Annotated in this window: 52 protein-coding genes and 2 tRNA genes (2 of these 54 cut by a window edge); 43 read left to right on the plus strand and 11 right to left on the minus strand. The window is 73.8% G+C overall.

Features of this window, described 5'->3' with window-relative positions:
• The 3 genes in view from AB0N29_RS02625 to AB0N29_RS02635 are tightly spaced (at most 57 nt apart) and all read left to right on the plus strand, a layout consistent with a single transcriptional unit that may run on beyond the window.
• Positions 1-287, plus strand: the 3' portion of a protein-coding gene (locus AB0N29_RS02625) for a CHAP domain-containing protein (protein ID WP_364863886.1). Its footprint begins 1,360 nt before the window's first position; the window shows 287 of its 1,647 coding nt (coding positions 1,361-1,647); its start codon lies off the left edge, out of view; its stop codon occupies positions 285-287.
• Positions 288-318: 31 nt separating this feature from the next.
• Complete coding sequence (chrA, locus tag AB0N29_RS02630; protein ID WP_364863888.1) at positions 319-1,686, plus strand: chromate efflux transporter; 1,368 nt, start codon at positions 319-321, stop codon at positions 1,684-1,686.
• A gap of 57 nt (positions 1,687-1,743) precedes the next feature.
• Positions 1,744-2,346, plus strand: a complete 603-nt coding sequence (locus tag AB0N29_RS02635; protein WP_364863890.1) for a DsbA family protein — start codon at positions 1,744-1,746, stop codon at positions 2,344-2,346.
• 24 nt (positions 2,347-2,370) lie between these two features.
• Here the strand turns inward: AB0N29_RS02635 and AB0N29_RS02640 are convergent, their stop codons facing one another.
• Positions 2,371-3,048 (minus strand): GPP34 family phosphoprotein, encoded by a 678-nt coding sequence (locus AB0N29_RS02640; RefSeq protein WP_302270363.1) that lies wholly within the window; start codon positions 3,046-3,048, stop codon positions 2,371-2,373.
• A gap of 74 nt (positions 3,049-3,122) precedes the next feature.
• Between AB0N29_RS02640 and metG the strand changes: the two genes are divergently transcribed.
• The 10 genes from metG (at position 3,123) to tig (ending at position 11,087) form a co-directional block, all read left to right on the plus strand.
• Positions 3,123-4,919, plus strand: a complete 1,797-nt coding sequence (metG, locus tag AB0N29_RS02645; RefSeq protein WP_302270364.1) for a methionine--tRNA ligase — start codon at positions 3,123-3,125, stop codon at positions 4,917-4,919.
• Between the two features lie 59 nt (positions 4,920-4,978).
• Entirely contained in the window at positions 4,979-5,281 is a 303-nt protein-coding gene (locus tag AB0N29_RS02650) for a hypothetical protein (protein ID WP_364863893.1), read from the plus strand.
• 27 nt (positions 5,282-5,308) lie between these two features.
• The gene (locus AB0N29_RS02655; protein WP_364863895.1) at positions 5,309-5,878 is read left to right on the plus strand and encodes a hypothetical protein; all 570 of its coding nucleotides are present in this window, start codon (positions 5,309-5,311) and stop codon (positions 5,876-5,878) included.
• 13 nt (positions 5,879-5,891) lie between these two features.
• Positions 5,892-6,761 (plus strand): alpha/beta hydrolase, encoded by an 870-nt coding sequence (locus tag AB0N29_RS02660; protein WP_364863897.1) that lies wholly within the window; start codon positions 5,892-5,894, stop codon positions 6,759-6,761.
• A gap of 13 nt (positions 6,762-6,774) precedes the next feature.
• Entirely contained in the window at positions 6,775-7,281 is a 507-nt protein-coding gene (locus tag AB0N29_RS02665; RefSeq protein ID WP_302270368.1) for a ribose-5-phosphate isomerase, read from the plus strand.
• Positions 7,282-7,291: 10 nt separating this feature from the next.
• Positions 7,292-8,134, plus strand: a complete 843-nt coding sequence (locus tag AB0N29_RS02670; protein WP_364863900.1) for a DNA-formamidopyrimidine glycosylase family protein — start codon at positions 7,292-7,294, stop codon at positions 8,132-8,134.
• 85 nt (positions 8,135-8,219) lie between these two features.
• Positions 8,220-9,314, plus strand: coding sequence for a PP2C family protein-serine/threonine phosphatase (locus tag AB0N29_RS02675; RefSeq protein ID WP_302270371.1), 1,095 nt, complete (start codon positions 8,220-8,222; stop codon positions 9,312-9,314).
• 118 nt (positions 9,315-9,432) lie between these two features.
• Positions 9,433-9,503: transfer RNA gene (locus AB0N29_RS02680), tRNA-Gly, on the plus strand.
• Between the two features lie 36 nt (positions 9,504-9,539).
• Positions 9,540-9,612 (plus strand) — tRNA-Pro (locus AB0N29_RS02685).
• Positions 9,613-9,671: 59 nt separating this feature from the next.
• On the plus strand, positions 9,672-11,087 hold the full coding sequence (tig, locus tag AB0N29_RS02690) for a trigger factor (RefSeq protein WP_364863903.1): 1,416 nt from the start codon (positions 9,672-9,674) through the stop codon (positions 11,085-11,087).
• A 69-nt stretch (positions 11,088-11,156) separates the two neighbouring features.
• On the opposite strand, the gene AB0N29_RS02695 is transcribed toward tig, so the two are convergent.
• Positions 11,157-12,293 (minus strand): hypothetical protein, encoded by a 1,137-nt coding sequence (locus AB0N29_RS02695; RefSeq protein ID WP_364863905.1) that lies wholly within the window; start codon positions 12,291-12,293, stop codon positions 11,157-11,159.
• A gap of 95 nt (positions 12,294-12,388) precedes the next feature.
• Between AB0N29_RS02695 and AB0N29_RS02700 the strand changes: the two genes are divergently transcribed.
• The 6 genes from AB0N29_RS02700 (at position 12,389) to AB0N29_RS02725 (ending at position 17,628) form a co-directional block, all read left to right on the plus strand.
• A complete protein-coding gene (locus AB0N29_RS02700; RefSeq protein WP_364863907.1) occupies positions 12,389-13,558 on the plus strand; it encodes a hypothetical protein in 1,170 nt (389 codons plus the stop codon).
• Positions 13,555-14,061: an SRPBCC family protein gene (locus tag AB0N29_RS02705; protein ID WP_302270375.1), complete on the plus strand. Its 507-nt coding sequence runs from the start codon at positions 13,555-13,557 to the stop codon at positions 14,059-14,061. Before AB0N29_RS02700 ends, AB0N29_RS02705 begins: the two co-directional genes overlap by 4 nt.
• A 153-nt stretch (positions 14,062-14,214) precedes the next feature.
• Positions 14,215-14,820: an ATP-dependent Clp protease proteolytic subunit gene (locus AB0N29_RS02710; protein ID WP_302271601.1), complete on the plus strand. Its 606-nt coding sequence runs from the start codon at positions 14,215-14,217 to the stop codon at positions 14,818-14,820.
• A gap of 5 nt (positions 14,821-14,825) precedes the next feature.
• Positions 14,826-15,440, plus strand: coding sequence for an ATP-dependent Clp protease proteolytic subunit (locus AB0N29_RS02715; RefSeq protein WP_302270376.1), 615 nt, complete (start codon positions 14,826-14,828; stop codon positions 15,438-15,440).
• An 85-nt stretch (positions 15,441-15,525) separates the two neighbouring features.
• A complete protein-coding gene (clpX, locus tag AB0N29_RS02720; protein ID WP_302270377.1) occupies positions 15,526-16,809 on the plus strand; it encodes an ATP-dependent Clp protease ATP-binding subunit ClpX in 1,284 nt (427 codons plus the stop codon).
• A gap of 213 nt (positions 16,810-17,022) precedes the next feature.
• The gene (locus AB0N29_RS02725; RefSeq protein WP_364863911.1) at positions 17,023-17,628 is read left to right on the plus strand and encodes a hypothetical protein; all 606 of its coding nucleotides are present in this window, start codon (positions 17,023-17,025) and stop codon (positions 17,626-17,628) included.
• 40 nt (positions 17,629-17,668) lie between these two features.
• Here the strand turns inward: AB0N29_RS02725 and valS are convergent, their stop codons facing one another.
• On the minus strand, positions 17,669-20,302 hold the full coding sequence (gene valS, locus AB0N29_RS02730; protein WP_302270379.1) for a valine--tRNA ligase: 2,634 nt from the start codon (positions 20,300-20,302) through the stop codon (positions 17,669-17,671).
• A 79-nt stretch (positions 20,303-20,381) separates the two neighbouring features.
• Between valS and AB0N29_RS02735 the strand changes: the two genes are divergently transcribed.
• Entirely contained in the window at positions 20,382-21,296 is a 915-nt protein-coding gene (locus AB0N29_RS02735) for a GNAT family N-acetyltransferase (RefSeq protein ID WP_364863914.1), read from the plus strand.
• 1 nt (position 21,297) lies between these two features.
• Here AB0N29_RS02735 and AB0N29_RS02740 read toward each other — a convergent pair whose 3' ends face one another.
• Complete coding sequence (locus AB0N29_RS02740; RefSeq protein WP_364863916.1) at positions 21,298-22,395, minus strand: NAD(P)-dependent alcohol dehydrogenase; 1,098 nt, start codon at positions 22,393-22,395, stop codon at positions 21,298-21,300.
• Positions 22,396-22,459: 64 nt separating this feature from the next.
• Here AB0N29_RS02740 and AB0N29_RS02745 point away from each other — a divergent pair, with 64 nt between their 5' ends.
• Together AB0N29_RS02745 and AB0N29_RS02750 are read left to right on the plus strand one after the other, a co-directional pair.
• Positions 22,460-23,839 carry a folylpolyglutamate synthase/dihydrofolate synthase family protein gene (locus AB0N29_RS02745; RefSeq protein ID WP_364863918.1) on the plus strand — a complete coding sequence of 460 codons (1,380 nt, stop codon included), beginning with the start codon at positions 22,460-22,462 and terminating at the stop codon, positions 23,837-23,839.
• Positions 23,836-24,240, plus strand: a complete 405-nt coding sequence (locus AB0N29_RS02750; protein ID WP_364863919.1) for a DUF4233 domain-containing protein — start codon at positions 23,836-23,838, stop codon at positions 24,238-24,240. Before AB0N29_RS02745 ends, AB0N29_RS02750 begins: the two co-directional genes overlap by 4 nt.
• Before the next feature lie 10 nt (positions 24,241-24,250).
• Here the strand turns inward: AB0N29_RS02750 and AB0N29_RS02755 are convergent, their stop codons facing one another.
• Entirely contained in the window at positions 24,251-25,588 is a 1,338-nt protein-coding gene (locus AB0N29_RS02755) for a PLP-dependent aminotransferase family protein (RefSeq protein ID WP_364863920.1), read from the minus strand.
• A 65-nt stretch (positions 25,589-25,653) separates the two neighbouring features.
• On the opposite strand from AB0N29_RS02755, the gene AB0N29_RS02760 reads away from it, so the two are divergent.
• From AB0N29_RS02760 to rodA, 7 genes are all read left to right on the plus strand, one after another.
• Positions 25,654-26,340 (plus strand): pyridoxamine 5'-phosphate oxidase family protein, encoded by a 687-nt coding sequence (locus tag AB0N29_RS02760; RefSeq protein WP_364863922.1) that lies wholly within the window; start codon positions 25,654-25,656, stop codon positions 26,338-26,340.
• A 10-nt stretch (positions 26,341-26,350) separates the two neighbouring features.
• Positions 26,351-26,764 (plus strand): nucleoside-diphosphate kinase, encoded by a 414-nt coding sequence (gene ndk, locus AB0N29_RS02765; RefSeq protein ID WP_364863924.1) that lies wholly within the window; start codon positions 26,351-26,353, stop codon positions 26,762-26,764.
• A gap of 309 nt (positions 26,765-27,073) precedes the next feature.
• Entirely contained in the window at positions 27,074-28,102 is a 1,029-nt protein-coding gene (locus AB0N29_RS02770; RefSeq protein WP_302270388.1) for a rod shape-determining protein, read from the plus strand.
• Positions 28,102-29,103, plus strand: a complete 1,002-nt coding sequence (mreC, locus tag AB0N29_RS02775) for a rod shape-determining protein MreC (RefSeq protein WP_364863926.1) — start codon at positions 28,102-28,104, stop codon at positions 29,101-29,103. The genes AB0N29_RS02770 and mreC overlap by 1 nt, the downstream gene beginning before the upstream one ends.
• On the plus strand, positions 29,100-29,612 hold the full coding sequence (gene mreD / locus AB0N29_RS02780) for a rod shape-determining protein MreD (protein ID WP_302270391.1): 513 nt from the start codon (positions 29,100-29,102) through the stop codon (positions 29,610-29,612). The genes mreC and mreD overlap by 4 nt, the downstream gene beginning before the upstream one ends.
• Positions 29,609-31,750, plus strand: coding sequence for a penicillin-binding protein 2 (gene mrdA / locus AB0N29_RS02785; protein ID WP_364863929.1), 2,142 nt, complete (start codon positions 29,609-29,611; stop codon positions 31,748-31,750). Before mreD ends, mrdA begins: the two co-directional genes overlap by 4 nt.
• Positions 31,747-32,988, plus strand: a complete 1,242-nt coding sequence (gene rodA, locus AB0N29_RS02790; protein ID WP_302270394.1) for a rod shape-determining protein RodA — start codon at positions 31,747-31,749, stop codon at positions 32,986-32,988. Before mrdA ends, rodA begins: the two co-directional genes overlap by 4 nt.
• A gap of 45 nt (positions 32,989-33,033) precedes the next feature.
• Here rodA and AB0N29_RS02795 read toward each other — a convergent pair whose 3' ends face one another.
• A complete protein-coding gene (locus AB0N29_RS02795) occupies positions 33,034-34,155 on the minus strand; it encodes an ionic transporter y4hA (RefSeq protein ID WP_364863932.1) in 1,122 nt (373 codons plus the stop codon).
• Between the two features lie 68 nt (positions 34,156-34,223).
• Here AB0N29_RS02795 and AB0N29_RS02800 point away from each other — a divergent pair, with 68 nt between their 5' ends.
• Positions 34,224-36,236: a TIGR03960 family B12-binding radical SAM protein gene (locus AB0N29_RS02800; protein ID WP_364863933.1), complete on the plus strand. Its 2,013-nt coding sequence runs from the start codon at positions 34,224-34,226 to the stop codon at positions 36,234-36,236.
• A 36-nt stretch (positions 36,237-36,272) separates the two neighbouring features.
• On the opposite strand, the gene AB0N29_RS02805 is transcribed toward AB0N29_RS02800, so the two are convergent.
• From AB0N29_RS02805 to AB0N29_RS02815, 3 genes are all read right to left on the minus strand, one after another.
• On the minus strand, positions 36,273-37,625 hold the full coding sequence (locus AB0N29_RS02805) for a glycoside hydrolase domain-containing protein (protein ID WP_364863935.1): 1,353 nt from the start codon (positions 37,623-37,625) through the stop codon (positions 36,273-36,275).
• A gap of 118 nt (positions 37,626-37,743) precedes the next feature.
• Positions 37,744-38,988 carry an MFS transporter gene (locus tag AB0N29_RS02810; protein WP_364863937.1) on the minus strand — a complete coding sequence of 415 codons (1,245 nt, stop codon included), beginning with the start codon at positions 38,986-38,988 and terminating at the stop codon, positions 37,744-37,746.
• Complete coding sequence (locus tag AB0N29_RS02815; RefSeq protein ID WP_302270400.1) at positions 38,985-40,001, minus strand: endonuclease/exonuclease/phosphatase family protein; 1,017 nt, start codon at positions 39,999-40,001, stop codon at positions 38,985-38,987. The genes AB0N29_RS02810 and AB0N29_RS02815 overlap by 4 nt, the downstream gene beginning before the upstream one ends.
• Positions 40,002-40,019: 18 nt before the next feature.
• Between AB0N29_RS02815 and AB0N29_RS02820 the strand changes: the two genes are divergently transcribed.
• The 12 genes from AB0N29_RS02820 to AB0N29_RS02875 all read left to right on the plus strand — a co-directional run bounded on the left by AB0N29_RS02820 (position 40,020) and on the right by AB0N29_RS02875 (position 54,041).
• On the plus strand, positions 40,020-41,171 hold the full coding sequence (locus AB0N29_RS02820) for a winged helix DNA-binding domain-containing protein (RefSeq protein WP_364863939.1): 1,152 nt from the start codon (positions 40,020-40,022) through the stop codon (positions 41,169-41,171).
• Positions 41,168-41,590, plus strand: coding sequence for a DUF4190 domain-containing protein (locus AB0N29_RS02825; protein ID WP_364863941.1), 423 nt, complete (start codon positions 41,168-41,170; stop codon positions 41,588-41,590). The genes AB0N29_RS02820 and AB0N29_RS02825 overlap by 4 nt, the downstream gene beginning before the upstream one ends.
• A gap of 9 nt (positions 41,591-41,599) precedes the next feature.
• Positions 41,600-42,328, plus strand: a complete 729-nt coding sequence (locus AB0N29_RS02830; RefSeq protein ID WP_364863943.1) for a TIGR03936 family radical SAM-associated protein — start codon at positions 41,600-41,602, stop codon at positions 42,326-42,328.
• A 295-nt stretch (positions 42,329-42,623) separates the two neighbouring features.
• Positions 42,624-46,100 (plus strand): Rne/Rng family ribonuclease, encoded by a 3,477-nt coding sequence (locus AB0N29_RS02835; protein ID WP_364863945.1) that lies wholly within the window; start codon positions 42,624-42,626, stop codon positions 46,098-46,100.
• Positions 46,101-46,288: 188 nt separating this feature from the next.
• Positions 46,289-46,597 (plus strand): 50S ribosomal protein L21, encoded by a 309-nt coding sequence (gene rplU, locus AB0N29_RS02840; RefSeq protein WP_302270409.1) that lies wholly within the window; start codon positions 46,289-46,291, stop codon positions 46,595-46,597.
• Between the two features lie 43 nt (positions 46,598-46,640).
• The gene (gene rpmA, locus AB0N29_RS02845) at positions 46,641-46,895 is read left to right on the plus strand and encodes a 50S ribosomal protein L27 (RefSeq protein WP_166189404.1); all 255 of its coding nucleotides are present in this window, start codon (positions 46,641-46,643) and stop codon (positions 46,893-46,895) included.
• 113 nt (positions 46,896-47,008) lie between these two features.
• Positions 47,009-48,538 (plus strand): GTPase ObgE, encoded by a 1,530-nt coding sequence (gene obgE / locus AB0N29_RS02850; protein ID WP_364863948.1) that lies wholly within the window; start codon positions 47,009-47,011, stop codon positions 48,536-48,538.
• Positions 48,531-49,658, plus strand: coding sequence for a glutamate 5-kinase (gene proB / locus AB0N29_RS02855; RefSeq protein ID WP_364863950.1), 1,128 nt, complete (start codon positions 48,531-48,533; stop codon positions 49,656-49,658). The genes obgE and proB overlap by 8 nt, the downstream gene beginning before the upstream one ends.
• A 64-nt stretch (positions 49,659-49,722) precedes the next feature.
• The gene (locus tag AB0N29_RS02860; protein WP_364863952.1) at positions 49,723-50,664 is read left to right on the plus strand and encodes an endonuclease/exonuclease/phosphatase family protein; all 942 of its coding nucleotides are present in this window, start codon (positions 49,723-49,725) and stop codon (positions 50,662-50,664) included.
• A gap of 58 nt (positions 50,665-50,722) precedes the next feature.
• The gene (locus AB0N29_RS02865; RefSeq protein ID WP_364863954.1) at positions 50,723-51,907 is read left to right on the plus strand and encodes a cysteine desulfurase family protein; all 1,185 of its coding nucleotides are present in this window, start codon (positions 50,723-50,725) and stop codon (positions 51,905-51,907) included.
• On the plus strand, positions 51,904-53,010 hold the full coding sequence (gene mnmA, locus AB0N29_RS02870; RefSeq protein ID WP_364863956.1) for a tRNA 2-thiouridine(34) synthase MnmA: 1,107 nt from the start codon (positions 51,904-51,906) through the stop codon (positions 53,008-53,010). Before AB0N29_RS02865 ends, mnmA begins: the two co-directional genes overlap by 4 nt.
• A complete protein-coding gene (locus AB0N29_RS02875) occupies positions 53,007-54,041 on the plus strand; it encodes a methionine synthase (RefSeq protein WP_364863958.1) in 1,035 nt (344 codons plus the stop codon). The genes mnmA and AB0N29_RS02875 overlap by 4 nt, the downstream gene beginning before the upstream one ends.
• Positions 54,042-54,043: 2 nt before the next feature.
• On the opposite strand, the gene AB0N29_RS02880 is transcribed toward AB0N29_RS02875, so the two are convergent.
• Both AB0N29_RS02880 and AB0N29_RS02885 read right to left on the minus strand, forming a co-directional pair.
• A complete protein-coding gene (locus tag AB0N29_RS02880) occupies positions 54,044-55,648 on the minus strand; it encodes an MFS transporter (protein WP_364863960.1) in 1,605 nt (534 codons plus the stop codon).
• Positions 55,649-55,670: 22 nt separating this feature from the next.
• A complete protein-coding gene (locus AB0N29_RS02885) occupies positions 55,671-56,282 on the minus strand; it encodes a TetR/AcrR family transcriptional regulator (protein WP_364863962.1) in 612 nt (203 codons plus the stop codon).
• A gap of 167 nt (positions 56,283-56,449) precedes the next feature.
• Between AB0N29_RS02885 and ligA the strand changes: the two genes are divergently transcribed.
• A protein-coding gene (gene ligA / locus AB0N29_RS02890) for an NAD-dependent DNA ligase LigA (RefSeq protein WP_364863964.1) crosses the window boundary here: on the plus strand, positions 56,450-57,045 show its 5' portion. The gene runs 1,570 nt beyond the window's last position; only the first 596 of its 2,166 coding nucleotides appear in the window; it begins with the start codon at positions 56,450-56,452; its stop codon lies beyond the right edge, outside the window.

Raw genomic sequence — 57,045 nt, forward strand, 5'->3', positions numbered from 1 at the left:
GCACCGACGGCAGCGTGGCGACCACCTCCTCGCTGGCGGTCCGCGCGACGGGCAGGGCCGGCAGGGCGGTGGTCGTGGTCGACGTCAGCGCCCCGGGCCTCAGCGGACCCGGTGGTCCGGTCAAGGTCAAGGTCGGCGGCCGGACGGTGACCGCGACGGTCGTGGGTGGCCGGGCACGGGTCGTGGTCGCAAAGGTCAGGGCGGGTCGCCACCAGGTCACCGTCGTGTACGCCGGCACCTCGCTGGTCCGCAGCAGCCGGGCGACCACCACGGTGGTCGTGCGCTGACGCCGGCCCCGGCGTCTGCCACGATCCGTCCGTGAGTCGAGCACCGGGCCGGCGCGAGTCGCAGGTCGTCCCCCTCCGGGAGGCGACGGCCGCGTGGTTCCGCATCTCCCTGCAGACCTTCGGGGGGCCGGCCGGCCAGATCGCGGTGATGCAGCGCGAGCTGGTCGACGAGCGTCGCTGGCTCGGCGAGCGGCGATTCCTCCACGCGCTGAGCTACTGCATGCTGCTGCCGGGGCCGGAGGCCCAGCAGCTCGCGATCTACACCGGGTGGCTGCTCAACGGCTGGCTCGGCGGACTGGTGGCCGGGGTGCTGTTCGTCCTCCCCGGCGTCGTCGCGCTCCTGGCGCTGTCGTGGCTCTACGTCGCGCAGGGCGACAGCGTGGTCGTCACGGGGTTGTTCCTCGGTCTCGCGCCCGCGGTCGTCGCCGTCGTGCTCCAGGCGGTGCTGCGGATCGGTGGCCGCTCGCTGCGGCACCCGGCGCTGGTCGCGCTGGCGGTGGCGGCGTTCCTGTGCCTGGCGGTGCTCGACGTGCCGTTCCCCGTGGTGGTGCTCGGTGCGGGCCTGGTCGGCTGGCTGGTCGGGCGGCGGCTGCCGGCGTTCGCCCGGCCGCGGGAGGACGAGGCGGCCGACGGCCCGCCGCCGCTCGTGCCCGACGACGCGCTCCACACCGCCCCGCCCTCCTGGCGCCGCAACCTGGTCGTGCTCGTCGTCGGCGTCGTGCTGTGGGTGCTCCCGGTCGTGGCGGCATGGGCGCTCGCCGGTGGCCGGTCGAGCGTCTACACCGACCAGGGCCTGTTCTTCGGGGGCATGGCGCTGGTGACCTTCGGCGGCGCCTACGCGGTGCTGTCCTACGTCGCGCAGGCGGCCGTGGAGACCTACGGCTGGCTGGGCGCGGGGGAGATGGCGCGCGGACTGGCGCTCGCGGAGTCGACCCCGGGCCCGCTGATCATGGTCGTGCAGTTCGTCGCGTTCCTCGGCGCCTACCGCGATCCCGGCGGTCTCGACCCGTGGCTGGCGGCCGTCCTGGCCTCGCTGCTCACGGTGTGGGTCACCTTCGTGCCGTGCTTCCTCTTCATCTACCTCGGCGCGCCGTACGTCGAGCGGCTGCGGGGCAGCGCGTCCCTGTCGGCGGCGCTGGCCGGGGTGACCGCGGCGGTCGTCGGGGTGATCGCGAACCTGGCGCTGTTCTTCGCGGTGCACACCCTCTTCGCCGACACCCGGCACGTCGGGCTGGACCACCTCGGGCTGGAGCTGCCCGTGTGGTCGTCGTGGTCCTGGCAGGCGGTGCTCGTGACCGCGGTGGCGCTGGTCCTCGTCCTGCGCCTGCGCTGGTCGGTGCTGCGCACGCTCGGGGCCTGCGCCCTGCTCGGCCTGGTGCTGCACCTGCTCACCCGCTGACCCAGCGGCCGGGTGAGCCGCGGAACACCCGTCGGCCGGCCGGTGTTGACTCCAGCCATGACCACCAACGCCGACTTCTGGTTCGACCCCGCCTGCCCGTTCGCCTGGATCACCTCGCGCTGGATCCTCGAGGTCGAGAAGGTCCGCGACATCTCCGTCACCTGGCACCTGATGTCCCTGGCCTACCTCAACCAGGACAAGGACATCCCCGAGGAGTACCGCGAGTTCCTCAAGACCGCCTGGCAGCCCGTGCGGGTCGTCATGGCCGCCGAGCAGGCCCACGGCAAGGAGGTGCTCCTGCCGCTGTACACCGCGCTGGGCACCCGCCGGCACAACGAGGGCCAGGACTTCACCCGCGAGGTCATCGAGTCCGCCCTCGAGGAGGCCGGCCTGCCGACCTCGCTGGCCGACGCGATGGACGACTCCTCCTACGACGAGGCGATCAAGAAGTCCCACCACCTCGGCATGGACCAGGTCGGCGACGAGGTCGGCACCCCGACCATCGCCATCGAGGGCACCGCGTTCTTCGGGCCGGTGCTGTCCTCGATCCCCAAGGGCGAGGAGGCCGGCAAGGTCTGGGACGGTGCCGTCCTGCTCGCGGGCTACCCCTACTTCTTCGAGCTCAAGCGCTCGCGCAACGCCGAGCTCGACTTCAGCTAGCCGGACCCGGCTGGCTCGACCCGGCTAGCTCGACCCGGCGGTCGCGGCCCCTCCGGCCGCGACCGCCGCGGTCATCGCCGCGGTGGAGGCGGCGATCGCGTCCTTGACCGCCTTGGCCGCCCAGTCGCCGTCGGCCAGCGCCTTCGCGCGCTTGCGCACCTCGCCGCCCGACATGCCCTGGTGGTCGACGGTCTTGTGGGCGCGGCCCAGGGCGTCGAGCAGCGCCACCAGCGCGCGGGTGCGCTCGTCAGGCTCGGCGCCGGAGACCAGCGCGGCGGTGAGCGCGCGCCGCACGGCGTCCTCGTGGGTGGAGTCGACCGCGGGCCAGGTCCGGCGGGGGAACAGCCCCAGCACCTTGTCGGTGCGCTGCTCGACCATCCCGCGGCGCTCCAGGCTCGCGAAGAGGTCGTCCTTGACGCCCTTGCCGAGCCGGTTGACCAGGTCCTGCGCGCCGCGCTCCTTCTCGGCGACCGTCGCCAGGGCTGCGGCGAGCAACGGGTCCTGCGGGGCGGCGGCCGGCGCCGGGCGCACCTTCGCGGAGTGCCAGAAGCCGCGCTTGTCCTCGACCTCGACGGCCCCGGCGAGCGCCAGCTCCACGAGCAGCGCGCCGCCGAGCGCGGTCTGCAGGTAGGTGCTCGCGGCGACGGTGCCCTTCTCGTCGTCGAGCAGCAGGAGGAGGAGGTCCTCGGCGATGAGCGTCATGCGGATCACGCTAGCGCCGTCCGCGGCCCGCACCGGCGCAGGCGCGAGCGGGCCGCGACCCTAGGATCGGCCCCATGAGTCGAGTCCTGTCCGCCGTCGCCTGGCCGTACGCCAACGGCCCGCGCCACATCGGCCACGTCGCCGGTTTCGGTGTGCCCTCCGACGTCTTCAGCCGCTACATGCGGATGGCCGGGCACGACGTCCTCATGGTCTCCGGGACCGACGAGCACGGCACCCCGATCCTCATCGCAGCCGACGAGGCCGGCGTGTCGCCGCAGGAGCTCGCCGACCGCAACCACCGGATCATCGCCGAGGACCTCACCGCGCTCGGGGTCTCCTACGACCTCTACACGCGCACCACGACGCGCAACCACCACGCGGTGGTCCAGGAGCTGTTCCTCGGGGTCTACGAGAACGGCTACTTCGTCGAGCAGACGACGTACGGCGCCATCTCCCCGTCGACCGGCCGTACCCTGCCCGACCGCTACATCGAGGGCACCTGCCCGATCTGCGGGTACGACGGGGCGCGCGGCGACCAGTGCGACAACTGCGGCAACCAGCTCGACCCCGCCGACCTGAAGAACCCCGTCTCGCGGATCAACGGCGAGACCCCGGAGTTCGTGGAGACCCAGCACTTCTTCCTGGACCTCCCGGCGCTCGCCGACGCCCTCGGCGCCTGGCTCGACGAGCGCGCGGCGACCGGCCTGTGGCGGCCGAACGTCATCCGGTTCAGCCAGAACATCCTCAAGGAGATCCGGCCGCGCGCGATGACGCGCGACATCGACTGGGGCATCGCGGTGCCGCTGGACGGCTGGCGGGAGAACCCCACCAAGAAGCTCTACGTGTGGTTCGACGCCGTCATCGGCTACCTCTCGGCGTCGATCGAGTGGGCGCGGCGCACCGGCGACCCGGAGGCGTGGCGCCAGTGGTGGAACGACCCCGAGGCCCTGTCGTACTACTTCATGGGCAAGGACAACATCACCTTCCACTCCCAGATCTGGCCCGCGGAGCTGCTCGCGTACGCCGGCCGGGGGGACAAGGGCGGCGAGCCGCGCGAGTACGGCGTGCTGAACCTGCCCACCGAGGTCGTCTCCTCGGAGTTCCTGACCATGGAGGGGAAGAAGTTCTCCTCCTCCAAGAAGGTCGTCATCTACGTCCGCGACCTGCTGAGCCGCTACCAGCCCGACGCGTTCCGGTACTTCGTGGCGGCCGCCGGCCCGGAGAACCAGGACGCCGACTTCACCTGGGCGGAGTTCGTGCGCCGCACCAACGACGAGCTGGTCGCCGGCTGGGGCAACCTGGTCAACCGCACGGCGAACCTGGTGGCCAAGAACTTCGGGGAGATCCCCGCCGCCGGCGAGCTGGCGCCCGAGGACGAGGCCGTCCTGGCCGTCGTCGAGGCGGCGTTCGGCACGGTCGGCGACCTGATCGGCCGGCACCGCCAGAAGCAGGCGATCGGTGAGGCCATGCGCGCGGTCGCCGAGGTCAACAAGTACGTCTCGGACTCCGAGCCCTGGAAGCTCAAGGGCGAGGACCAGCGCGAGCGGCTCGCGACCATCCTGCACGTCATGGCGCAGTGCGTCGCCGACCTCAACCTCGTGCTCGCACCGTTCCTGCCGTTCTCGGCCAACCTGGTCGACGCCGCCCTCGGCGGTGCCGGCGACGTGGCGCCGATGCCGCGGCTCGAGGACGTCGAGGACCTCGACGGCGGCGCGCCGTACCCCGTCATCACCGGCGACTACTCCACTGCGCCCCGGTGGGAGCGACGCCCGGTGGTCGTCGGGACCCCCGTGGCCAAGCCGACCCCGGTCTTCACCAAGCTCGACACCTCGGTCGTCGAGGAGGAGCTCGCCCGCCTCACGGGGGAGTGAGAACCAGGCCGGCTCCCAGGGCGGCTCTCGGACCGGCCCCAGGTGGGTACGGGTCGGTCATGACGAGCGAACCCATCGACGAGGCCCAGCTCCGCGTGGCGACCCAGCGCGCCGTGGACGCCACCGCGACGGCGTACACCGAGGACGCCTCGATCGACGTCGAGGACACCCTGCGCCGCGAGATGGCGCAGGCGGGCATGGCGCTCGACGACGACCGCTGGGTCCGGGAGGTGGCCCACGCCGTGCGCTCGGGCCACCCGGTCAGCTTCGCCGAGGAGGGCGCCGACGGACCCACCGGCGCTCCCGCCGACGAGGAGCCGACCTCGCCCGGCTCGCTGGGCGGCGACAACGGCGGCGCGTGAGCGTCGCCTGCCCCTAGGCTGCGGCGCATGAGCGCCGAGATGTACCTGCCGACCTTCTTCGTCAAGCAGAAGTTCGCGATGACGACCAACCGCTACGAGCTGTACGCCGCGAACCCCGACGGGTCCTTCGGCCAGATGTACGGCTTCGCGGAGCAGAAGCGGATGGCGTTCAAGGAGCAGGTGACGTTCTTCAGCGACGCATCCAAGAGCCGTCCGGTCTTCGCGTTCAAGGCGCGCAGAAAGATCGACCTCAACGCGGGCTACGACATCACCGACGAGGCGGGCCAGCAGATCGGGTTCTTCCGCAAGGACTTCGGCGCCAGCCTGCTGCGCTCGACGTTCCACGTGGAGGGTCCCGGCTACCAGGGGACCGGGCAGGAGCGGAGCCAGGCGGTCGCGCTGATCCGCCGGTTCACCGACATCCCGTTCCTGCCGATCCACTTCGACTTCGTCTCCGCCGACGGCCAGCCGCTGCTCGGCGTCGAGCGGCAGGGTTCGGTGCGCGACAAGTACACCGTGCACGTCCCCGACCAGCGCGTCGACTTCCGCGTCGCCGCGGCGATCGCCGTCGGCCTCGACGCGCTGATGCAGCGCTGACCGGGACGCCGCCGTGCTGTTCCCCGAGTCCCGTCGCGCACTCGAGCAGCCGTCGGGGCCGCCGGTGTGGTCCGACGAGCACGACCTCGACGCCGAGCGGGCCCAGGCCCGGGCGACGGCGATGGCCGAGCCCCGCGAGGACGTCGCGGAGGTCCGTGACGTCGACGCCGACGGCGTCCCGTGCCGGCTCTACCGGCCGGCCGGCGCGCGCCCGGGCGTCGTCCTCCACGCACACGGCGGCGGCTTCGTCTTCCACGACGTCGAGGTCCACGACGCCTCGGCCCGGCGGCTGGCCAACCGCACCGGCCTGTCGGTGCTGAGCGTCGACTACCGCCGCCCGCCCGAGCACCGCTTCCCCGCCGCGCCGGACGACGTCTCGTCGGCGGTGCGGTGGCTGCAGGCGCACGAGGCGGGTCCGTTCGTCGCGCACGGCGACAGCGCCGGCGGCAACCTCGCGCTGGTCGCCGCGCTGCGCCACCCCGGGGTCTTCGCGGCAGCGGTGCTGGTCTACCCCTTCCTCGACCCCACCGCCGGGGCGGACTCCTACCGGACCGCCGCCGACGGCTTCGACCCCCGCGAGGCGTCCTGGTACTGGGAGCAGTACGCCGCCGCGCCGGCCGACCTCGAGCACCCGGACCTCGCGCCGCTGCGCTCGGACCGGCTCGGCTCGCTGCCGCCGACCCTGGTGGTGACCGCCGAGCACGACCCGCTCCGCGACGAGGGCGAGCAGCTCGCGCTCCGCCTGGCCGAGGAGGGGGTCGAGGTGGTCGCCACGCGCTACCAGGGGCAGCTGCACGGCTTCTGGCGCCACCCCACCGTGTTCCCGGCGGCCGAGGCCCTGATGGGCCAGGTGGCCGGGTTCCTGCGCCAGCAGGTCCCCTGAGAGGATCGGGCCCATGCGCGTGCACCTCGGCTCCGACCATGCCGGCCTCGAGCTCAAGGACCACCTGGTGGCCTGGCTGCGCGAGCACGGCCACGACCCGGTCGACCACGGCCCCTTCGTCCACGACGCCCTCGACGACTACCCCGTGTTCTGCCTCCGGGCGGCCGAGGGCGTCGCCGCGGACCAGGCGGCCGGTACGCCGGCCCTCGGCGTGGTCGTCGGCGGCTCGGGCAACGGCGAGCAGATGGCGGCCAACAAGGTCATCGGCGTCCGCTGCGCGCTGGTCTGGTCCGAGGAGACCGCGGTGCTGGCCCGGGAGCACAACGACGCCAACGTCGTCTCCGTCGGCGGCCGGATGCACTCCCTGGAGGACATGACCCGCTTCGTCGAGGTCTTCCTCGGCACCGACTTCACCGGCGACGAGCGCCACGTGCGCCGGATCGGCCAGCTGGCGTCGTACGAGACCACCCGCGAGCTCCCGCCGCTGCCGGAGTCGGCGCGCGGCCACGAGCAGGGCTGACCGGGCCGCGATGCCCGAGGGACACACCCTCCACCGGCTCGCGCTGGAGGTCACCGACGCGTTCGCCGGGAGCCCGGTGCGCGTCGGCAGCCCGCAGGGCCGGTTCGCGGAGTCCGCGGCGCTGGTCGACGGCCAGGTGCTCGAGGGCGCAGAGGCCTGGGGCAAGCACCTGTTCGTCGCCTTCCCCGGGGACCGCTTCGTCCACGTGCACCTGGGCCTCTACGGCAAGCTCGACGTGCACACCGGGGTCGAGGACGTGCCCGACCCGGTCGGGCAGGTCCGGATGCGCATCGTGCGCACCGACGGCACGGCGTACGCCGACCTGCGCGGCGCCACGACCTGCGAGCTGGTGACCCTCGCCCAGCGGGACCTGGTCGTCGACCGGTCCGGACCCGACCCGATCCGGCCCGACGCCGACCCCGACCGGGCCTGGCAGCGCATCCGCCGCAGCCGGGCGCCCATCGGCGGCCTGCTGATGGACCAGACCGTGCTCGCCGGCGTCGGCAACGTCTACCGCGCGGAGGTGCTCTACCGGCACCGCATGCACCCGCTGCGGCCGGGCAGCACCCTGCGGCCGGCGCAGTGGCGCGCGATGTGGGACGACCTGGTGGTGCTGATGGCCGAGGGCGTGCGCACCGGCCGGATCGACACCGTCCGGCCCGAGCACACGCCCGAGGCGATGGGCCGCCCGCCGCGCAAGGACGACCACGGCGGCGAGGTGTACGTCTACCGCCGCCACGGCCAGCCCTGCCACGTGTGCGGCGCGAAGGTCCGCACCGAGGTGCTCCAGGGACGCAACCTGTTCTGGTGCCCGCGTTGCCAGCCGACGTTCCGCTCCCGCGCCGTACAGTGAACCCGCTCCCACCTGCGGAGACGGTCCGGACCGGCTGGACGCGCAGGTGCCCGGCAGGCACCCGACGACACCCGGCGAGGCGACCATGACGGCTGCGTACGGCGCGCGGCGCCTCCGCGTGCGCCGGCACGGGTACGCCTCGGTGCTCCGCCGGCGGGTGCCGCTGGAGAACCGCTGGGCCCTCGGGCTGGTCCTGCTCGGGGTCGTCCTGACCGGCCTGGTGGCGGCGTTCCCGGCCGACATGCCGCTCAACACCCTGATGCTGCCGCTGCTGCTGGGCAGCCTGGTGCTGGGCCCGCGCACGCTGCCGTGGTTCGTCATCACGATGATGCTGCTGCTGACCCTCTCGCTCGCGGTCCAGCCGGACATCACGGTGCGCATCGTCGGCTCGGTCGGCGTGCAGTTCGCGCTCGGGTTCGTCGTGCTCCTCACCTCCTTCCGCCGCTCGCGCCTCGGTGTCGCGAACCTGCTGGGGGAGTCGATGCTCGTCGACCTGCGCGACCGGATCCTCAACCAGGGCGGGGTCCCGCGGCTGCCCGAGCAGTGGCAGGTCGAGACCGCGCTGCGGTCGGCGGGCGGGACGCCGTTCGCGGGGGACTTCGTCGTCGCCATCCGTCCGCACGGCACCGACCGCCTCGAGCTCGTCGTCGTCGACGTCTCGGGCAAGGGGGAGCAGGCCGGCACGCGCGCGCTGATGCTCTCCGGTGCCTTCGGCGGCCTGCTCGGCGCGCTGCCGCCCGAGCAGTTCCTGCCCGCCGCCAACGGCTACCTGCTCCAGCAGGACTGGGAGGAGGGCTTCGCCACCGCCGTGCACCTCTCCCTCGACCTGGTCACCGGCGCGTACGCCGTCCGCACCGCCGGCCACCCCCCGGCCGTCGTCCGCGCCGCCGGCAGCGGGCGCTGGTCGGTGCTGACCAGCGAGGGCCCGATCCTCGGCCTGATGGACGACGCCGACTTCCTCGCCGCCGAGGGCGTGCTCCGCGCCGGCGACGCCCTCCTGCTCTACACCGACGGCATGGTCGAGGAGCCGCGGCGCGACATCGAGCTCGGCATCGACCGGATGCTCGGCGAGGCCGAGGGGCTTCTGCGCGGGGACTTCCGCGGGGCGGCCGACCGGCTCGTGGCCGCGGTCGGGTCGCGCGACGACGACCGGGCGATGGTCGTGGTCAACCGGCGCTGACCTCCGCCGCCGGATCGTAGCCCTGCGAGGGCGGAGGGCGTTTGGGAGCGCCGCTCGGGGGTGTGGCACGATGACCCGAGCAGGACTCAGGCGTGCTCGCATGCCCTGACGACGGCGCGCGGATGTAGCTCAATGGTAGAGCCCCAGTCTTCCAAACTGGCTACGCGGGTTCGATTCCCGTCATCCGCTCTCAGGAGCCGGCCGGACCTCCGGCGGGCCTCTTGGCGGGGCGTAGCGTAGTGGCTAGCGCGCCTGCTTTGGGAGCAGGAGACCGCAGGTTCGAGTCCTGTCGCCCCGACGCACCACACCACCCTCACCGACCGGTGAGCCGAGACAACGATTGACAGGAGACAACCTGTGAAGAGCGCCGTCGAGACCTTGAGCCCGACCCGGGCCAAGCTGACCGTCGAGGTGCCCTTCGAGGAGCTCAAGCCGAGCCTCGACGCGGCGTACAAGAAGATCGCTCAGCAGATCAACGTCCCCGGCTTCCGCCGGGGCAAGGTGCCCCCGATGGTCATCGACCGCCAGGTCGGGCGCGGCGCCGTCCTCGACGAGGCGATCAACGACGTGCTGCCCAAGAAGTACGTCGCGGCGCTCGAGGAGAACTCGCTGAGCCCGCTCGCGCAGCCGGAGATCGAGGTCACGAAGTTCGAGGACAACGAGGCCCTCGAGTTCACCGCCGAGGTCGACATCCGTCCCGAGATCGAGCTGCCCTCCTACGAGGGCCTCGAGGCCTCCGTGGACGACGTCGAGATCAGCGACGAGGACGTCGAGGAGCAGGTCAAGGCCCTGCGTGAGCGCTTCGCGACCCTGGTCGACGTCGAGCGCCCCGCGGTCGAGGACGACTTCGTCGTGCTCGACCTGCGCGCCACCCAGGACGGCGAGGTCGTCGACGGCGCCGAGGTCAGCGGCATGAGCTACCAGGTCGGCCGTGGCGGCATGATCGACGGGCTCGACGAGGCCCTGACCGGCATGGCCGCCGGCGAGGAGAAGACCTTCACCACCGCCCTCGTCGGCGGCGACCTGGTCGGCCAGGAGGTCGAGGTCCAGGTCAAGGTCACCCAGGTCCAGCAGCAGGAGCTGCCGGAGTACGACGACGAGTTCGCCCAGCTCGCCTCGGAGTTCGACACCATCGACGAGCTCACCGCCGACGTGCGCGAGCGGCTCGGCCGTGGCAAGCGCCTGGAGCAGGCGGCCGAGGCCCGCGACGCGGTCCTCGAGTCGCTGCTGGAGAAGGTGGAGGTGCCGCTGCCGGAGAGCATCGTCGCCGACGAGCTCAACGCCCGTCGCCAGAACATCGAGCAGCAGCTCGCGTTCGCCGGCATCACGATGGACAAGTACCTCGAGGACGAGGGCCAGACCCAGGAGGAGTTCGAGGCCGACCTCGACCGCCGGGTCCGCGACGCGGTCGCCGCGCAGTTCCTCCTCGACGAGATCGCGAAGAAGGAGGAGCTCGGCGTCGACCAGAACGAGCTCTCCCAGCACCTCGTGCGGCGCGCCCAGCAGTCGGGCCAGAACCCGCAGGAGTTCGCGAACCACATGTTCGAGCACAACCACATCCCCGAGCTCGTGCAGGAGATCCTGCGCGGCAAGGCGCTCGCGACGATCGTGGAGACCGCGGTCGTCAAGGACGCCTCGGGCAACGTGGTCGAGCTGACGAACCTGCAGCCCGACGGCACCATCATGGAGATCACCGAGGAGACCGGCGACGACGCCGCGACCGAGGAGACCGCCGAGGCCCCGGCCGAGGAGGAGTCCTCCAAGGAGGACTGACCCCCACGCACACCCGACGACGGCGCCCCTCCTCCGCGGAGGGGCGCCGTCGTCGCGTAGGGGCGCGGCTCAGCCGTCCGTCGCGGGGACGACCAGTCCCGCGAAGACGAGCAGCGTGAGCACGAGGAGCACCAGCGACCCCACCAGCCAGCGACCCTGGCGCACCGGGCTGCCCGCGGGCGAGAACGTCGCGATGGCGAGGGAGCCCAGGAGCACGACTGCGATCGGGAGGAAGGCCCACACCTGGCGCCAGGACTCGAAGGGGACCACGCTGTCCGCCCCGTAGAGCCCCAGCACGAGGGCCGGCACGCCGAGGCAGATCGACACGACGCCGACCATCACGTTGAAGCGTCCCTGCGCCTCGGCCTCCCGGGCGCCGGAGATGCTGGAGGCGGCGGCGAGGAGCGACGACACCGCCAGGTGCTCCTGCTCGAGCTGACGTCCCATCTCGGTGCACTGCCGGACCGCGGCGTCGTGGACCCGCATCCACGGCCGGGAGAGGGAAGTCTGCTCCGAGGGCCGGACCGAGGCGAGCGAGGGGTCATGGAGCGCGCGGTGGGCGTGGTAGGCGTCGTCGTCGTCGACGTAGAGCCACAGGCCCTCGCGGACCGCCTCCCGGGCCTGGTCCGCCGCTCGACCCGCGATGATGTCGAGCTGGAGGAGGGCGGCGACGACCTTGACCTGCCGACCGGCGCCGGTCGCGTCCAGGCTGTTGCGCGCGAGGGCCAGCTCGAGCTCGTACCGGAACTCGCGCAGGTCCGCGACCGCGTTCCGGGAGGACTCGCAGACCGTCTTCGCGCACGCCGCCACCCGCTGGTCGGCGGGCGCGGTCGCGGGAACGTCGGCCAGCAGGGCGCCGATCTCCGCGACGAGGTGGTCGGCACGCTCCCACGGGAGCTCGTCGAACGCGCCCGTCTCGTCGTCGTGGACCCAGAGGGAGTCCGCCGCCACGTCGAACGCCACCCCGCCGTCCTCGGCGACGACCAGCGTCACGTGGCCGACTGCGACGGTCCGCCTCCCGCGGAGGTCCGACACGTGGAGCAGGGGAGCCACCCGCACGTGATCCCTGCCGACCGTCGCGCCGTCGCGTCGGCCGACCCGGGCCTCGATGTCCTCGTGCCGCACCCGACCGGGCTGCAGCAGGCGGCCGACCGCCGCGGGGCGAGGGCTGGCCGGGCGCGGCTCTGGGGCAGGAGGGGTGCGCACCGGACACATCCAACACGCGCGGGGCCCGCCCCGCGGGAGAACAGTGGACCCGTATCGGTGCACATGTGTGCACTCGGGCGGGTATCGTCGATCTCGTGCCCCTCGCCCCGACCTCCGGTCCCACCTACCTCGACGCGCTGTCGCTGCTGAGCGAGGTCGCCGACGAGCTGGTCGTGCGCAGCGCGCGCGACACCCACGACGCATGGGCCGACCGTGTCCACGGCGTCACGCGGCGGGTCACGGGCGGCGCCTCGAGCGTCCCGGAGCGGGTCCACCGCGGGATCGCCGGAGCGGTGTACGCCGGCGTCTCGGCGAGCCTGCGCGCCGCCTCGGTCGGCCTGGACCGCGCCGCGGCCACCGGCGTCGGACCCCGGCTGGAGGACGGCCCCCGGGGCCGCTTCGTCAGCTCCGCGGTCAACGGGCTGATCGGCGACCGGCTGCTGCGCGAGCGCCCGCAGATGGCGATCCCCATGGCGGTGCGCCGGGACGGGGCCGACGTGCCCCTCGACGACCTGGGCGCGGCGTTCCCCGCGGCGACCGGGAAGGTCGTCGTGTTCCTGCACGGCCTGTGCGAGAACGAGTCGTACTGGGACCGCTGGCGCGAGCGCACCGGGACGACGTACGGCGAGGCGCTGGCCGCCCGCGGGTGGACACCGGTCTTCCTGCGCGCCAACACCGGGCTGGGCCTGCGCGAGAACGGCGTGGCGCTGTCCGCGCTGCTCCAGCGCCTGGTGGACGGGTGGCCGGTCGAGGTCGACCGGGTGGCCCTGGTCGGGCACTCCCTGGGCGGGCTCGTCGTGCGCGCCGCCGGCGCGGTGGCCACGGAGGCCGCGGCGCCGTGGACCGACCGGGTCGGCGACGTGGTCACGCTGGGCACCCCGCACCTCGGCGCCCCCATCGCGCGCGGCATCGGCCACGGCAGCCGGGGCCTCGGCGTGCTGCCGGAGACCGCTGCCTTCGGCCGTGTCCTGGACTGGCGCTCCGTCGGCGTCCACGACCTGGTGGCGGGCCTCGCCCACGACGTGCCGCCGCTGCCGCACGCCCGCTACCGGCTCGTCGCGGCGACCCTGACCCGGTCCCAGCGGCACCCGGTGGGTGACGTCGGCGGCGACCTGCTCGTGCGGCCGCGGTCGGCGTACGGCCGCGACCGGCGGGGGCGCACGCTCTTCCCGGGCGGCGAGGTGCTGCACGTCGGACGCACCGACCACTTCGGGCTGCTCAACCACCCCGAGGTCCACCGCGCCATGGAACGATGGCTGCCGTGACCGCCGCCGGAACCCCTGCCGCAACCCCCGCCGGCGCCCCGGACCGCGAGCTGCGCGCCGAGGCCGTCGTCGACGCACCGCCCGCCCACGTGTGGGCCCTGCTCACCGACCTCTCGCGGATGGGGGAGTGGAGCCCGGAGCTGGTGCGCATGGTGCCGCTGAAGCCGGGCGGCCTGCGGGTGGGGCAGTGGTACCTCGGGGTGAACCGCCGCGGCCTGGCCGTGTGGCCGACCCGCAACGTCGTCGACGAGCTCCTCCCGGGCCTGCGGCTCGCCTGGCTGACCACGTCCAGCGGTGCGCGCTGGGTCTGGGAGCTGTCCCCGGAGGGGCCGCAGGGACGCGCGACGCGCGTGGTCCACCGGCGCCCCGTGCCGCGGCGCCTCACGCGGGTGAGCGCGGTCTTCGCACCGCTCGCCCTGGGCGGCTCCGCGGCGCACGCCGACGAGCTGGAGCAGGGCATGGCGCGCACCGTCGAGCGGCTCCGGACGGCCGCCGAGGGGTGACCGGCCCCGCGCGCCGACCGCGGCGCGAACCCGCCCGCGGCGGGACGAAATCCGCTGTCGGCGAACAGCGGGGGAGAACCCGTGGAAGTGTCGGGACAGCGGGCTAGGGTCGACGACGTGACCCAGAACCCCAGCCTCTCCGGCGCCCCTGAGATGAACGGCGGCGCAGGCCTGAACGTCCTCGACGACCACATCTACCAGCGTCTGCTGCGCGAGCGGATCGTGTTCCTCGGCTCGGAGGTCCGCGACCAGAACGCCAACGCGATCTGCGCCCAGCTGCTGCTGCTCTCGGCCGAGGACCCCGAGGCCGACATCTTCCTGCACATCAACAGCCCGGGTGGTTCCGTGGACGCCGGCATGGCGATCTACGACACCATGAACTACATCCCCAACGACGTCGCGACGGTCGGCATGGGCCTGGCCGCCTCGATGGGCCAGTTCCTGCTCTGCGCCGGCACCAAGGGCAAGCGCTACGCCCTGCCGCACGCGCGGATCATGATGCACCAGCCCTCCTCGGGCATGGGCGGCTCCGCCTCCGACATCAAGATCCAGGCGCAGCAGTCGCTGCACATCAAGCAGGTCCTGCTCGACCTCATCGCCGAGCACACCGGCCAGTCGCGCGAGCAGGTCGAGGCCGACGCCGACCGCGACCGCTGGTTCACCGCCGACCAGGCCAAGGAGTACGGCCTCGTCGACCAGGTCGTCAAGTCCGCCCGCGAGGCAGCCGACGACGGCCGCCCGGCCCACCAGAAGGACTGAACAACATGAACTACTACATCCCGCAGTGGGAAGAGCGGACCTCCTACGGGTTCCGCCGCATCGACCCCTACGCGAAGCTCTTCGAGGACCGGATCATCTACCTCGGCACGCCGATCTCCGACGACGTCGCGAACGCCGTCATCGCGCAGCTGATGTGCCTGGAGTCGATGAACCCCGACCAGGACGTGCAGATCTACATCAACAGCCCCGGTGGCTCGTTCACCGCGCTGACGGCGATCTACGACACGATGAACTTCATCAAGCCCGACGTGCAGACCGTGTGCATCGGGCAGGCCGCCTCGGCCGCCGCGATCCTGCTCGCCGCCGGCACCAAGGGCAAGCGCCTCGCGCTCCCGAACAGCCGGATCCTCATCCACCAGCCCTACACCGAGGGCACGTTCGGCCAGACCTCGGACATCGAGATCCAGGCCAACGAGATCCTGCGGATGCGCGAGCTGCTCGAGCGGATGATCAGCACCCACTCCGGCAAGGACATGGAGCAGGTCAGCCGCGACATCGAGCGCGACAAGATCCTCACCGCCGACCAGGCCCTCGAGTACGGCCTGATCGACACCGTGGTCGAGTCCCGCAAGGCGACCCCGGCGCTCCTGCCGTCCTGACGCGTCCCCCGTGTCGGCCCCCTCGCGGGGCCGGCACGGGGTACCGTCTCCTGAGTTTCAGCACTGTTGAGGAGGATGACCGACCGTGGCGCGTATCGGTGACGGTGGCGACCTGCTGAAGTGTTCCTTCTGCGGAAAGAGCCAGAAGCAGGTCAAGAAGCTCATCGCGGGCCCCGGGGTCTACATCTGCGACGAGTGCATCGACCTGTGCAACGAGATCATCGAGGAGGAGCTCAGCGAGGGCGCCGAGGTCAGCCTCGAGGAGCTGCCCAAGCCCAAGGAGATCTTCGAGTTCCTCAACTCCTACGTGATCGGCCAGGAGCAGGCCAAGAAGTCGCTCGCGGTGGCGGTGTACAACCACTACAAGCGCGTGCAGGCCGGCCTCCAGCCCGTCGCGGGCAAGCACAGCAAGGAGGAGGTCGTCGAGGTCGCGAAGTCCAACATCCTCGTGATCGGACCCACCGGCTGCGGCAAGACCTACCTCGCCCAGACCCTCGCGCGGATGCTGAACGTCCCCTTCGCGATCGCCGACGCCACCGCGCTCACCGAGGCCGGGTACGTCGGTGAGGACGTCGAGAACATCCTGCTCAAACTGATCCAGGCCGCCGACTACGACGTCAAGAAGGCCGAGACGGGGATCATCTACATCGACGAGATCGACAAGGTGGCCCGCAAGGCCGAGAACCCGTCGATCACCCGGGACGTCTCCGGCGAGGGCGTCCAGCAGGCGCTGCTGAAGATCATCGAGGGCACGACCGCCTCGGTCCCGCCGCAGGGCGGCCGCAAGCACCCGCACCAGGAGTTCATCCAGATCGACACCACGAACATCCTGTTCGTGGTCGGCGGCGCCTTCGCCGGGCTCGAGCACATCATCGAGCAGCGGGTGGGCAAGAAGACCCTGGGCTTCACCGCCGACGTCCGCGGCCAGGCCGAGCGCGAGGCCGACGACCTGCTCCAGCAGGTCCGCCCCGAGGACCTCACCAAGTTCGGCCTGATCCCCGAGTTCATCGGCCGCCTGCCCCTGATCGCGAGCGTCAACAAGCTCGACCAGGAGGCGCTGGTGCAGATCCTGACCGAGCCGCGCAACGCGCTGGTCAAGCAGTACCAGAAGCTCTTCGAGCTCGACGGCGTCGACCTGGAGTTCACCGAGGACGCCATCGCCGCGATCGCCGACAAGGCGCTCGAGCGGGGCACCGGTGCGCGTGGCCTGCGGGCGATCATCGAGGAGGTCCTCCTCCACGTGATGTACGACGTGCCCTCCCGCGGCGACATCGCCAAGGTCGTCCTGACCGGTGACGTCGTCGAGGGTGTGGCGGCGCCCACCCTCGTCCCGCGCGAGGTCGAGACCAAGAAGAAGAAGTCGGCCTGAGCCGCCGGGCCGGGGTCCGACCCCGGCCCGGCAGGCGCGGTCCGTCGACCGGCTGGGCGACCGGCTGACCGGCCACCGGTCAGGTGTCCGATGGCCCCCCGGCGTGGCCCGATCGGGCCATTCCGCTGCGCGGATGCGGCGCGCACACTCGAGGTGGGGGACACTCGTGCTCGTCGACCGCAGTACTCCTGATCGGGCAGGAAGGGAAGAGCCGTGGCCACCCAGCACCAGGCGCCCCTCGCGGCCTTCGTCATCGTGACGGTGGTCGCCGGTGCCGTCGCCGCCCAGTCGCTGCACGGCGACCGGGCCGGCCGCACGAGCGACACGGTCGCGGCCACGAGCACCCCCTCGGTCCAGGTGCCGCGCGCGGTCGCCCCGTCGCCCCCGCCGTCCTCCGGCGCGCCCGCGGGCGCGCCGACCCCGACGACCCCCACCAGCGGCGCCGGTGGTCCGTCCGAGCGCCCCTCGGAGGGCGACGTGCCGGCCATCGCCGCCGACGGCATGCCGCCCGGCCTCATCGACGTGATCCCGGGGCTCGCGGCGTTCCTGGGCAGCGGTGCTGCCCAGCCCCCGGCGTCCGGCCCGGGGGAGCAGGCGCCACCGACCGAGCTCGCGCCCACCGCCGGCCCCTCGGAGGAGCCCAGCCCGACGGAGCCCTCGCCCAGCGGTCAGCCGAGCCCGTCACCGACCACGTCGCCCGACCCCACGCCCACGGGGTCACCGACCGGGTCGCCCGGTCCGAGCGGCGGCGCGGAACGGCCGGTCGAGCAGCCCACCGGGCATCCCACCGGGCAGCCCACCGGGTCGCCGACCCCCTGACGGGGCCGGCCGGCGGGCAGCCCAGCGGCTGCGGGCCCGCTCAGGCCTCGGCGACCGGCGCGAGCTCGGCGGCGACGGACAGCTCGGTGGTCGAGCCGTCCACGGTGAAGACCAGGTCACCGACGACCTTGCCGCTGCGGCGCAGGTCGTCCGCGGCGACCTCGGCCGCGCGGACCAGCGCCTCCGGCCCGGTCACCTCCACGCGGGAGAGCTCGGCACGCATGGAGACCTTCGCCTGGGACTTGGCGCCGCGGATGCCCGCGAGCGCGGAGGCGACGGCGTCGACGGTGCTCGGGTCGGCGGCCGCGGCGGAGCCGAGGTCCAGCTCGGTCGGCCACGGCGCACGGTGGATCGAGCCGTGGTCGTCGCCGCGGGGGCGCCACCACGACCAGACCTCCTCGGTGACGTAGGGGAGGAACGGCGCGAGCAGGCGCAGCTGCACCTCGAGGGCCAGCGCGAGGGTCGCGCGCGCCGAGGCGGTGGCGGGGCCGCCGTCCTCGTCGTACGCGCGCTCCTTGACCAGCTCGAGGTAGTCGTCGCAGAACTCCCAGAAGAACTTCTCCACGGCCTCGAGGGCGGTCGTGTAGTCGTAGGCCTCGAACGCGTCCGTGGCACGGGTGACCACGTTGGCCAGGCGGGCGAGCAGCGCGCAGTCGACCGGCTCGGAGACCTCGAAGGCGTTGAGCTCGGTGGCGCCGACGCCGCCGAGGACGAACTTCGAGGCGTTGAGGACCTTCATCGCCAGCCGGCGGCCGACCTTCATCTGGCTCTCGTCGAACGGCGAGTCCAGCCCGGGCCGCGACATGGCGGCCCGCCAGCGGACGGCGTCCGCGCCGAACTTGTCGAGGATCTCGGTGGGGACCACGACGTTGCCCTTGGACTTCGACATCTTCTTGCGGTCGGGGTCGACCACGAAGCCGGAGATCAGCGCGTGGGTCCACGGGGTGACGCCCTGCTCGAAGTGGGCGCGCACGACCCGGGAGAACAGCCAGGTGCGGATGATGTCGTGGGCCTGGGTGGCCAGGTCCATCGGGAAGACCCGCTCGAAGAGGTCGGGGTCGTCCTCCCAGCCGCCGGCGATCTGCGGGGTGAGGGAGGAGGTGGCCCAGGTGTCCATCACATCGGGGTCGCCGATGAACCCGCCGGCGCGGCCGCGCTGGTCCTCGCCGTACCCGCGCGGAGCGTCGGTCGAGGGGTCGACCGGGAGCTCGGCCTCGCTGGGCAGCAGCGGGTGGTCGTAGTCGGGCTCGCCCTGGTCGTCCAGCGGGTACCAGACCGGGAACGGGATGCCGAAGAAGCGCTGGCGCGAGATCAGCCAGTCGCCGTTCAGGCCGCCGACCCAGTTGTCGTAGCGGTGCTTCATGTGGGTGGGGACCCAGGTGATCTCCGACCCGCGGGCGACCAGCTCGTCGCGCAGGCCGGCGTCGCGACCGCCGTTGCGGATGTACCACTGCCGCGTCGCGACGATCTCGAGCGGCTTGTCGCCCTTCTCGAAGAAGTTCGTCATCCGCTGGGTGGGCTTCGGGTCGCCGTCGAGGTCGCCGCTCTCGCGGAGCAGCCCGACCATCTCCTCACGGGCGGAGAACGTCGTCTTCCCCGCGAGGCGCTCGTACGCCGCCGCGGCCGGCGCGGCCGCGAGCCACTCCGGGGTCTCGCGGAGCAGGCGGCCGTCGCGACCGATGACGGTGCGGACGGGCAGCTGCAGCTCGCGCCACCACTGCACGTCGGTGAGGTCGCCGAAGGTGCAGCACATGGCGATGCCCGCGCCCTTGTCCATCTCCGCGGCCGGGTGGGGGAGGACCGGCACCTGGACGCCGAAGACCGGCGAGGCGACGGTCGTGCCGAACAGCGGCTGGTAGCGCTCGTCGTCGGGGTGCGCGATCAGGGCGACGACGGCCGGGATCAGCTCGGGCCGGGTCGTCTCGATGTGGACGGCAGTGCCGTCGGCCTGGTGGAAGGCCACGCGGTGGTAGGCGCCGGCGTACTCGCGCGCCTCGAGCTCGGCCTGCGCGACGGCAGTCTGGAAGGTGACGTCCCAGAGGGTCGGCGCCTCCTGGAGGTAGGCCTCCCCACGGGCGAAGTTGCGCAGGAAGGCGCGCTGGCTGGCGGTCTGCGCCTTGGGGCCGATGGTCGTGTAATGCTGGTCCCAGTCGACCGAGAGGCCGAGGGTGCGCCACAGCGACTCGAAGACCTGCTCGTCCTGCTCGACCAGCCGCTCGCACAGGGCGACGAAGTTGGGCCGGCTGATCGGCACCTGCTTCTTCGGGTCCGGCTTCTCCGGCGGGGTGAAGTCGGGGTCGTAGGGCAGCGAGGGGTCGCAGCGCACACCGAAGTAGTTCTGCACCCGGCGCTCGGTGGGCAGGCCGTTGTCGTCCCAGCCCATCGGGTAGAAGACCGACTTGCCGCGCATCCGCTGGAAGCGCGCGACGACGTCGGTGTGGGTGTAGGAGAAGACGTGGCCGACGTGCAGGCTGCCGCTGACGGTCGGGGGCGGGGTGTCGATCGAGAAGACGTTCTCCCGCGGCTGGGTGCGGTCGAAGGCGTAGGTCTGCTCGGTCTTCCAGTGCTCGGCCCACTTCTGCTCGAGCCCCTCCAACGCGGGCTTCTCCGGTACGGCGAGCGCGCGAGGGGCGCTCGGCGTGTCGGGGGCCTGCTGCTGAGGGGTCTCGGTCATGGGCGAAGCCTAGTTCGGCCGCTCCGACCTGCGGAAACCGGTTGCCGTTCGCCGGGCACGGGTGCATACCCTCCCCGGCATGCCCGAGCCGGATCCCCACCACCGCGTCACGATCACGACCGACCCGGCCGCCTTCCTCGTCGAGGCCGGTGAGCACCTGGCGGCCGACCCCGTCGTGACCACCGTGGTGGCCACGGTGACGCGGCGGGCGGCCGACGACGACGCGCGCGGGGTGCCGCCGCCGGGGCGTCACCCGCGCTGGTGGGCGGTGGTCCGCGATGCCGACGGGACCGTCGTCGGTGCCGCGATGCGCACGGCGCCGTTCGCGCCGCACCCCGCGTACGTCCTGCCCATGCCGGCGCCCGCGGCACGGACGCTCGCGCGCGTGCTGCACGAGCGCGGCGAGCGGCTCGACGCGGTCAACGGCTCGCTGCCCGCGGCGCGGGTCGTCGCGGACGAGCTGGCCGGGCTCACCGGCGGTCGGGTCGTCGTCGAGGAGCACCTGCGGCTGTGGGAGCTGCCGGCGCTCGACGGTCTCGTCGACCACGCGGCCGCGGGCCGCCTGCGGGCCGCGACGCCCGGCGACGTACCGCTGTGCCTGGCGTGGTTCGAGGCGTTCGCGCTCGACGCGGCCGAGCAGGGCGGTCGCGAGGGTGCGCACCCGATGGACGGCGAGACCGCGGAGGGGATGGCGGCCCGGGTGGAGCGGGGGCTGCTGTGGTTGTGGGAGTCCGCGGACGGTGAGGTGGTGCACCTGACGGCGCACAGCGAGCCGGCGTACGGCGTGGTCCGGGTCGGCCCGGTCTTCACCCTGCGCGGGCACCGCGGCCACGGGTACGCGCGCGCCGCCGTCGCGCAGGTGACCCGGCGGGTGCTCGAGGCGGGGGACCGCGCCTGCCTCTACACCGACCAGGCCAACCCGACGTCGAACCGGGTCTACGCCGCGATCGGCTACCGCCCAGTCGCGGAGACCGTCAACCTGCTGGTGCGCTGACTCACCAGACCAGGACGGCCTTGACGACCCTGCCGTCGTGCAGGTCGGCCACCGCGGTGCCGATGTCCTCGAAGGAGTAGGTGCGGATCCAGTCGTCGACGGGGAAGCTGCCCGCGGCGTTCATCGCGATCAGCCGCGGCACCATCTCCTGGGGGTCCGAGTCGCCCTCGATCGAGCCCTTGACGACCTTGCCGTTCTGCAGCATGTCGATCGCGTCGAGCTGGTACTCCTCGGCGCCGAGGCCGAGCACGACGAGCTCACCCCGGACGCCGAGCGCCTGCTGGGCCTGCTTGACCACGGCCGGCACCGCGGTGGTGTCGATGCCGTACGTCGCCCCGCCGCCGGTGAGCTCCTTGACCCGGTCGACGACCGGTTGCTCGCCCGGCGTCGAGGGGTCGACGGTGACCGCGCCGAGCGCGGCGGCCCGCTCGAGCCGGTCGGCGACCAGGTCGACGGCCACGACCGTGCCGGTGCCGGTCGTCGCCGCCGCGGCGACCGCGGCCAGCCCGACGGCGCCCGCGCCCCACACCACCAGGCTGTCCCCGGGCCCGGGCCGCAGGACGTTGAGCACGGTGCCGGCGCCGGTCTGGAAGCCGCAGCCGTACGGCGCGACCCGGGTGAGGTCGAGCTCCCGGTCGACCACCACGCAGTTGTCGGCGTACGCGAGGGCGTGCCGGGAGAAGGAGGACTGCCCGAAGAAGTGGGAGAAGACCGGGCCGGAGTCGCGGGAGTACGCCGTCGAGCCGTCCATCCGCATGCCCATGTAGTTGAGCAGCAGCGAGGACTCGCAGTAGCCGACCTCGCCGGCCCGGCAGCGGTCGCACTGCCGGCAGGAGCGGAAGGAGAGGACCACGTGGTCGCCCACCTCGATCCCGGCGACGTCGGGGCCGACCGCCTCGACGACGCCGGCTCCCTCGTGCCCGAACACGTGGGGGTACATCTCGGCCGGCAGCATGGAGGCCATCGTGACGTCGGTGTGGCAGAGCCCGGTCGCCACGACCCGGACGAGCACCTCGTCGGCGCGCGGCCCCTCGAGCTCGACCTCCTCGAGGGCGAAGTCCTGTCCTGGGCCGTTCACGACGGCGACCGTGGTGCGCATGCGGCCAACCTAGAACGCGTTCCAGTTCCTGTCACCGGTTCCGGGCTCCCTAGACTCGGGGACGATGACCGACTCGACCGCCCCCGACGCCCCCCGCCTCGCCGAGACCTTCGCCGAGGTGGAGGACGCGCTCCTGTCCCGGTGGCCCGAGACCCGGCTCGAGCCGTCCCTCGACCGCATCCGCGCCTTCACCGAGCTGCTCGGCGACCCGCAGGCCGCCTACCCGGTCATCCACCTGACCGGCACCAACGGCAAGACCTCGACCTCGCGGATGGTCGACGCCCTGCTGCGCGGGCTCGAGCTGCGCACCGGTCGGTTCACCAGCCCGCACGTCGAGCGGATGAACGAGCGGATCAGCATCGACGGCGAGCCGCTGGACGACGAGGCGTTCGTGGCCGCGTTCAACGACGTCGCGCCGTACACCCACCTGGTCGACGAGGACCAGCCGCACCCGCTGTCGTTCTTCGAGACCGTCGTCGGCATGGCGTACGCCGCGTTCGCCGACGCCCCGGTCGAGGTCGCGATCGTCGAGGTGGGCATGGGCGGCACGTGGGACGCCACCAACGTCGCCGACGGCGCGGTCGCCGTGGTGACGCCGATCGCCATCGACCACACCCGCTACCTCGGCGGGTCGGTCGCCGCGATCGCCCAGGAGAAGGCCGGGATCATCAAGCCCGGCGCGCAGGTGGTCCTCGCCCAGCAGCCGCCGGAGGCAGCGGCGGTGCTGCTCGAGCGCGCGGCCGAGGTCGGCGCGACGGTGGCCCGCGAGGGCCTGGAGTTCGGCGTGGTCTCCCGGGTGCCAGGCGTCGGGGGCCAGCTGGTCTCGCTGCAGGGGCTGCGCGGCCGCTACGACGACGTCTTCCTGCCCCTCCACGGCGCGCACCAGGCGCAGAACGCCGCGGTCGCGCTGGCCGCGGTCGAGGCGTTCCTCGCCGGGGGCGACGAGGGCCAGCCGCTCGACGAGGACCTCGTCCGGGCGGCGTTCGCCGAGGTGACCTCGCCCGGCCGGCTCGAGGTCGTGCGGCGCTCGCCCACGGTCCTGCTCGACGCCGCGCACAACCCCGCCGGCGCCGAGGCCACGGCCGCGGCGATCGAGGACTCCTTCACCTTCTCCCCGCTGATCGGGGTCGTCGGGGTGATGGCCGACAAGGACGCCGAGGGCCTGCTCGCGGCCTTCGAGCCCTCGCTGGCCCACGTCGTCTGCACCCAGAACGGCACCGACCGGGCGATGCCCGCCGAGGAGCTGGCCGAGGTCGCCCGCGGCATCTACGGCGAGGACCGGGTCTCGGTCTCGCCCCGCCTCGCGGACGCCATCGACGCCGCGGCCGCGCTGGCCGAGGCGGGCGAGGCGGTCGGCAGCCCGCTGGGGTCCGGCGCCGTGCTGGTCACCGGCTCCGTCGTGACCGTCGGCGAGGCGCGCACGCTGCTGGGAGGAGCCCGATGAGCAACCCCGAGCAGCGCTCGCCGCGACGCGGCATGTGCGCGGCGATCCTCTGCCTCGAGGCGATCGCCCTGGGCCTGACCACGCCGGTGATGATCTCGGTGGCCGACGTCGACACCGGCGTCGCGCTCTCGATCGGGCTCGGCCTGATGGTCGTGTGCCTGCTGCTCTCGGGGATGCTCCGCAAGCCCTGGGCGTACGGCGCCGGGTGGGCGGTGCAGCTGGCCGCGGTCGCGCTCGGCTTCGTCGTCCCGATCATGTTCGTCCTCGGCGGCATCTTCGCGCTGCTGTGGGGGACCGCCGACCTCCTCGGCCGCAAGATCGAGCGGGAGCGCGCCGAGGCGTACGCCGCCTTCGCCGCCGAGCAGGGCACGCCCGCGCCCGGGACGACCCCCGAGGCCTGAGGCCCCGGCCTCACGCCAGCGCGGTCGTGAGGGCGCGCAGCGCCCGCGCCAGCTGCTGGTCGGTGCACCCGCCGAACCCGACGACGAGCCCGTGCAGGCCGGCGCTGCGGCAGTGGTCGGCCAGCAGCGGCACGTCGAACCCGGCGGCCCGCGCGGCCGCGTGCGCCCGCAGCGCGTCGGCCTCGTCGAGGCGGAGCGTGGCGTACATCCCGGCGACCGGCCCGGCCAGGTCGCCGTACGGCTCGAGCGCGGTGGCGACGAGCTCCGCGCGCTGGGCGTAGCGGCGCCGGGCGGAGCGGACGACCCGCTCGACGTACCCCTCGCGCAGCAGGGAGAGGAAGGCCCGCTGCACCGGCCACGCCGCGGCGTCGTGGGTCACCTCCCGCGTCCGGTCGACCCGGTCGAGCACCGCCGGCGGTGCGACCAGCCACCCCATCCGCATGCTCGGGGCGACGGTCTTGCTCGCCGTCCCGAGGTAGGCGACCCGCTCCCGGTCCAGGCTCGCGAGGGCGGGCACGGGCGCCACGTCGTAGCGGAACTCGGAGTCGTAGTCGTCCTCGACGACGAGCGCGCCGGCGTCCCGGGCCGCAGCGAGCAGGGCGACCCGCGCCTGGCCCGGCATCGTGTGGCCGAGCGGGTGCTGGTGGGCGGGCGTGACGTACGCCGCCGCGAGCCCGGTGAGGTCCCAGCCGGCGGGGTCGGCGGCCGGCAGGTCCACCACGGTCCGGCCGAGCAGCTCCGCGACCGCGGCCGCGGAGCGGTAGCCGGGGTCCTCCACGCCCACGGCGCCCGGCGGCAGGGCGGCGAGGACGTGGCGCAGGCCGTCACCCGTCCCCGTCGTGATGCGCACGTCGTCGGGCTCGACGTCGAGGCCGCGGGTGCGCGCGAGGCGGGCGGCGAGCTCGACCCGCAGCGCCGGCAGGCCGCGCGGGTCGTCGTAGCCCTCGGGCGGGCGGGCCGCACCCACGTCGCGCCACGCACGCCGCCACGCGTCGGCGTACCGCGGGTCGATCCAGGGCGTGCCCGTGCCCAGCCGGACGAGCGGCGAGCCGGCGGACGCGGGAGCCGGGCGGCGGCGCGGCGGGGGAGCGAGACCGGTGCCCCCGGCGACGAACGTCCCGGCGCCGTGACGGCCCTCCAGCCAGCCCTCGGCGACGAGCTGGGCGTAGGCGCGCTCGGCCACCGCGCGGGCGACGCCGAGGTCCGCCGCGAGCGCGCGCGTGCTGGGCAGGCGCGTCCCGACCGGCAGCCGCCCGTCACCGACCTGGCGACGTACCTCGTCGGCGAGCTGGGCGCCGAGGGTGCGGTGGTCAGCGCGGTCGAGGACGACGGCGAGCGTCCGTGCCAATGGCCTGCCTCATTCGTGCCGAAGTGGCTGCTGAGTCTAGGCCACTTCGCGGGCATCCTGGAGCAGTGACGACGAACGCCGCCCCGCTGTCCCCGACCGCCCGCACGACCGTCCGGCGCGGGAGGGAGCGCGTCGTGGACGCCCGCGAGCGCCTGCACGACCTCTTCGCCGACGGGCTGGTGGCACACGTCGGGGTCGTCGTGGGGGACCACCCGCTCGTGCTGCCCTGCGCGTACGCCGTGGACCCGGCCGGCCCGGACGAGGGCGGCTCGCTCTACGTGCACGGCTCGGTGGCCTCGGTCTGGCTGGGGGCCGCCGTCGGCTCCACGGTCTGCGTGACCGTCACCGAGCTGGACGGGCTGGTCACCGCCCGGTCGGCCTTCCACCACTCGATGAACTACCGCTCGGCCGTCGTCATCGGCACCGCCCGCCTGGTGGAGGACGAGGCCGAACGCGCCCGCGCCCTGGACCTCGTCGTCGACCAGATGGTCCCCGGTCGGGCGGCGACCCTGCGCCCCAGCACGCGCAAGGAGCTCGCGGCGACCGCCGTGCTCGCCGTACCCCTGCACGAGGCGTCGATGAAGGCGCGCGCGGGCGGTCCCAATGACGACGCCGAGGACGTCGCGGCGGGCACCTGGGCCGGTCACGTGCCGCTGCGGCGCGTGGCCGGGGCGGTGGTGCCGGCGCCAGAGGCGGACGGACCGGTACCCGAGGACGTGGCTGCCCGTGTGCGCGACCTGGCGGCTCGATAGGGTCCGTGCCATGACCGAGCGCACCCTCGTCCTCTTCAAGCCCGACACCGTCCGCCGTGGCCTGGTCGGCGAGGTCCTGTCCCGGTTCGAGGCCAAGGGCCTCTCGATCGTCGCGATGGAGCTGCGGCACATCGACGCTGCTAAGGCCGACGAGCACTACGCCGAGCACGTCGAGCGCGACTTCTACCCGCCGCTGCGCGACTTCGTCACCAGCGGCCCGCTGGTCGCCCTGGTCCTCGAGGGCGACAGCGCGATCGAGGTCGTCCGCGCCCTCAACGGCGCCACCGACGGCCGCAAGGCCGCCCCCGGCACCATCCGCGGCGACCTGTCGCTCTCCAACCGCGAGAACCTCGTCCACGGCTCCGACTCGCCCGAGTCCGCCGCCCGCGAGATCGCGATCTGGTTCCCGCAGCTCACCCTCTGAGCCGCGCCCGCGCCCGGCCCTGGGGCTCGTGTGACTCGTGGGGCTCCTGGGACCTGCAACATCCCAAGTGAACGTGGGATGTTGAAGGTTCTTTGGTGTTGCAACAGCAGGGAAGCGTCAACATCCCAAGTAAACCTGGGATGTTGAACCTCGCCGACGCGCCCGACCACACCCGCCACACCTGACACACCGACGCGCGGCGTGCCTCCACGGGAGGACGGCGCGCGGTCCTTACGCTCCCGGTGGGCGCTGCGGTACGTCGTGCGCCCGCGACTTCCCCGGACGCGACGGACCTGCGAGGCACCAGGCATGGCGAACAGCTTCATCGGCCGCGACATGGCCGTGGACCTCGGCACCGCCAACACGCTCGTCTATGTCCGCGGCAAGGGCGTGCTGCTCGACGAGCCGAGCGTCGTGGCGATGAACGTCTCCACCGGCGAGGTGCTCGCGGTCGGGCACGAGGCCAAGCGGATGATCGGGCGCACCCCGGACGGGATCACCGCGATCCGGCCCCTCAAGGACGGCGTCATCGCCGACTTCGAGGCCACCGAGCAGATGCTGCGGTTCTTCATCCAGCAGGTCCACAAGCGGCGGTACTTCGCCAAGCCGCGCATGGTGATCTGCGTGCCCAGCGGCATCACCGCGGTCGAGCAGCGCGCGGTCAAGGAGGCCGGCTACCAGGCCGGCGCCCGGCGCGTCTACATCGTCGAGGAGCCGATGGCCGCGGCGATCGGCGCGGGGCTGCCGGTGCACCAGGCCACCGGCAACATGGTCGTCGACGTCGGCGGCGGCACGACCGAGGTCGCGGTCATCTCCCTGGGCGGGATCGTGACCAGCCTCAGCGTGCGCACGGCCGGGGACGACCTCGACGCGGCGATCGTGGCGTGGATGAAGAAGGAGTACTCCCTGATGCTGGGGGAGCGCACCGCCGAGGAGGTCAAGACGACCCTGGGCTCGGCGTTCCCGATGGCCGAGGAGCCGGAGGCCGAGATCCGCGGCCGCGACATGGTCTCGGGCCTCCCGCGCACAGTGGTGGTCTCGAGCTCGGAGATCCGCCAGGCGATCGAGGAGCCGCTGCACGCCATCGTCGACGCGGTGCGCGCGACGCTCGACCAGACACCGCCCGAGCTGGCCGGCGACATCATGGACCGCGGCATCGTGCTCACCGGCGGCGGCGCCCTGCTCCGCGGCCTCGACGAGCGGATCCGCCACGAGACGGGCATGCCCGTGCACGTCGCGGAGGAGCCGCTGACCTCGGTCGCGCTCGGTGCCGGCAAGTGCGTGGAGGAGTTCGAGGCGCTGCAGCAGGTGCTCGTCACGGAGCCGAGGCGGTTCTGATGGCGGTCGACCTCTTCGAGCGCGTGCAGCGCGGTGCCGGGCAGCAGTCCGGCCAGGACAAGCGGCAGCGCGGACTGCGCGGCCCGCGCGAGCGGCGCTGGCGCGTCACCGAGCGGCTCGAGGACCGCGGCCGCCCCCGGCGCTCGCTGGTCGTCGCCCTCCTGCTGGCGTGCCTCACGCTGATCACCCTGGACTCCCAGGCCGGCGAACGCTCGCCGGTCGAGCCGGTCCGCCGCGCGCTCGGCGAGGTGTTCGGCCCCGTGGAGGTGGGTGCGGCCGCGGTGGTCGGCCCGTTCGCCGCGGTGCCGTCGTGGTTCCGCACGCACGGCGACCTGCGCGAGGAGATCGGCGACCTCGAGGCCGAGAACGCCCGGCTGCGGACCGAGGTCAACACCGCCGACTACGACCGCAACCGGCTCACCGAGTACGACGGGCTGACCGCGGCCGCCGAGGACCTCGGCTACTCGCTGGTGCCGGCCCGCGTGGTCGGCCTCGCGCCGGCGCAGTCGTTCTCCAGCACCGTCACCATCGACGCCGGCTCCGTCTCGGGCCTGCGCCCGGACATGACCGTGATGAACAACGACGGCCTGGTCGGCCGCGTCATCCGGGTCACGCGCACCACCGCCACCGTGCTGCTCATCGTCGACGCCGACTCGGTCGTCGGCGGCCGCGTCGGCTCCTCGATGGAGCTGGGCTCGGTCAAGGGCCGCGGCCAGCTCGGCTCGACCGGCCGCCTGGACCTGGAGCTGATCGACGAGGCCAACGTGCCCCGCAAGGACGACGCCGTCGTCACCTGGGGGAGCGAGGGCGGCGCGCCGTACGTCTCCGGCGTCCCGATCGGCCGCGTCACGGCCGTCTACTCCAGCCTCCGGGAGACCGCGCAGCGGGCCGTCGTCGACCCCTACGTCGACTTCTCCTCCCTCGACCTCGTCGGCGTCGTGGTCCCCTCGGGCACCGCCTCGGACCGTGCCGTCATCGAGGCCGACGGGAGCGTCCGGTGAGCCCGGTCCGCACGGCCGCGGCCGTCGCGGCGGTGGCCGTCGCGCTCGTCCTCCAGGTCTCGGTCTTCTCCCACCTCGCCTGGGAGGGGGTCGTGCCGAACCTCGTCCTGCTGGTCGTCGTCGCCACCGGCCTCGTCCGCGGCGCGGAGCCGGCCATGGTCCTCGGCCTCGTCGCCGGCGTCGTGCTCGACCTCGCACCCCCGGCCGACCACGTCGCCGGGCGCTGGGCGCTGGCCCTCGTCGTGGTGGGGTACGTCGCCGGGCGGGTGCGCCAGGACGTGCGGCCCACCGCCGGGTCGGTCGTCGCCACCGTCGCCGCGTCGTCGTTCGTCGGGACCTCCGTCTTCGCGCTCACCGGGATCGTCCTCCAGGACCCCGCCCTGGGCGTCGGCGAGGTCCTGCAGGTGATCGCGATCGGCGTGTTCTGGGACGTGCTGCTCACCCCGCTCGTGCTGCCGGTGGTGATGGGCGCCTTCCGCCGCCTCGAGCCGGCCCGGGCCTCCGCATGAGCGCCGCCGAGGCCGCCAGCCGCCGCAGCCGCCTCCGGCTCGTCGTCGTGCAGGCGCTGGTCTTCTCGCTGTTCGCGACCCTCTTCGTGCGGCTGTACTACCTGCAGGTGGTGAGCGGCGAGCGGTACACCGCGCAGGCCGCCGACCAGTCGGTGCGCGACATCGTCGTCCAGCCCCAGCGCGGGCTCATCGTCGACGACATGGGCCGCCCCCTGGTCACCAACCGGACCGCCTGGGTGGTCTCGGTCGACCGCGGCATGCTCGCCAAGATGGGCGAGGGCCAGCAGGACAAGCTCGTCGAGCGGCTCGCCCAGGTCAGCGGGGTGCGCGCGGGGATGATCCGCAAGCGGCTGGTCACCTGCGGCTCGGAGGGCAGCGTCGTGGGCGCGTGCTGGAACGGCTCGCCGTACCAGCCGGTCCCGATCGCCTCCGACGTCGAGCAGTCCGTCGCCCTGCGCATCCTCGAGCAGCCCGAGGACTTCCCGGCCGTGCTGGCCGAGCAGCAGACCGTCCGCAACTACCCCGAGCCGTACGGCGTGAACCTCGCGCACGTGCTGGGCTACCTCAGCCCGATCACCGAGGAGGAGCTCGACTCCGCCGAGGAGGACGGCGACGAGTCGGTCAACGGCGCCTCGTCGGTGGGCCGGGCCGGGGTGGAGAAGCAGTACGACCGCTGGCTGCGCGGGATGCCCGGCTACCGCAGCGTCGCCGTGGACTCGATGGGTCGCGTGCTCGGCGACGACGGGGAGGTCGAGGCCACCCCGGGCGCGACGCTGGTCACCTCGATCGACGCCCGCGTCCAGGGCCTGGTCGAGAAGGAGCTCGCCGCCACGCTGCAGCAGGCCCGCACCGAGGTCGACACCGTCACCGGCCGCCGCTACGAGGCCGACTCGGGCGCGGTCGTGGTGATGGAGGCCGACACCGGCCGGGTCGTCGCCATGGCCAGCCAGCCGACGTACGACCCCGGTGTCTGGGTCGGCGGGATCACCAAGAAGCAGCTCGCGCACCTGTACTCCGAGGCCGCCGGCACCCCGCTGCTCGGCCGCGCCACCCAGGGCCAGTTCGCCCCGGGCTCGACGTGGAAGCCGTTCATGACGGCCGGCGCGCTGACCAACGGCTACACCGAGGACACCCGGCTGGCCTGCTCCTCGGGCTTCCAGGTCGGCAACCGCGTGTTCAAGAACTACGAGTCCGGCGCCTACGGCTCGATCGGCTTCGACAAGGCGCTCGAGGTCTCCTGCAACAGCTTCTTCTACCGGATCGGCTACGACTACTGGCAGCGCTTCGGCTCCGACGTCGACGACGTCGAGGCCAAGGACCCGCTGGTCGAGGAGGCCAAGACCTTCGGCTTCGGCGACGAGACCGGCATCGACCTCCCCGGCGAGGCTTCCGGCCGGATCGCCGACCGGAAGTGGAAGCGCGCCTACTACGACTCGATGAAGGACTACTACTGCGGCATCGCCGACGAGCCGCAGGACGCGAAGACCTCCGACTTCGTCTACCGGTTCGCCCGCGAGTTCTGCATCGAGGGCTTCGCCTACCGCGCCGGCGACGCGGTCAACTTCGCCATCGGCCAGGGCGACACCATCGTCACGCCGCTGCAGCTGGCGCGCGCGTACGCCGCGCTCGCGAACGGCGGCACCCTGTGGGCGCCCCGGGTCGGCAAGGCGATCGTCGACCCGACCGGCAAGACCATCCGCGAGATCAAGCCCAAGAAGGTCGGCTCCGTCGGCCTGCCCGCGTCGGTCCTCGACTACATCGACACCGCCTTGAAGGGCGTCAGCAGCCGCGGCACGATGAGCTGGAAGCTGCCCGGCTTCCCGCTCGAGGAGGTCGACATCCGGTCCAAGACCGGCTCGGCCGAGGTCTACGGCAAGCAGTCGACCTCGTGGGTCGCCTCCTACACCGACGACTACGTCGTGGTGATGATGGTCAGCCAGGGCGGCACCGGCTCGGGCCGCAACGGCGACTCCATCCGACGCATCTACGAGGCGCTGTACGGCGTCGAGGGCGCCACCGTGGACCCGCGCAAGGCGTTCATCCCCGGCACCGAGCCGCCGGCCGGGCTCCCGACGTTCATGGCCGACGGCTCGATCCTGCCGCCGGGCCGCTCCGAGCAGCAGGAGGAGGGCCGATGACCGTCACGCGACTCACCCCGCGCGTCGCCGTCCGGCCCGCCGGCGGGACCGCGTCGCGGACCGCTGGCCGGACCCGGCTCGGCACCACGGTGCGGGCGCCCGGGCTCGACTGGTGGCTCACCGGCGCCGTGCTGGCCCTCGTGGTGCTCGGCACGCTGCTGGTGTGGTCGGCCACCTCGGCCCGCGACACGCTCACCGGCGGCGACTCCACGGCGTACCTCTCCAAGCACGTCACGAACGTCGCCATCGGCGTCGTGCTGATGGTCCTGGTCATGGCCACCGACCACCGGTGGGTGCGGATCGTCGCGCCGCTGGTCTACCTCGCCTCGATCGTCGGGCTCGGCCTGGTGCTCTCCCCGCTGGGCAGCACGATCAACGGGTCGCGTTCGTGGATCAACCTGGGCGGGATGTCGATCCAGCCCTCGGAGTTCGCCAAGCTCGCGGTCGTGATCGGCATGGCGCTCCTCGTCGCCGAGCGCGCCGAGGGGCGCTGGCGGGCCCGCGTCGGGACGGGGGAGGTGGCCGGCATGCTGGCCATCGCCGGCCTGCCCGCGGCGCTGATCATGCTGCAGCCCGACCTCGGCACGATGCTCGTGCTCTCCGCGACCGTCTTCGGCGTGCTCGCGGTCTCCGGCGCGCCGCGCCGCTGGCTGCTGCTCCTGGTCGGCGGGGGCGTCACCGCGGCCGTCGCGGCGGTCGCCGCCGGAGCGCTCAAGCAGTACCAGGTCGACCGGTTCCTCGCCTTCACCAACCCCGACCTCGACCCCCGCGGCGCCGGCTACAACGTCGAGCAGGCGCGGATCGCCGTCGGCAACGGCGGGCTCTTCGGCCAGGGCCTCTTCGACGGCTCCCAGACCCGCTCGGGCTTCGTCCCCGAGCAGCACACCGACTTCATCTTCACCGTGGCCGGCGAGGAGCTCGGGCTGCTCGGCGCCGGCCTGCTCATCGGCCTGCTCGTCGTCGTCCTGTGGCGCGCGCTCGTCATCGCCGCGCGCACCGACGACGTCTTCGGCCGGGTGGCCGCCGCCGGCATCGCCTGCTGGTTCGGGTTCCAGGCGTTCCAGAACATCGGCATGTGCCTGGGCATCATGCCGGTCACCGGCGTCCCGCTGCCGTTCGTGTCGTACGGCGGCTCCTCGATGTTCGCCGGCATGCTCGCCATCGGGCTGCTGCAGAACATCCACCTGCGGGCCACCGCCCCCGCCGCCACCCGGTTCGCCGGGCTCGCCGGTCGCTGACCGGGTCCGTCGGCCTGGGCCCGCAGGCCCCTCACCCAGGCCCGATCAGGGGACCACGGAGAGGAACAGGAACGCTCCGAACAGGACGAGGTGCACCAGTCCCTGCTGGGACTTGGCGCGACCCTGGGCGACCGTGAGCGCCGAGACGACGACGGTGATCGCGAGCAGCACGAGCTGGGTGGTCTCCAGGCCCAGGACGAGCGGACCGTCGAGCCAGATCGAGGCGACCGCGATGGTCGGGACGGTCAGGCCGATGGAGGCCATCGCCGAGCCGTAGCCGAGGTTCAGGCTGACCTGGACCCGGTCGCGGGAGGCGTTGCGGACCGCCGCGATGGACTCGGGGGCGAGCACCAGCAGGGCGATCACGACACCGACGACGGCGTACGGCGCGCCGAGGCTCGTCACGCCGTCCTCGATGGTGGGGGAGAGCAGCTTGGCCAGGCCGACGACCGAGACCAGCGCGACCACGAGCATGACCAGGCTCAGCGCGGTCTCGCGGCCCGAGGGCGGGTCGGCGTGGTCGTCGCCGTCCTCGTCGAGCAGGCCGGTGATCCGGCCGTACTCGTCGCTGGTGACCGGCACGAAGAAGTCGCGGTGCCGCACGGTCTGGGTGAAGACGAAGCCGGCGTACAGCACGATCGAGGCGACGGCGGCGAACGCCAGCTGCGAGGCGGAGAACTCCCGGCCGTCGCCGGACGTCGTGAAGCTCGGCAGCACCATCGTGAGGCTGGCCAGGGCGATCACGGTCGTGAGCGCCGTGCCGGTGCCCGAGGGGTTGAAGCTCACCAGGTGGTGCTTGACCGCGCCGACGAGGAGGGCGATCCCGACGATGCCGTTGAGGGTGATCATCACCGCGGCGAAGACGGTGTCGCGGGCGTAGGTGCTCGTGCCCTCCCCACCGCTGGTCATCAGCATGACGATCAGCCCGACCTCGATCACCGTCACGGCGACCGCGAGGATCAGCGACCCGAACGGCTCGCCGACCTTGTGCGCGACCACCTCGGCGTGGTGCACCGCGGCCAGCACGGCACCGACGAGCGCCGCAGCGATGAGCACCAGCACCGCCCAGTGCGAGTGGCTGGCCCACGTGGCGGCGAGGACGATCAGGGCGACGACCGGCACGACGACCGACCACTGGAAGGGACCACGGACGGCGGGGGAGCTCACGACTTCGAACCTATCGGTCGGCGCACGTACGCTTGACCAGTCCCGATCCGCCCTGCGAGAGGTCGCCCATGTCCGCCCCTGAGTCCGTCTTCCCGCGGCTCGAGCCCCGCCTCCCCTCGGTGTCCAAGCCGATCCAGTACGTCGGGGGCGAGCTCAACTCCACGGTCAAGGACTGGGACTGCGGCGCGGGCACCGAGGTCGGCGAGACCGTCCGCTGGGCCCTGATGTACCCCGACGCCTACGAGGTCGGGCTGCCCAACCAGGGCGTCCAGATCCTCTACGAGGTGCTCAACGAGCGCGACTGGATCGTGGCGGAGCGCACGTACGCCGTGTGGCCGGACATGGAGAAGGTCCTCCGCGAGGGCGACGAGCACGGCCCGATCCCGCAGTTCACCGTCGACGGGCACCGACCGGTCCGCGCCTTCGACGTGCTCGGCCTGAGCTTCTCCACCGAGCTCGGCTACACCAACATGCTCAACGCCCTCGACCTCGCCGGCATCCCGCTGCACGCGGCCGACCGCACCGGCGAGGACCCGGTCGTGCTGGCCGGCGGCCACGCGGCGTTCAACCCCGAGCCGATCGCGGACTTCCTCGACGCCGCCGTCCTCGGCGACGGCGAGGAGATCGTGCTCGCGATCTCCGAGGTCGTCCGGGAGTGGAAGGCCCAGGGCCGGCCCGCCGGCGACATGCCCAGCCCGCGCGACGAGCTGCTGCGCCGGCTCGCGGTCAGCGGCGGCGTCTACGTGCCGAAGTTCTACGACGTCGGCTACGGCGCCGACGGCGCCATCGCCGCGGTCGTGCCGAACGTCCCCGGCGTCCCGTACCGGGTCACCAAGCACACGCTGATGGACCTCGACGCGTGGCCGTACCCGGCCAAGCCGCTGGTGCCGCTGGCCGAGACCGTGCACGAGCGGTTCAGCGTGGAGATCTTCCGCGGCTGCACCCGCGGCTGCCGGTTCTGCCAGGCGGGCATGATCACCCGCCCCGTGCGCGAGCGCTCGATCGAGACGATCGGCGCGATGGTCGAGAACGGCATCCGCAGCTCCGGCTTCGAGGAGGTCGGCCTGCTCTCGCTCTCCAGCGCCGACCACACCGAGATCGGCGAGGTCGCCAAGGGCCTGGCGGACCGGTACGAGGGCCAGAACGTCTCGCTGTCGCTGCCCTCGACCCGCGTCGACGCGTTCAACATCAACCTGGCCAACGAGTTCTCCCGCAACGGTCGCCGCTCGGGGCTGACCTTCGCCCCCGAGGGCGGGTCGGAGCGGATGCGGAAGGTGATCAACAAGATGGTCACCGAGGAGGACCTCATCCGCACCGTCGCCGCGGCGTACTCCCACGGCTGGCGGCAGGTGAAGCTCTACTTCATGTGCGGCCTCCCGACCGAGACCGACGAGGACGTGCTGCAGATCGCCGACCTCGCCAAGCGCGTCATCGCCAAGGGCCGCGAGGTCTCCGGCCGCAACGACGTGCGCTGCACGGTGTCGATCGGCGGGTTCGTGCCCAAGCCGCACACGCCGTTCCAGTGGGCCGCGCAGCTGGACCACGAGACCACCGACGAGCGCCTGCGCAAGCTGCGCGACACCGTGCGGGAGGACAAGAAGTACGGTCGCGCGATCGGCTTCCGCTACCACGACGGCAAGCCCGGCATCATCGAGGGACTGCTCTCGCGCGGCGACCGTCGCGTCGGCGCGGTCATCGAGCAGGTCTGGCGCGACGGCGGCCGGTTCGACGGCTGGAGCGAGCACTTCTCCTACGACCGCTGGGTCGCCGCCGCCGAGCAGGCGCTGGGCGCCCTGGCCCCCGTCGAGGGCGGCGGCGTCGTCGACCTGGGCTGGTACACCACCCGTGAGCGCGGCTACGACGAGGTCCTGCCCTGGGACCACCTCGACTCCGGCCTGGACAAGGACTGGCTGTGGGCCGACTGGGAGGACGCCCTCGCCGTCGCCGACGGCTCCTCCGACGTCGAGGTCGAGGACTGCCGCTGGACGCCTTGCTACGACTGCGGCGTGTGCCCGGAGATGGGCACCGAGATCCAGATCGGCCCCACCGGGCGCCAGCTGCTCCCGCTCAGCGTCGTGTGAGGTCGGTCGGCCCGGGCACCGACCTGCCCGTAGGCGTCAGACCCGCCCGGCGCGCAGGGCGGTCCAGGTGTCGGCGGCGACGACACCGGTGACGGGCCGGCCGACCCGGCGCTGGTAGGTCGCCACCCAGCGGCTCGTGGCGTCGTCGAGGACACCGGTGACCCGGAGGTCGGCGGTGGTGGCGACGTTCAGCGCGCGCTGGAGGCGGCGTACGGCGTCCTCGGCGGAGCCCACCTTGAGCAGCGGGCCGGAGCCGGCGGCGAGCAGGCTGGTCCAGGTACGGCGGTCGACCCGGCCGGTGGCGGACAGGTCGCGGGCGCGCTGGTGCCCGCGCACGGCGGCCGCCACGTCGCGGTCGAAGCGGCCGTCGACCCGGCCGCGGTAGCTGCCGCGCTGCTTGAGCAGGCACTGCGCGGCCTCGACGACCGCGCCCCGGCGGCCCTTGGCGAGGGACGGGTAGTCGGCGCGGTCGAGGCGTACGCCGCCACACGCCCGCGGCGCGCGGGGAGCCACCGAGCCGCCGCCGACCTGCAGGAAGTTGCGGTCGATGGCCAGCGTGACGCCGCCGTAGGTCGCGCTCTGGTCGAGGGCGTACTGGTGCACGCGCTCCCCGGTCCAGCTGCCGGCGCGGACCTTGTCGGAGAACACCGTGTCGGCCCGACCGTTCGCCCAGGCGAACCACACCTGGTCGGGCATCTCGTAGGAGCCGGCGGAGAGGTTGTCGGCGTTGTCGAGGGCGTGGATGCCGTCCGCGATGTTGGAGTAGACGCCGGAGCGGTGGCCCAGGGCGTGCAGCCCGGAGGTCCAGCCCGACAGGAACCGCAGCGCGGAGCGCCGGCAGTCGGTGTCCTCGAGGTCGAAGCCGCCCTCGAGGTCGTACCAGAGGGTGCTGCCCCGGGCGATGCCGAGCGCGCGGGCCCGCTGCACGGCGGCCGCGGCCTCGACCCGGCCCTGGGCGTCGGCGGCGGCGTAGGCGTCCGTGGACGTGGGATCGATCCGGTCCGCGTAGCTGCTGCACGAGGCCTGGGGCCCGACCCAGAGGGGCAGCAGCCGCCAGCCCGCGGCCGTCTGCCGGCTCACCCAGGTCGCGTCGAGGTGCGGCTGGCCCGACGCCGGGTCGGCCGGGTCGGGCCGGCACGACATCGTCGAGCCGCCGAGGTAGACGCCCACGCCCCAGAACGGCGAGGACGTCAGCCAGGCGTCCATCTCCGACTGCGTGGGCGCGCACCGCGCGTCGAAGGCGTAGCCGGTGAAGGCGCCGGGCGCGGGCTCGGCCGCGGGGGCCGGTGCGGCGACGGACACGGTCGCGACGGTCGCCGCCAGCCCGGTGACGAGGCCGGTCAGGAGCGCGCGCAGCGCCCCCGTGCGTGGTCGGTGCGAAGCGGTCACGGACGTCTCCCGAGAGGTACGGCGTCGTGCGGCTCCCGACGGCCTGACCGCACCCTACGACGTGACCGGCGCCTCAGGCAGCCGGAGGCCGCAGCGGACGCGGCGCCCGCCCTCCGGGTCACCGGTGCAGCTGGTCCTCGATCGCCCGCGGCTTGGCGACGTACGTCGCCACGAGCGCCAGCGGCAGGCTCAGCACGAGCAGCACCACCACCGGCAGGTCCCACCCACCGCTCGCGTCGTGGACCACGCCGATGGCGAAGGGCCCGGCCGCGGCCAGCAGGTAGCCGGCCGACTGGGTGAACGCGGAGAGCGCGGCGGTGCCGCCCGGGGTCCGGGCCCGCAGGCCGACGAGGGTGAGGATCAGCGGGAAGGTGCAGCAGCCGGTGCCGACGAGCACGGCCCACAGCGGTGCCAGGGAGTACGGCGCGACGAGCAGGCCGAGGTAGCCGACCGGGTAGCAGGCGATGACCGCGAGCAGGACGGTCAGGGGGTTCTCGCGAGCGGCCAGGAGCCGGGGCAGCCACAGCGACAGCGGGATGCTGACCGCGGCCACCAGGGCGACCAGCAGGCCCGCCGCGGTGGGGGACCAGCCGCTGTCGCGCCACAGCTGGGCGAACCAGCCGAACACGGCGTACGCCTGCAGCGACTGGAGGCCGAAGAAGAGCGCCATCGCCAGGCCGAGGGGCGTCCGCGCGACCTCGGCGTACCGCACCGCGCGCGTGCCGGGCTCGCCGGCGGGCCGGCGGTCGTGCGCGACCAGGCCGAGCCAGGGCAGCGCCGCGACCAGTGCGAGGACCGCCCAGAGCCCCAGTCCCGTCCGCCAGCCGCCGAAGGCCTCGGCGACCGGGACCGTCAGGGCCAGGGAGGCGGTCAGGCCGACGGCGAGCGCGGTCGTGTACGCCGCAGTCATCGCCCCGATCCGGTCGGGGAAGTGCAGCTTGACCAGCGACGGCAGCAGCACGTTGGCCATCGCCATGCCGGCCACGGCCAGCAGGGACAGGCCAAGGAAGACCGTCTCGCTGCCGGTGACCGCGCGACCCAGCAGGCCCCCGCCCACGGCGAGCAGCGCCAGCAGCGTCACCCGGTGCAGGCCGACCGCGCGGGCGGCGGTGGGGGCGAACGCGCCGAAGACCGCGAACGCCAGCACGGGCAGCGAGGTGAGCAGGCCCGCGGTCGCGCCGGACATGCCGAACGCGTCGCGCACCTCGTCGAGCACCGGCCCGACGCTCACCGCGGCCGGTCGCAGGTTCAACGAGAGCAGCAGGACGCCGACGAGCAGCAGGGGCGCGGCGAGCGCGGCGGTACGTCGCGGGCCGGCGCCTCCGGTGCTCGTGGTGCCGCGGGTCGTCTGCGGCGCGGTCACTGCCCGCACCCGGGGCGAGGGACGTCGAAGCTGACGCGCACGGCGCGGTGGTCGCTGATCGCCGAGCGCAGCACCTGGGCGCTGGTCGGGAGGAGGTGGGGGGAGTGGAGCACGTAGTCAATCCTGCGCCTCGGCACCCGCGGCGGGACCGTCAGCCCCTCCCCGCTGCCCACGACCGGCCACGGATCCAGGGCGAAGGACCGCGCGACGGCCATCGCCGGGGAGTCCGGCGTGGCGTTGAGGTCGCCGCCGAGGAGGAACGGCGTCGAGGCGCCCGAGGCCGCGGCGACCATCCGGCGCACCGCTCGCAGCTGTGCGATGCGGATCGTGCCGCGGGTGTGCTGCAGGTGGGTGCCGTAGACGTCGATCCCGCGGCCGTCGAGGTCGAGGGTCGCGCGCAGCAGCCCGCGCTGCTCCTGGCCGGGCCGGCGGGGGAGGAGCCGGTTCTCCCAGCGGCGCACCGGCAGCCGGCTCAGCAGCGCGGTGCCGTACTCCGAGCGGGGGGCACCGCGGCGCTCGGGCGCGCGGACGACGTTGCGACCGAAGACGACGTTCATGCCCAGGCGGGTGCCCAGCCAGGTCGGCTCGTCGACGAACCGTGACCGCGCGCGGAACCGGTCGACCTCCTGCACCAGGACGACGTCGGCGTCCCACGCCTCGATCTCGCGGGCGACGCGCTCCAGGTCGAGGCCACCGCCGCCGAGCCCGCCGTGGATGTTGAACGTCAGCGCCACCAGCCGGTCCGGGCGCGGGTCGGTGCAGGTCTGGGTGGGCTCGGTGGGCAGCGTCGGCAGCCCCGTGGGCCCGCCGGACGGCCCGGACGGCCCGACGGTGGGACCACCGGAGGGACCCGTGGCGGAGGGTCCGGTCGGCTCCGGGATGCCGCTCGGTCCGCCGGTCGGGGAGCCCGGGGGACCGTCGGGCACGCGGTCGGGGGAGGGCCACAGGACGACGAGCGCCACGATCGTCGCGAGGGCGACGAGGGCGAACAGCCCGTGCACCCAGCGACTCACGTGGGCAGGATAGGCGCCGTGCGCCACGTGACCGACGACGAACGACGGGCGCGCCTCGGGCTCCGCCACGGCCTCGTGCCGTCCGCGCGGGCGGCGGACGTCGAGACGGCCACCGCCGCCATGACCGTCCTGCACTCGACCGAGCCGGCGACGCCGTACCTCTCGATGTGGGCGCGCGTCGACGCGTTCGCCCGCACCGACCTGGACCGGGCGCTCGAGGCGGACCGCAGCCTGGTCAAGCAGCTGGCGATGCGGCGCACCCTGTTCGTCTTCCCGCGCGACCTGCTGCCGGCGGCGTGGGGGAGCGCGGCGGCACGGGTGGCGGCCACCGAGCAGGCGCGCGTCGCCAAGGACGTCGTGCTCGAGGGGATCGCGACCGACGGCGGCTCCTGGCTGCGCTCGGCGCGCTCGGACCTGCTCGCGCTGCTCGCAGCACGGCCCGACGGGCTGACCGCGGCCGAGCTCCGCGCGGCGCTGCCGGCCCTCGGTGGCTCCACCCTCGTCTCGCGCGTGCTGGCCGGGCTCGGCGCCTCCGCCCACGTCGTGCGCGGCACCAACACCCAGCACTGGCGGGTGTCGCGGCCGCGCTGGACCCTCATGGAGCACTGGCTCGGGGAGCTGCCGGCCCCGCTCCCGCCCGCGGAGGGGTACGCCGAGCTGGTGCGGCGCTGGCTGTGGACCTTCGGGCCCGGCACGGAGGTGGACCTCGTCTGGTGGCTCGGCTCGACCAAGGCGGCGGCGCGTGCGGCCCTCGCGGACCTGGCCGCGGTCCAGGTGCGCCTCGACGGCGGCGGCACGGGCTGGCTGCTGCCCGGGGACCTCGACCCGGTCGCCACCCCGGAGGACTGGGTGGCGCTGCTCCCGGTGCTCGACCCGACGGTGATGGGCTGGAAGGAGCGCGGCTGGTACCTGGGCCCGCACGCCCCGCTGCTCTTCGACCGCAACGGCAACGCCGGCACCACCGCCTGGTGGGACGGGCGCGTCGTCGGCTGCTGGGTGCAGGACCCCGCGGGGCGGGTGCACGTCCGGCTCGTCGAGGACGTGCCCGCAGCCGTCCGCGCGCGGCTCGACCTCGAGGCGGAGCGGTTGACCGCCTGGCTGGCGGGGGAGCGTGTGGGCACCGTCTACCCCTCGCCGGCCATGCGACCGGTCCTGGAGGAGCTGCTGTGACCCAGCCACCGCCGTACCAGCCACCGCCGCACCCCGCCTGGACGCCGCAGCCCCCGCCGCCGGTCCCCGGCCGCGCGACGGCAGCGCTCGTCCTCGGGGTCCTCTCGCTCACCTGCCTGGGCTTCCTGAGCGGCATCCCCGCGATGGTGCTGGGCCGTTCGGCGGGCCGCGAGATCGCTGCGTCCGGCGGCCGCCTGGGAGGTGACGGCATCGCCACCGCCGGCTTCGTCACCGGCCTCGTCGGCACGCTGCTGTCCGCGCTGGCGCTCCTGGCCCTGGTGGGCATGTTCGTGCTGCTCGGCGTGACCTTCGACCGGAACCTGGACCGCCTCGAGGAGATCGAGCGGACGCCCGCGCCGAGCTGCAGTCCCGGGTCGGGCCCGTTCGCCGATCCCCTGCTCGAGGACTGCCGGCCGTAGGATCCGCGGGTGCGTCAGCAGCCCGAGCAGCAAGCCCCGCCGGTCCAGCGGCTGCGGATCCGGTACGCCAAGCGCGGCCGGCTGCGGTTCACCAGCCACCGCGACTTCAGCCGCGCCTTCGAGCGCGCGGTGTTCCGCGCCCGCATCCCCATGGCGTACTCCTCCGGCTTCAACCCGCACCCGCGCATCTCGTACGCCGGTGCGGCACCGACCGGGTCGGCGAGCGAGGCCGAGTACCTCGAGATCGGGCTCGCGGCGGTCCTGGACCCCGCCGACGTCCACGTCAGCCTGGAGGAGGCCCTGCCCTCCGGGCTCGACGTCCTCGAGGTCGTGGAGTCGCCCGGCGGCTCCCTCGCGGACCTGCTCGAGGGCAGCCACTGGTGGGCAGACGTCGCCGCCCAGCCGATGGAGGCGGCGACCGCGGTCGACGCGTTCCTCGCCACCGGGTCGGTGGTCGTCGAGCGGATGACCAAGAAGGGACTGCGGGAGCTGGACTGCCGGGTCCCCGTGGTCTCGCTCGTCGCCGGGCCCGCGCCGGAGGGTTCCCCGGCCGGCGCGCGGCTCGACCTGGTGCTGCGACACGCCGTGCCGTCGATCCGTCCCGACGACGTCCTGAGCGGACTCGCCCAGGTCTCGGCGCTGGCGGTCGGCCCGGCGCCACTGCTCACCCGGGTCGCCCAGGGCCCGCTCGACGAGACCACCGGGGAGATCGGCGACCCGCTGCGCGCGCGGGCATGACCGCATCGCAGGTGTGGTGTGCGATACTCGGCAACGGTCGACCCCGTCGACCCGACGACGTTCTCGCCTGGTCCGCAGCCTGCGGGCCGGCACGGTGGGTGCAGGTCGTCGCCAGACCGCGACGCGGCCGTGACAGGGCCCAGCGACCGCGGCAGGTGACTCCCCGCTCCCAGTGACGCACACCGCGGAGGGTGTCGCCGCCACCGAAGGCTTTGCGCCGTCGACCTTGAGCACGCGGGTCCGCGGCGTCTGACCGCCCGGCCGCCCTGCGGGGAGCCGGGCCGAGGAGCAGCACATGGCTGACGACGACCTGCAGGTCGCCCCCACCGACACCACCGTGGGCACCACCCCCGGCGCCGTCCCGGGGGACACCCCCGAGGGCGACGCCGCGCCGGCGCGCAAGACCGCCGCGCGCAAGAGCGCGGCGAAGAAGGCGCCCGCCGCGAAGAAGGCGACGGCGGCCAAGACCACCGCCGCCAAGAAGACCACCGCCAAGCGGACCGCCAAGAAGGCAGCGGTCGCCGCCGAGGCCGAGCTCCCGATCGCGGACGCCGCTCCGGTCGAGGCGCCCGGCGACGCTCCGGTCGACGTCGCGCCCGAGGCGGTCGACGCGGTCGGCACCGAGGTGGCTGCCGAGGCGGGCGAGGCGCCGCCGGCGAAGAAGGCGGCCGCCAAGCGCACCGCGAAGAAGACCACGGCCAAGAAGGCCAGCACGCGCAAGACGGCCGCCGCCAAGGCCGCCGACGCCGACGCGCCCGTCGAGCAGCCCGCCGACCAGGCGCCGGCCGAGCCGACCGCCGAGCCCGCGACCGAGGCGGCCCGCAGCGCCGCCGTACCGCTCTTCCAGGCGCCCGAGCCCGTCAAGGCGCCGGCACGCCGTACCCGCAAGAAGGCCGTCGCCGCCCCGGCGCCGGTCGCCGAGGTCGAGGACGAGACCGTCGACGGCGCGGCCGCCGGCGAGACCGAGGCCGAGCTGACCGAGGTCGCCCCCGGCGAGCCGACGGTCGAGCCGCCCGCGGACGCCGACGACAGCGAGGACGACACCGAGTCGGGCACCGACACCGACGACGCGGACACCGAGTCGGACAGCGAGTCGGACACCGACGAGGACCAGGACCAGGACCAGGACCAGGACCAGGACGGCGAGGGTGGCGGCAACGGCCGTCGTCGGCGCCGTCGCGGCGGTCGCCGCCGTCGCAAGTCCGGCGGGGGCGGCAACGGTGAGTCCGGCGAGGGCGGCTCCGAGGCCACCGCCGAGGACGACGAGGCCCCGGCGGCCGGCCGCAACCAGCGCGGCAGGGGCCAGGGCGGGCAGTCCGGGAACGGCTCCGGCGACACGTCGGGCGACAAGTCCGGCGATGCCTCCGGCCAGGCCGAGGACGAGACGTCCGAGCAGGGCAAGGACGAGCCGGAGTCCGGCGAGGGCTCCTCCTCGCGGCGCCGCCGGCGTCGCCGCCGCTCGGGCGAGGGCGGGGACGCCAACGAGGGCGGCGAGGACTCGGAGAAGACCGTCACGCGGGTCCGCCAGGGCCGCACCGGCGAGGACCAGATCACCGCGGTCTCCGGCTCCACCCGCCTCGAGGCCAAGAAGCAGCGCCGTCGCGAGGGCCGCGAGGCCGGCCGCCGCCGTGCGCCGATCGTGAGCGAGGCCGAGTTCCTGGCCCGCCGCGAGGCCGTCGACCGGGTCATGGTCATCCGCCAGCGCGACGAGCTCACCCAGATCGGCGTGCTCGAGGACAAGGTGCTCGTCGAGCACTACGTCGCCCGCGAGTCGCAGACCTCGCTGATCGGCAACGTCTACCTCGGTCGCGTCCAGAACGTCCTGCCCTCGATGGAGGCGGCGTTCATCGACATCGGCAAGGGCCGCAACGCGGTGCTCTACGCCGGCGAGGTCAACTGGTCCGCGCTCGGCCACCGCGAGGGCCAGCCCCGCAAGATCGAGTCGGTGCTCTCCTCGGGCCAGTCGGTGCTCGTCCAGGTCACCAAGGACCCGATCGGCCACAAGGGCGCCCGGCTGACCAGCCAGGTCAGCCTCGCCGGCCGGTTCCTGGTCTACGTGCCCGACGGCACCACCAGCGGCATCTCCCGCAAGCTGCCCGACACCGAGCGCGGCCGCCTCAAGGCGCTGCTCAAGGAGATCGTCCCCGACACCGCCGGGGTGATCGTGCGGACCGCCGCCGAGGGCGCCAGCGAGGACGAGCTGACCCGCGACGTCGAGCGGCTCAAGGCGCGCTGGGAGGACATCGAGAAGAAGGCCAAGGGCAGCGCCCCGCAGCTGCTGTACGGCGAGCCGGACCTGACCCTCAAGGTGGTCCGCGACCTGTTCACCGAGGACTTCTCCCGGCTCGTCATCGAGGGCCAGGACGCCTGGGACACCGTGCAGGGCTACGTCCAGCACGTCGCCCCGGACCTCGCCGAGCGGCTGGAGCGCTACGAGCCCTCCGAGCACGACGGCAAGGACGTCTTCGCCGCCCACCGGGTCGAGGAGCAGATCGCCAAGGCGCTCGACCGCAAGGTCTGGTTGCCCTCCGGCGGGTCGCTGATCATCGACCGCACCGAGGCGATGACGGTCATCGACGTCAACACCGGCAAGTTCACCGGCTCCGGGGGCAACCTCGAGGAGACGGTCACCAAGAACAACCTGGAGGCGGCCGAGGAGGTCGTGCGCCAGCTCCGGCTGCGCGACATCGGCGGCATCATCGTCGTCGACTTCATCGACATGGTCCTGGAGTCCAACCGCGACCTGGTGCTGCGCCGCCTCGTCGAGTGCCTGGGCCGCGACCGCACGCGCCACCAGGTCGCCGAGGTGACCTCGCTCGGGCTCGTGCAGATGACCCGCAAGCGCATCGGCACCGGCCTGGTCGAGTCGTTCTCGGAGAACTGCGAGCACTGCCAGGGACGCGGCGTGGTCATCCACGACGCGCCCGTCGAGGCCCGCAAGGGTGCCGAGGACGAGGGTCGCGGTCGCAGCGGCCGTCGCCGCGGCGGCAAGGGCCGGGGCGACGACGACCAGCAGCAGGGGTCGGGCAAGCAGAACGGCGGCCAGAACGGCGGCCAGCACGGTGGCCAGGACGGCGGCGCGAAGGTGCCGACGCCGGCGGAGCTCGCCGCGATGGCGCGCCACGACGAGAAGCAGGCCGACCAGAAGCAGGCCGACCAGAAGCAGGCCGACCAGAAGCAGGCCGACCAGAAGCAGGCCGACGTCCCGGCGCGGGTCGAGCCGACGGCCGACCCCGCGAAGCAGCCGGCCGCCGAGCAGGCCCCGGAGCAGACCGCGGAGCAGACCGCTGGGCAGACCGCTGAGCCGGCACCCGAGCCCGCTGCGGAGGCACCTGCCGTGCCGCTCGACCAGGCGCCGGCCGAGCCGGCGGCACCCCGGGTGGTGACCCGCACCCGTCGCCGCTCGGCCAGCCGTCCGGCCGGGCAGCCCGCCGCCGTCACGGTGAGCGAGCCGGTCTCGATCAGCGAGCCGGCCTCCCCGGAGGCCCCGGCCACCGCCGAGGCCGTCGAGCCGCTCGAGACGGCCCCGGCGACGCCGGTGGAGACGCCGCCCCCGCCGCGTGTGGTGACCCGCACGCGCGGTCGCAGCGCCACCCGTCCGGCCGGTCCGCCCGCAGGGGCCCAGGCCGGCGGCGGCGCCGCCGTGGACGGCGCCGCGGCCACCGATGGCCAGGCCTCCGGCCAGGACTCCGGCCAGGACTCCGGCCAGGACGTGGACGACTCCTCGGTCGAGGCCGTGCCCGTGAAGAAGCGGAGCCCGCGCAAGCGCTGACCGTGCAGGCCACGGAGGGTGGGGCGGCGTACCGGCGTTTTGCGGTCGTCGCCCCACGTCCGTACTATTGACCCTCGGTGCGCGCTTCCCAGTGCGCCCTCTCTCCGTGCGGCGCGCCAGCGTGCGTGCCCGGAGACCCGAACGCAGTGCCCAGAGACATCGAGCAGAGACCGACGAAGGAGACCGCGGTGTACGCGATCGTGCGCGCAGGCGCCAAGCAGCAGAAGGTTGCCGTGGGCGACGTCATCGAGATCGACAAGGTCGCGACGGCCGCCGGTGACTCCCTCACCCTCCCCGTCGTGCTCGTGGTCGACGGCGAGACCGTCACCTCCGACTCCGCCAAGCTCGGCGGCGCCTCGGTGACCGCCGAGGTCGTCGGTGCCACCAAGGGCCCGAAGATCATCATCCAGAAGTACAAGAACAAGACCGGCTACAAGAAGCGCCAGGGTCACCGCCAGAAGTACACCCAGGTCAAGGTCACCGACATCTCCCTCTGAGCCCCGCGCTCTCAGGTCAGCAACCCACACCCAAGGACACGACATGGCACACAAGAAGGGCGCGGCGTCGACCAAGAACGGTCGCGACTCCAACGCGCAGCGTCTGGGCGTCAAGCGCTTCGGCGGCCAGGCCGTCAACGCCGGCGAGATCATCGTCCGCCAGCGCGGCACCCACTTCCACCCGGGCAGCGGCGTCGGCCGTGGCGGCGACGACACGCTGTTCGCGCTCGTTCCCGGTGCGGTCGAGTTCGGCACCCGCCGTGGTCGTCGCGTCGTGAACATCGTCCCGGGCGAGTGACCTGAGGCGACACATCGTCGGCCGGTCTCGCACCGGCCACCGTAGGGCGCCCCGGATCCGGGGCGCCCTTCGTCATTTCTCCCCGGCACACCGCCACAGAAGTAGGTAGACCCATGGCCGTCCCCACATTCGTCGACCGCGTGACCCTGCACGTCGCAGCCGGGCGCGGTGGGAACGGCGTCGCGTCCGTCCACCGCGAGAAGTTCAAGCCGCTCGGCGGGCCCGACGGCGGCAACGGCGGGCCCGGCGGCTCGGTCATCCTGCGCGTCGACCCGCAGATCACCACGCTCGTCGAGTACCACCACAGCCCCAAGCGCCGCGCCGAGCACGGCGGGCAGGGAGCGGGCGCCCACCGCAACGGCGGCCACGGCGCCGACCTGGTGCTCCCGGTGCCCGACGGCACCGTGGTGAGCCTGCGCGACGGAACGGTGCTGGCCGACCTCGTCGGCGGCGGCACCGAGCTGGTCATCGCCCAGGGCGGCCGCGGCGGCCTCGGCAACGCCGCGCTGGCCAGCAGCAAGCGCAAGGCGCCCGGCTTCGCCCTGCTCGGCGAGCCCGGCGAGGAGCTCGACATCGTGCTCGAGCTCAAGGTCGTGGCCGACATCGGCCTGGTCGGCTTCCCGAGCGCCGGCAAGTCCAGCCTGATCGCCGCGATCTCCCGGGCGCGCCCGAAGATCGCCGACTACCCGTTCACGACGCTGGTGCCGAACCTCGGCGTGGTCACGGCCGGCGACACGACGTTCACCGTCGCCGACGTGCCGGGCCTGATCGAGGGCGCCAGCGAGGGCCGCGGCCTGGGCCACGACTTCCTGCGCCACATCGAGCGCTGCGCGGCGATCGTCCACGTCATCGACACCGCCACCATCGAGCCGGGTCGCAACCCGGTGGACGACCTCGACGTCATCGAGAACGAGCTGAGCCGGTACGGCGGCCTCGAGGACCGGCCGCGCCTCGTCGCGCTCAACAAGGTCGACGTCCCCGACGGCTCCGACCTCGCCGACATCACCATCGAGGACCTGCGTGCGCGCGGCCTCACCGTCCTCCCCGTCTCGGCCGCCTCGGGCGCCGGGCTGCGCGAGCTGACCTTCGCGATGGCCGCGATCGTCGAGGCGTCCCGCGCCGCCACGCCGGTGGCCGAGACCAAGCGGATCGTGCTGCGCCCGGCCGGTGCCGACGGCGGCGACGACTTCACCATCACCGCGACCCACGACGGCTGGCGGGTGCGCGGCACCAAGCCGGAGCGCTGGGTCCGCCAGACCGACTTCAGCAACGACGAGGCCGTCGGCTTCCTCGCCGACCGGCTCAACCGCCTCGGCGTCGAGGACCGGCTCGTCAAGCTCGGCGCGGAGGAGGGCGACACCGTCCTCATCGGCCACCCCGACAACGCGGTCGTCTTCGACTTCAAGCCCGGGATGGAGGCCGGCGCGGAGATGCTCGGCCGCCGCGGCGAGGACCAGCGCTTCGACGAGTCCCGGCCCGCCGCCCGCCGTCGCCGCGCGATCGACGAGCTGATGGACGACCGCGTCGAGGGCGAGACCCGCGCCGACGTCGCCCGCCGGCTGGACCGGCCGGCCGGCCCCACGTCGTACGAGATCGGGACCGCGGAGGACCCCGACTGGGCCGAGGACGACCCGGGTGAGTGAGGCGCCGTCCAGCAGGGCGGAGGTGACCGGTGCCCGCCGCGTGGTGGTCAAGGTCGGCTCCTCCTCGCTGACCACCGCCGCCGGCGGCATCGACCCCGAGCGGGTCAGCCGCCTCGTCGACGTGCTCGCCGCGGTCCGCGCGCGCGGCGCGGAGATCGTGCTGGTCTCCTCCGGCGCGATCGCGGCCGGCCTCGCGCCGCTGGGCCTGCGCACCCGCCCCCGCGGCCTGGCCGCCCAGCAGGCCGCAGCGTCGGTGGGCCAGGGGCTGCTCGTGCACCGCTACACCGAGGAGCTCGCCCGGCACGGCGTCGTCGCCGGGCAGGTGCTGCTCACGGTGCACGACGTGACCCGTCGCGCGCACTACCGCAACGCCCACCAGACGCTCGCGAAGCTCCTCGAGCTCGGGGTGCTGCCGATCGTCAACGAGAACGACACGGTCGCCACCACCGAGATCCGCTTCGGCGACAACGACCGGCTGGCCGCGCTGGTCGCCCACCTGGTCCACGCCGACCTGCTGGTCCTGCTCTCCGACGTCGACGGGCTGTACGACGCCGCGCCCTCGGTGCCGGGCAGCCGGCTGCTCGGCGACGTGGTCTCCGAGGCCGACCTGGCCGCGGTCGACATCGGCGGCACCGGCTCGGCCGGCGTCGGCACCGGTGGGATGCAGACCAAGGTCGAGGCCGCCCGGATCGCCACCGGCGCCGGCGTCCCCGTCGTGCTCACCTCCGCCGACCGGGCCGGCGACGCGCTGGCCGGCGACCGGGTCGGCACGCTCTTCCACGCCACCGGGCGCCGTCGCCCGACCCGGCTGCTGTGGCTGGCGCACGCGACCGAGCCGCTCGGCTCGCTCGTGCTCGACGCGGGTGCGGTGCGGGCCGTGGTCGAGCGGCGGGCCTCGCTCCTGGCGGCCGGTGTCACCGGGGTGACCGGCACCTTCCAGGCCGGTGACCCGGTCGACGTGGTCGGGCCCGACGGCGTCGTCGTGGGGCGCGGCCTGGTCAACTTCGACTCCGAGGAGCTCCCCGACCTGCTGGGGCGGTCCTCGCGCGAGCTCGCGCAGGAGCTCGGCGCGGCGTACGAGCGCGAGGTCGTCCACCGCGACGACCTCGTCCTGGTCTGACGTGGTCCGTCGGGCGCTGTCCGGGGCCGGCTGGTGGGTGCGCGACCACCTCGGCCTGACTCTGGTGACGCTGCTGCTCCTGCCCGCCGTCGGGCTCACCGCCCTCCGGCTGGGCGACCCGTCCTGGGGTCCGGCGGTCCGGGCGGTGTCCTTCGCCCCCTACGCGCTCCCGCTGTACGCCGCCGCCCTGGTCGTCGGCGGGATCGTGCACGCCCGGTGGCGCGGCCGGCTAGAGCTCGTGCCGGTGGCGCTCGCGGCGGTCGGCCTGGCCCTGCACGGATGGTGGCTCGCGCCGTACTGGCTGGGGCCCAACCCGCCCGCCGCCCGCGGCGCCGAGCCGCTCGTCGTGGTGACGTCCAACCTGTTCCAGGGCGAGGGTGACGCGCTCGGGCTGGTCGAGCTGGCCAGCGCCGAGGAGGCCGACCTGCTGGTGGTCAACGAGGTCACCGGCCCGGCGCTGCGGCGGATGCGCTCGGCCGGCCTCGACGACGTCCTGCCGTACTCCGTCGGCGGGCCCGAGACCGACCCCGTCGTGGGGACCATGGTCTTCAGCCGGGTGCCGCTGTCCGAGCCGCGCCGCCTCGACACGCCCCTGGGCTCCTGGAAGGTCGACGTCGGGGGACCGGGCGGGCTGACCCTGCTCGCCGTCCACCCCTCCGCGCCGCTCGACGCGGACGGCTGGCGACGCGACCACGACACCGTGCGCCGCGCCGCGGTCCGCGGCGGGGCCGACCTCGTCGTCGGCGACCTGAACGCCACCCTCGACCACGCCCCGCTCCGGCGGCTCGTCGACGCCGGCTACCGCGACGCCGTCGAGCTCACCAACGCCGGCTACCGGCCGACCTGGCCCGAGAACGGGCTGTTCGGCCCGCTCGGGGTCCTGCCCGCGCTGGTCCAGATCGACCACGTGCTCGTGGGCGAGGACCTCGCCGCCCGCTCCGCGCGGACCGTCGCCCTCGGCGGCACCGACCACCGCGCCGTCGTCGCGGTGCTCGCGCCCCAGTGACCCCGGCGGGACCGCCACCTCGGTCGGGTGGAGGGGCGCGCCGTAGGCTGGGGGTGCCATGACCAGCAGGACCGTCTACCTCGACCACGCCGCGACCACCCCGATGGTCCCCGCGGCCGTGGAGGCGATGACGAACCGGATGCTCGAGGTCGGCAACCCCAGCTCCCTGCACGCCTCCGGCCGCCACGCGCGCCGGGTGGTGGAGGAGTCGCGGGAGACCATCGCGCAGGCGATCGGCTGCCGTCCCGGCGAGGTCGTCTTCACCTCCGGGGGCACCGAGGCCGACAACCTGGCGGTCAAGGGGGTCTTCTGGGCCCGTCGCGACGCCGACCCCCGGCGCACGCGCGTGCTGACCACGGCCGTCGAGCACCACGCCGTGCTCGACACCGTGCACTGGCTCGAGGAGCACGAGGGCGCCGAGGTGGAGCTGCTGCCGGTGGACCGGCACGGCGTCCTCGACGTCGACGCGCTGCGCGCCTCCGTCGAGCGCGACCCCGCGAGCGTCGCGGTCGTCTCGGTGATGTGGGCCAACAACGAGGTCGGCACGGTGCAGCCGGTCGAGGAGGTCGTGGCGGTGGTCGCGCCCCACGGCATCCCGGTCCACACCGACGCCGTCCAGGCCGTCGGGCAGGTCCCGGTGGACTTCGCCCGCACCGGCGTGGACGCCCTGACCCTGACCGGGCACAAGGTCGGCGGTCCCTACGGCGTCGGCGCGCTCGTCGTGCGGCGCGAGCTCGGCGTGGTCCCGATCGTCCACGGTGGCGGCCAGGAGCGCGACATCCGCAGCGGCACGCTCGACGTGCCGGCGATCGCCGGGTTCGCCGCCGCGGTGGAGCTGGCCGTCAAGAACCAGGCAGAGCACACGGCCCGGGTCGCGGCGCTCCGCGACGACCTCGTCCGCCGCATCGTCGAGCGCGTGCCCGACGCCCACCTGCACGGCGCCCCGCTGGACCGCCCGGGCCACCGCCTCCCCGGCAACGCCCACCTCGGCTTCCCCGGCTGCGAGGGCGACTCGCTGCTGATGCTGCTCGACGCGCGGGGCGTGGAGTGCTCCACCGGCTCGGCCTGCAGCGCGGGCGTGCCGCAGGCCAGCCACGTGCTGCTCGCGATGGGCTGCGACGAGGAGTCGGCTCGCCACTCCCTGCGCTTCTCCCTCGGCCACACCAGCACCACCGCCGACGTCGACGCGGTCGTGGAGGCCATCGCCCCCGTCGTCGAGCGGGCCCGGGCCGCGCGGGCATGAGGGTCCTCGCCGCCATGTCCGGCGGCGTCGACTCCGCCGTCGCCGCCGCCCGCGCCGCCGAGGCCGGCCACGACGTCACCGGCGTCCACCTGGCCCTCTCGCGCAACCCGGCGTCGTACCGCACCGGCGCCCGCGGCTGCTGCACCATCGAGGACAGCAACGACGCGCGCCGCGCGGCTGACGTCATCGGGATCCCGTTCTACGTCTGGGACATGAGCGACCGCTTCCACGAGGACGTGGTCGAGGACTTCATGGACGAGTACGCCGCAGGGCGCACGCCCAACCCGTGCCTGCGCTGCAACGAGAGGATCAAGTTCGCCGCGGTCCTCGACCGCGCGCTGGCGCTCGGGTTCGACGCGGTCGTCACCGGCCACTACGCGCAGCTGCGCGAGGGCGCGGACGGGCTGGTCGAGATGCACCGCGCGGCCGACGGCGGCAAGGACCAGTCCTACGTCCTCGGGGTGCTCGACCAGGACCAGCTGCGGCACTCCCTGTTCCCGCTCGGGGACACCCCCAAGGCCCAGGTGCGCGAGGAGGCCGCCCGCCGCGGCCTGCTCGTCGCGGACAAGCCGGACAGCCACGACATCTGCTTCGTCGCCGACGGCGACAACGCCGGCTGGCTGCGCGAGAAGCTCGGCGACCGCGCGCCCAACCACGGCGGCGACATCGTCGACGACGCGACCGGCGAGGTGCTCGGCCGGCACGGGGGCACCTACGGCTACACGATCGGCCAGCGCAAGGGGCTGCGGATCGGGACGCCCGCCGCGGACGGCAAGCCGCGCTTCGTGCTCGACATCGAGCCGGTCTCCGGCACCGTCCGGGTCGGCCCCCGCGACCGGCTCGCGGTGGCCCACCTGCGGGGCGTCCGGCCGCGCTGGTGCGGCACCGTGCCGACCGGGCTCGACGGGCCCGGCGTCACCGTCCAGCTGCGCGCGCACGGCGACGAGCACCGCGCCCGGGTGGCCGTCGGCCCGGACGGCGTGGACGTCGAGCTGCTCGACCCGGCGTACGGCATCGCGCCCGGCCAGGCGGTCGTGGTGTACGACGGCACGCGGGTGGTCGGCTCGGCCACCATCGCCGCGACCCAGCGGGTCCCCGCGTGACCGCGGGGCGGACGCTGGCCACCGGGGTCGGATCGCACCCGGGCGAGGACCAGCGGTGGTTCGACGAGGCGGTCAAGGTCGTGCTCGGCGAGCTGGGGGAGGAGCCCGGGCTGCCGTACCTGCCCGAGGTGCCCGGCCGCGGCGCGACCGCCACGATGACCGGTCGCGGCCTCGCCGTCCTCGACGGGCTCGACGCCGACCTGCAGCCGGCCGGCTGGCGGCTCACCGGGTCCTCGGGGTCCCCGGGCCTCGACCACCGGCGCGCACGCAGCCGGCTCGCCCAGGACCTCGACGGGCTCGAGGAGCAGGCGCAGGCCGCGCTGACGTCCCCGGGCGGCGCCTTCAAGGTCCAGGTCGCCGGGCCGTGGACCCTGGCCGCCACCGTCGAGCGGCCCCGCGGGGACAAGGTCCTCGCCGACCACGGTGCCCGCCGGGAGCTGGCCCAGGCGCTCGCCGAGGGGGTCCGCTCCCATGTCGCCGACGTGCGTTGCCGGCTGCCGTCGGTCGACCGGCTGGTCGTCCAGGTCGACGAGCCGGCGCTCGCCGCCGTCGTCTCCGGGTCCGTGCCGACCGCCTCCGGCTTCGGCCGGCACCGCACGGTCGACCTGCCGGAGGCGTCCCAGGGCCTCGAGTGGGTGCTGGGCGCGATCGCCGAGGCCGGTGCGGAGCCGTGGGTGCACGCGTGCGCCCCCGGGACGCCCTGGGGCCTCGTGCGCGGCGCCGGTGCCCGTGGGCTGTCGGTCGATGTCGAGGTGCTGGCGGCCGCCGACCACGACGTGCTGGCCGAGGCGCTCGAGGCGGGGGAGTCGGTCGCCCTCGGCGTGCTGCCGGGCGCCGGCGGTGCGCTGCCCGGCGACTCCCACGTCACCGAGCGGGTGCTCCGCTGGCTGGACATGCTCGGCCTGGACCCCGCCGAGCTGCCCGGCCTGGTCGTGGCCCCGGCCTGCGGTCTCGCGGGCGCGGACGCGTCGTACGCACGCGCGGCGCTCGCCCTGGTCAGGACGAGCGCCGCGAACGTGCGGGCGGGCTGAGCTCAGCCGACGTGGACCCCGCCCTCGGGGCCGTCGGTCGCGAGCTCGGTGTGCTTGACGTTGAGGAACGCCCAGATCGCGATCGAGCCGAGCGCGATGAGTGCCGCGCCGACCAGGAACGCCGCCGTGGCGCCCTCGGTGAACGAGCCGAGGAAGGCGAGGCCGCCGGCCTGCTCGGGCGGGAGGCCCTGGGCGGTCAGCTGCTCGGAGAGCCGGTCCTTGGTGCCCTCGGCGTAGTGCAGGGAGACCGTGCCGAGGATGGCCAGGCCGAGCGCGCCGCCGACCTGCTGCATCGTGTTGAGCACGCCGGAGCCGATGCCGGAGTCCTCGGCGCGCAGGTGGTGCACCGCGGTCAGGGTGAGCGGCACGAAGGTGAGGCCCATGCCGATCGACATCAGGACGATGAACGGGAAGATCGACGCCCAGTAGCTCACGTCCGAGCCGAGGTGGCCGTCGGGGCCCAGCGCGAGGAGGTCGGCCGCGCCCGTGGGCACCGAGAGCCGGGAGAAGCCCACCAGGGCCACGACCGCCATCAGGGTGCCGGTGCCGGCGATGTAGCGCGCGTCGATGCGGTTGACCAGGTTCGAGGAGACCCCGGCGCCGATGACGATGCCGACCGAGAACGGCAGGAACGCGAACCCGGTCTCGAGCGGGCTGTAGCCCACGACCAGCTGGATGAACAGGCTGAGGAAGTAGAACATCGCGAACATCGCGGCCGGGACCAGCGCCATCACGAGGAAGCTGGTGGCACGGGTGCGGTTGGCGAAGACCCGGACCGGGAGCAGCGGGTGGGAGACCCGGGACTCGACGAACGCGAAGGCGAGGAGCAGGGCGACGCCGGCGGCGAGCGAGGCGATCGTCCACGTGTCGCCCCAGCCGTGCGCCTCCTCGCCGGCCCGGCTGAAGCCGTAGACCAGGCCGAGCAGGCCGAGGGTGCCCGTGACGGCGCCGGGCACGTCGAGCTGACCGGGGTGCGACTCGGACTCCGGCAGGAAGCGCGGCGCCAGCAGGGCCGCGACGACGCCGATCGGCACGTTGATGAGGAACGTCCAGCGCCAGCCCTCGAGGCCGAGGATCGGGTCGAGCCCGGTGAGCCAGCCGCCCAGGATCAGGCCGACGGCGGCGCCGGCGCCCGACATGGCGGCGTATACGGCGAAGGCGCGGTTGCGCGCCGGGCCGGCCGGGAACGTCGTGGTGATCAGCGCCAGGGCGGCGGGGGAGGCGAGCGCCGCGCCGAGGCCCTGCAGGCCGCGGGCGCCGAGGAGCAGCGGCTCGCTCGTCGCGATGCCGCCCAGGAGCGAGGCGACCGCGAAGACCGCCAGGCCGACCATGAAGATCCGGCGGCGCCCGTAGAGGTCGGCCAGGCGGCCGCCGAGCAGCAGCAGGCCGCCGAAGGCCAGGGCGTAGCCGGTGACGATCCAGGTCAGGTTGGCCTCGTCGATGTCGAGGTCCTCGCCGATGAACGGCAGGGCGATGTTCGCGATGCTCGCGTCGAGCACGACCATCAGCTGGGCGACCGAGATGAGCACGAGGGCCCAGCCCAGGTGTCGGGTGCGCCCCGTCCCCGGATCGGCCACCGAGGTGTCGGTGGTGGTGATGTCGGACATGGGTGGTCCTCTTCCTTCTCTTTCAGTGGCCGTCGGTGGCGGCGGGTAGGACGATCTGGTCGATGACGCGGGCGACGAGCTCGGGTGAGGGCTCCTCGCCCAGGACGAAGACGCGGTGCAGGACGATGCCGGGCAGGGCCGCCTCGAGCAGGTCGAGGTCGGCGTCGGCGCGGACCTCGCCACGTCGTACGGCGCGCTCCCACACCTCGCGGGAGGGCGCCTGCTTGAGGGGGACGACGTGCTCGCGCCAGGCGGCGGCGAAATCGGCGTCGCGGGCGATGGCGGTGATGACGCTGGCGAAGAGGCCGACCTGCTCGGGGTCCATCAGGCCGTCCCCGGCCCCGAACCCGCAGAAGAGCAGCGTGAGGTCCTCGCGCAGGCTGCCGGTGTCGGGCACCTCCGTCGGCGTCTTGGTCGAGTGGAGGGCCTCCACCACCAGCCGGGCCTTGCTGGACCAGCGGCGGTAGAGCGTGGCCTTGGAGGCCCGCGCCCGGGTGGCCACGGCGTCCATCGTCAGCCGGTCGTAGCCGACGTCGCCCAGGACCTCGAGGGTGGCCGCGAGGATCTCCTGCTCGCGGTCGCCCTCGATGCGCGGTCGGGGAGCGTGCTCGGCGTCGGTGCCGGTCGGGACCATGGTCGGGTGTCCACCTCTCGTTCACCTGGACGAAACGGAACCGTTTCGTTCCATCGAGCTCCAACCGGCGACCTGCCGGTCCTATTCCACTGGTCTGGACCGCTGCCGCCGCCGTGCCTCATCGGTGGGCTGCGAGCGGTGTCGGCGGGGCCGGGCAAGATGTCCCCATGACCGACCCGACCCCGGCGAGCGAGGACGCACGCGAGGAGCACCGACGGCTGGCCGAGGAGGTCGAGGACGCCCGGTGGCGCTACTACGTGCTCGACGCCCCGGCGCTCTCCGACGCCGACTTCGACCGGCGGATGCGCAGGCTCGAGGAGCTCGAGGAGGCGAACCCCGAGCTCCGCACGCCCGACAGCCCGACCCAGAAGGTCGGGGGAGCCGTGTCCACCGACTTCACGGCGGTGGACCACCTCCAGCGCATGGAGAGCCTGGACAACGCCTTCTCCTTCGAGGAGCTGGAGGCGTGGTACGGCCGGCTGCGCCGCGACGGCGTGGAGGACCCGGCGCTGCTCTGCGAGCTCAAGGTCGACGGGCTCGCCATCAACCTGCTCTACGAGGACGGCCGGCTCGTCCGCGCGCTGACCCGCGGGGACGGCCGGACCGGCGAGGACGTCACGCCGAACGTCAAGACCATCGACTCGGTCCCGCACCGGCTCACCGGCACCGACGAGCACCCGGTCCCGCGGCTGGTCGAGGTGCGGGGCGAGGTGTTCCTCCCGGTCGAGGCGTTCGAGCGGCTCAACGAGGCGATGACCGACGC

Source organism: Nocardioides sp. NPDC092400, assembly GCF_040684155.1.
In the GTDB taxonomy this organism is placed as follows: Bacteria; Actinomycetota; Actinomycetes; order Propionibacteriales; family Nocardioidaceae; genus Nocardioides.

What these genes read in the sequence shown, in the direction of transcription:
- AB0N29_RS02800 (WP_364863933.1), top strand. Translation starts at nt 34,224, where the DNA reads ATGTCCGCCCCTGAGTCCGTCTTCCCGCGGCTCGAGCCCCGCCTCCCC.
- AB0N29_RS02865 (WP_364863954.1), top strand. Translation starts at nt 50,723, where the DNA reads ATGACCAGCAGGACCGTCTACCTCGACCACGCCGCGACCACCCCGATG.
- metG (WP_302270364.1), top strand. Translation starts at nt 3,123, where the DNA reads ATGAGTCGAGTCCTGTCCGCCGTCGCCTGGCCGTACGCCAACGGCCCG.
- rodA (WP_302270394.1), top strand. Translation starts at nt 31,747, where the DNA reads ATGACCGTCACGCGACTCACCCCGCGCGTCGCCGTCCGGCCCGCCGGC.
- AB0N29_RS02640 (WP_302270363.1), bottom strand. Translation starts at nt 3,048, where the DNA reads ATGACGCTCATCGCCGAGGACCTCCTCCTCCTGCTGCTCGACGACGAG.
- AB0N29_RS02880 (WP_364863960.1), bottom strand. Translation starts at nt 55,648, where the DNA reads ATGTCCGACATCACCACCACCGACACCTCGGTGGCCGATCCGGGGACG.
- valS (WP_302270379.1), bottom strand. Translation starts at nt 20,302, where the DNA reads ATGACCGAGACCCCTCAGCAGCAGGCCCCCGACACGCCGAGCGCCCCT.
- AB0N29_RS02745 (WP_364863918.1), top strand. Translation starts at nt 22,460, where the DNA reads ATGACCGACTCGACCGCCCCCGACGCCCCCCGCCTCGCCGAGACCTTC.
- AB0N29_RS02675 (WP_302270371.1), top strand. Translation starts at nt 8,220, where the DNA reads ATGACGGCTGCGTACGGCGCGCGGCGCCTCCGCGTGCGCCGGCACGGG.
- mreC (WP_364863926.1), top strand. Translation starts at nt 28,102, where the DNA reads ATGGCGGTCGACCTCTTCGAGCGCGTGCAGCGCGGTGCCGGGCAGCAG.
- rpmA (WP_166189404.1), top strand. Translation starts at nt 46,641, where the DNA reads ATGGCACACAAGAAGGGCGCGGCGTCGACCAAGAACGGTCGCGACTCC.
- AB0N29_RS02835 (WP_364863945.1), top strand. Translation starts at nt 42,624, where the DNA reads ATGGCTGACGACGACCTGCAGGTCGCCCCCACCGACACCACCGTGGGC.
- AB0N29_RS02885 (WP_364863962.1), bottom strand. Translation starts at nt 56,282, where the DNA reads ATGGTCCCGACCGGCACCGACGCCGAGCACGCTCCCCGACCGCGCATC.
- AB0N29_RS02715 (WP_302270376.1), top strand. Translation starts at nt 14,826, where the DNA reads ATGAACTACTACATCCCGCAGTGGGAAGAGCGGACCTCCTACGGGTTC.
- obgE (WP_364863948.1), top strand. Translation starts at nt 47,009, where the DNA reads ATGGCCGTCCCCACATTCGTCGACCGCGTGACCCTGCACGTCGCAGCC.
- AB0N29_RS02650 (WP_364863893.1), top strand. Translation starts at nt 4,979, where the DNA reads ATGACGAGCGAACCCATCGACGAGGCCCAGCTCCGCGTGGCGACCCAG.
- AB0N29_RS02710 (WP_302271601.1), top strand. Translation starts at nt 14,215, where the DNA reads ATGAACGGCGGCGCAGGCCTGAACGTCCTCGACGACCACATCTACCAG.
- AB0N29_RS02770 (WP_302270388.1), top strand. Translation starts at nt 27,074, where the DNA reads ATGGCGAACAGCTTCATCGGCCGCGACATGGCCGTGGACCTCGGCACC.
- AB0N29_RS02740 (WP_364863916.1), bottom strand. Translation starts at nt 22,395, where the DNA reads ATGCGCACCACGGTCGCCGTCGTGAACGGCCCAGGACAGGACTTCGCC.
- AB0N29_RS02665 (WP_302270368.1), top strand. Translation starts at nt 6,775, where the DNA reads ATGCGCGTGCACCTCGGCTCCGACCATGCCGGCCTCGAGCTCAAGGAC.
- AB0N29_RS02635 (WP_364863890.1), top strand. Translation starts at nt 1,744, where the DNA reads ATGACCACCAACGCCGACTTCTGGTTCGACCCCGCCTGCCCGTTCGCC.
- AB0N29_RS02750 (WP_364863919.1), top strand. Translation starts at nt 23,836, where the DNA reads ATGAGCAACCCCGAGCAGCGCTCGCCGCGACGCGGCATGTGCGCGGCG.
- mrdA (WP_364863929.1), top strand. Translation starts at nt 29,609, where the DNA reads ATGAGCGCCGCCGAGGCCGCCAGCCGCCGCAGCCGCCTCCGGCTCGTC.
- AB0N29_RS02655 (WP_364863895.1), top strand. Translation starts at nt 5,309, where the DNA reads ATGAGCGCCGAGATGTACCTGCCGACCTTCTTCGTCAAGCAGAAGTTC.
- AB0N29_RS02735 (WP_364863914.1), top strand. Translation starts at nt 20,382, where the DNA reads ATGCCCGAGCCGGATCCCCACCACCGCGTCACGATCACGACCGACCCG.
- mnmA (WP_364863956.1), top strand. Translation starts at nt 51,904, where the DNA reads ATGAGGGTCCTCGCCGCCATGTCCGGCGGCGTCGACTCCGCCGTCGCC.
- ndk (WP_364863924.1), top strand. Translation starts at nt 26,351, where the DNA reads ATGACCGAGCGCACCCTCGTCCTCTTCAAGCCCGACACCGTCCGCCGT.
- AB0N29_RS02670 (WP_364863900.1), top strand. Translation starts at nt 7,292, where the DNA reads ATGCCCGAGGGACACACCCTCCACCGGCTCGCGCTGGAGGTCACCGAC.